Source organism: Microbacterium sp. NPDC089698 (assembly GCF_044749045.1).
GTDB lineage: Bacteria > Actinomycetota > Actinomycetes > Actinomycetales > Microbacteriaceae > Microbacterium.
The window spans coordinates 223600-281270 of record NZ_JBIVHE010000005.1; the positions used below are offsets into that span (position 1 = coordinate 223600).

Annotated in this window: 53 protein-coding genes (2 of these 53 only partly in view); 28 read left to right on the plus strand and 25 right to left on the minus strand. The window is 64.3% G+C overall.

What is annotated here, in order from left to right:
- Positions 1–939, plus strand: the 3' portion of a protein-coding gene (locus tag ACIPY5_RS14850; RefSeq protein WP_400971936.1) for a sigma-70 family RNA polymerase sigma factor. Its footprint begins 546 nt before the window's first position; 939 of the gene's 1485 nt are visible here — the last part of the coding sequence; its start codon lies off the left edge, out of view; its stop codon occupies positions 937–939.
- On the opposite strand, the gene ACIPY5_RS14855 is transcribed toward ACIPY5_RS14850, so the two are convergent.
- On the minus strand, positions 910–1227 hold the full coding sequence (locus ACIPY5_RS14855) for a hypothetical protein (protein ID WP_400971938.1): 318 nt from the start codon (positions 1225–1227) through the stop codon (positions 910–912). The genes ACIPY5_RS14850 and ACIPY5_RS14855 overlap by 30 nt on opposite strands.
- A 173-nt stretch (positions 1228–1400) precedes the next feature.
- Between ACIPY5_RS14855 and ACIPY5_RS14860 the strand changes: the two genes are divergently transcribed.
- Positions 1401–2471, plus strand: a complete 1071-nt coding sequence (locus ACIPY5_RS14860; protein ID WP_400971939.1) for a flavin-containing monooxygenase — start codon at positions 1401–1403, stop codon at positions 2469–2471.
- Between the two features lie 156 nt (positions 2472–2627).
- Here ACIPY5_RS14860 and ACIPY5_RS14865 read toward each other — a convergent pair whose 3' ends face one another.
- From ACIPY5_RS14865 to ACIPY5_RS14875, 3 genes are read right to left on the minus strand one after another with little or no spacing between them, the layout of a single operon-like run.
- Positions 2628–3926 carry a threonine/serine exporter family protein gene (locus tag ACIPY5_RS14865; protein WP_400971941.1) on the minus strand — a complete coding sequence of 433 codons (1299 nt, stop codon included), beginning with the start codon at positions 3924–3926 and terminating at the stop codon, positions 2628–2630.
- Between the two features lie 49 nt (positions 3927–3975).
- The gene (locus tag ACIPY5_RS14870) at positions 3976–4914 is read right to left on the minus strand and encodes a 3-methyladenine DNA glycosylase (protein WP_400971943.1); all 939 of its coding nucleotides are present in this window, start codon (positions 4912–4914) and stop codon (positions 3976–3978) included.
- Entirely contained in the window at positions 4911–5969 is a 1059-nt protein-coding gene (locus tag ACIPY5_RS14875) for an App1 family protein (protein ID WP_400971945.1), read from the minus strand. The genes ACIPY5_RS14870 and ACIPY5_RS14875 overlap by 4 nt, the downstream gene beginning before the upstream one ends.
- A gap of 121 nt (positions 5970–6090) precedes the next feature.
- Between ACIPY5_RS14875 and leuS the strand changes: the two genes are divergently transcribed.
- On the plus strand, positions 6091–8712 hold the full coding sequence (gene leuS, locus ACIPY5_RS14880) for a leucine--tRNA ligase (RefSeq protein ID WP_400971947.1): 2622 nt from the start codon (positions 6091–6093) through the stop codon (positions 8710–8712).
- 45 nt (positions 8713–8757) lie between these two features.
- A complete protein-coding gene (locus ACIPY5_RS14885; RefSeq protein WP_400972159.1) occupies positions 8758–10500 on the plus strand; it encodes a GDSL-type esterase/lipase family protein in 1743 nt (580 codons plus the stop codon).
- A gap of 60 nt (positions 10501–10560) precedes the next feature.
- Here ACIPY5_RS14885 and ACIPY5_RS14890 read toward each other — a convergent pair whose 3' ends face one another.
- On the minus strand, positions 10561–11163 hold the full coding sequence (locus tag ACIPY5_RS14890; RefSeq protein WP_400971949.1) for an HD domain-containing protein: 603 nt from the start codon (positions 11161–11163) through the stop codon (positions 10561–10563).
- A 162-nt stretch (positions 11164–11325) separates the two neighbouring features.
- Between ACIPY5_RS14890 and ACIPY5_RS14895 the strand changes: the two genes are divergently transcribed.
- From ACIPY5_RS14895 to ACIPY5_RS14915, 5 genes are all read left to right on the plus strand, one after another.
- Complete coding sequence (locus ACIPY5_RS14895; protein WP_400971951.1) at positions 11326–11934, plus strand: hypothetical protein; 609 nt, start codon at positions 11326–11328, stop codon at positions 11932–11934.
- A gap of 16 nt (positions 11935–11950) precedes the next feature.
- The gene (locus ACIPY5_RS14900; RefSeq protein WP_400971953.1) at positions 11951–12193 is read left to right on the plus strand and encodes a hypothetical protein; all 243 of its coding nucleotides are present in this window, start codon (positions 11951–11953) and stop codon (positions 12191–12193) included.
- Positions 12194–12729: 536 nt separating this feature from the next.
- Complete coding sequence (locus ACIPY5_RS14905) at positions 12730–13218, plus strand: hypothetical protein (RefSeq protein ID WP_400971955.1); 489 nt, start codon at positions 12730–12732, stop codon at positions 13216–13218.
- Between the two features lie 190 nt (positions 13219–13408).
- Positions 13409–14062, plus strand: a complete 654-nt coding sequence (locus ACIPY5_RS14910; protein WP_400971957.1) for a ComEA family DNA-binding protein — start codon at positions 13409–13411, stop codon at positions 14060–14062.
- Entirely contained in the window at positions 14059–14925 is an 867-nt protein-coding gene (locus ACIPY5_RS14915) for a DUF4131 domain-containing protein (RefSeq protein ID WP_400971959.1), read from the plus strand. The genes ACIPY5_RS14910 and ACIPY5_RS14915 overlap by 4 nt, the downstream gene beginning before the upstream one ends.
- A 729-nt stretch (positions 14926–15654) precedes the next feature.
- On the opposite strand, the gene ACIPY5_RS14920 is transcribed toward ACIPY5_RS14915, so the two are convergent.
- From ACIPY5_RS14920 to ACIPY5_RS14930, 3 genes are all read right to left on the minus strand, one after another.
- Positions 15655–15843 carry a hypothetical protein gene (locus ACIPY5_RS14920; protein ID WP_400971961.1) on the minus strand — a complete coding sequence of 63 codons (189 nt, stop codon included), beginning with the start codon at positions 15841–15843 and terminating at the stop codon, positions 15655–15657.
- A 1100-nt stretch (positions 15844–16943) separates the two neighbouring features.
- Positions 16944–17801 (minus strand): hypothetical protein, encoded by an 858-nt coding sequence (locus ACIPY5_RS14925; protein WP_400971963.1) that lies wholly within the window; start codon positions 17799–17801, stop codon positions 16944–16946.
- A 593-nt stretch (positions 17802–18394) separates the two neighbouring features.
- Positions 18395–19390 (minus strand): hypothetical protein, encoded by a 996-nt coding sequence (locus ACIPY5_RS14930; protein ID WP_400971965.1) that lies wholly within the window; start codon positions 19388–19390, stop codon positions 18395–18397.
- Positions 19391–19716: 326 nt separating this feature from the next.
- Here ACIPY5_RS14930 and ACIPY5_RS14935 point away from each other — a divergent pair, with 326 nt between their 5' ends.
- The 3 genes from ACIPY5_RS14935 to ACIPY5_RS14945 all read left to right on the plus strand — a co-directional run bounded on the left by ACIPY5_RS14935 (position 19717) and on the right by ACIPY5_RS14945 (position 21170).
- Positions 19717–19938: a hypothetical protein gene (locus ACIPY5_RS14935; protein ID WP_400971967.1), complete on the plus strand. Its 222-nt coding sequence runs from the start codon at positions 19717–19719 to the stop codon at positions 19936–19938.
- Between the two features lie 134 nt (positions 19939–20072).
- Positions 20073–20234: a helix-turn-helix transcriptional regulator gene (locus ACIPY5_RS14940; RefSeq protein ID WP_400971968.1), complete on the plus strand. Its 162-nt coding sequence runs from the start codon at positions 20073–20075 to the stop codon at positions 20232–20234.
- 681 nt (positions 20235–20915) lie between these two features.
- Positions 20916–21170 (plus strand): helix-turn-helix domain-containing protein, encoded by a 255-nt coding sequence (locus ACIPY5_RS14945; protein WP_400971970.1) that lies wholly within the window; start codon positions 20916–20918, stop codon positions 21168–21170.
- A gap of 176 nt (positions 21171–21346) precedes the next feature.
- Here the strand turns inward: ACIPY5_RS14945 and ACIPY5_RS14950 are convergent, their stop codons facing one another.
- Entirely contained in the window at positions 21347–22567 is a 1221-nt protein-coding gene (locus ACIPY5_RS14950) for an ATP-binding protein (RefSeq protein ID WP_400971972.1), read from the minus strand.
- Between the two features lie 273 nt (positions 22568–22840).
- Here ACIPY5_RS14950 and ACIPY5_RS14955 point away from each other — a divergent pair, with 273 nt between their 5' ends.
- The 3 genes from ACIPY5_RS14955 to ACIPY5_RS14965 all read left to right on the plus strand — a co-directional run bounded on the left by ACIPY5_RS14955 (position 22841) and on the right by ACIPY5_RS14965 (position 25658).
- Positions 22841–23167 carry a hypothetical protein gene (locus tag ACIPY5_RS14955; protein WP_400971974.1) on the plus strand — a complete coding sequence of 109 codons (327 nt, stop codon included), beginning with the start codon at positions 22841–22843 and terminating at the stop codon, positions 23165–23167.
- 900 nt (positions 23168–24067) lie between these two features.
- On the plus strand, positions 24068–25378 hold the full coding sequence (locus ACIPY5_RS14960; RefSeq protein ID WP_400971976.1) for a hypothetical protein: 1311 nt from the start codon (positions 24068–24070) through the stop codon (positions 25376–25378).
- A gap of 34 nt (positions 25379–25412) precedes the next feature.
- Entirely contained in the window at positions 25413–25658 is a 246-nt protein-coding gene (locus ACIPY5_RS14965) for a helix-turn-helix domain-containing protein (RefSeq protein ID WP_400971978.1), read from the plus strand.
- Between the two features lie 109 nt (positions 25659–25767).
- Here ACIPY5_RS14965 and ACIPY5_RS14970 read toward each other — a convergent pair whose 3' ends face one another.
- Positions 25768–26838: an SIR2 family protein gene (locus ACIPY5_RS14970; RefSeq protein ID WP_400971980.1), complete on the minus strand. Its 1071-nt coding sequence runs from the start codon at positions 26836–26838 to the stop codon at positions 25768–25770.
- A 253-nt stretch (positions 26839–27091) separates the two neighbouring features.
- Between ACIPY5_RS14970 and ACIPY5_RS14975 the strand changes: the two genes are divergently transcribed.
- The 4 genes from ACIPY5_RS14975 (at position 27092) to ACIPY5_RS14990 (ending at position 32523) form a co-directional block, all read left to right on the plus strand.
- Positions 27092–28435 carry a hypothetical protein gene (locus tag ACIPY5_RS14975; protein ID WP_400971982.1) on the plus strand — a complete coding sequence of 448 codons (1344 nt, stop codon included), beginning with the start codon at positions 27092–27094 and terminating at the stop codon, positions 28433–28435.
- A 324-nt stretch (positions 28436–28759) separates the two neighbouring features.
- Entirely contained in the window at positions 28760–30064 is a 1305-nt protein-coding gene (locus tag ACIPY5_RS14980; protein WP_400971984.1) for a hypothetical protein, read from the plus strand.
- Positions 30065–30706: 642 nt separating this feature from the next.
- Entirely contained in the window at positions 30707–31600 is an 894-nt protein-coding gene (locus ACIPY5_RS14985) for a hypothetical protein (protein ID WP_400971986.1), read from the plus strand.
- Positions 31601–32067: 467 nt separating this feature from the next.
- Positions 32068–32523 carry a hypothetical protein gene (locus ACIPY5_RS14990; RefSeq protein WP_400971988.1) on the plus strand — a complete coding sequence of 152 codons (456 nt, stop codon included), beginning with the start codon at positions 32068–32070 and terminating at the stop codon, positions 32521–32523.
- A gap of 1050 nt (positions 32524–33573) precedes the next feature.
- Here ACIPY5_RS14990 and ACIPY5_RS14995 read toward each other — a convergent pair.
- The gene (locus ACIPY5_RS14995; RefSeq protein ID WP_400971990.1) at positions 33574–34011 is read right to left on the minus strand and encodes a DUF86 domain-containing protein; all 438 of its coding nucleotides are present in this window, start codon (positions 34009–34011) and stop codon (positions 33574–33576) included.
- Positions 34008–34151 carry a hypothetical protein gene (locus tag ACIPY5_RS15000; protein ID WP_400971992.1) on the minus strand — a complete coding sequence of 48 codons (144 nt, stop codon included), beginning with the start codon at positions 34149–34151 and terminating at the stop codon, positions 34008–34010. The genes ACIPY5_RS14995 and ACIPY5_RS15000 overlap by 4 nt, the downstream gene beginning before the upstream one ends.
- A 476-nt stretch (positions 34152–34627) precedes the next feature.
- On the opposite strand from ACIPY5_RS15000, the gene ACIPY5_RS15005 reads away from it, so the two are divergent.
- Positions 34628–35329: a hypothetical protein gene (locus ACIPY5_RS15005; RefSeq protein WP_400971994.1), complete on the plus strand. Its 702-nt coding sequence runs from the start codon at positions 34628–34630 to the stop codon at positions 35327–35329.
- A gap of 115 nt (positions 35330–35444) precedes the next feature.
- Here the strand turns inward: ACIPY5_RS15005 and ACIPY5_RS15010 are convergent, their stop codons facing one another.
- The 8 genes from ACIPY5_RS15010 to ACIPY5_RS15045 form a co-directional block, all read right to left on the minus strand.
- The gene (locus tag ACIPY5_RS15010) at positions 35445–36428 is read right to left on the minus strand and encodes a hypothetical protein (RefSeq protein ID WP_400971996.1); all 984 of its coding nucleotides are present in this window, start codon (positions 36426–36428) and stop codon (positions 35445–35447) included.
- 598 nt (positions 36429–37026) lie between these two features.
- Positions 37027–38334 carry a hypothetical protein gene (locus tag ACIPY5_RS15015; protein WP_400971997.1) on the minus strand — a complete coding sequence of 436 codons (1308 nt, stop codon included), beginning with the start codon at positions 38332–38334 and terminating at the stop codon, positions 37027–37029.
- Positions 38335–38423: 89 nt separating this feature from the next.
- Complete coding sequence (locus tag ACIPY5_RS15020; protein ID WP_400971999.1) at positions 38424–39503, minus strand: UvrD-helicase domain-containing protein; 1080 nt, start codon at positions 39501–39503, stop codon at positions 38424–38426.
- Between the two features lie 51 nt (positions 39504–39554).
- Complete coding sequence (locus ACIPY5_RS15025; RefSeq protein ID WP_400972001.1) at positions 39555–40007, minus strand: hypothetical protein; 453 nt, start codon at positions 40005–40007, stop codon at positions 39555–39557.
- Between the two features lie 875 nt (positions 40008–40882).
- Entirely contained in the window at positions 40883–41185 is a 303-nt protein-coding gene (locus tag ACIPY5_RS15030) for a hypothetical protein (protein WP_400972003.1), read from the minus strand.
- A 760-nt stretch (positions 41186–41945) separates the two neighbouring features.
- Entirely contained in the window at positions 41946–42440 is a 495-nt protein-coding gene (locus ACIPY5_RS15035; protein ID WP_400972005.1) for a hypothetical protein, read from the minus strand.
- Positions 42441–42768: 328 nt separating this feature from the next.
- Complete coding sequence (locus ACIPY5_RS15040; RefSeq protein ID WP_400972007.1) at positions 42769–45174, minus strand: S8 family serine peptidase; 2406 nt, start codon at positions 45172–45174, stop codon at positions 42769–42771.
- Positions 45175–45231: 57 nt separating this feature from the next.
- Entirely contained in the window at positions 45232–46176 is a 945-nt protein-coding gene (locus ACIPY5_RS15045; RefSeq protein ID WP_400972009.1) for an AAA family ATPase, read from the minus strand.
- An 84-nt stretch (positions 46177–46260) separates the two neighbouring features.
- On the opposite strand from ACIPY5_RS15045, the gene ACIPY5_RS15050 reads away from it, so the two are divergent.
- Positions 46261–46572, plus strand: a complete 312-nt coding sequence (locus tag ACIPY5_RS15050; RefSeq protein WP_400972011.1) for a helix-turn-helix domain-containing protein — start codon at positions 46261–46263, stop codon at positions 46570–46572.
- 1405 nt (positions 46573–47977) lie between these two features.
- Here ACIPY5_RS15050 and ACIPY5_RS15055 read toward each other — a convergent pair.
- Together ACIPY5_RS15055 and ACIPY5_RS15060 are read right to left on the minus strand one after the other, a co-directional pair.
- Positions 47978–48538 carry an ABC transporter permease gene (locus tag ACIPY5_RS15055; RefSeq protein ID WP_400972013.1) on the minus strand — a complete coding sequence of 187 codons (561 nt, stop codon included), beginning with the start codon at positions 48536–48538 and terminating at the stop codon, positions 47978–47980.
- A 161-nt stretch (positions 48539–48699) separates the two neighbouring features.
- Positions 48700–49602 (minus strand): ABC transporter ATP-binding protein, encoded by a 903-nt coding sequence (locus ACIPY5_RS15060; RefSeq protein ID WP_400972015.1) that lies wholly within the window; start codon positions 49600–49602, stop codon positions 48700–48702.
- Positions 49603–49710: 108 nt separating this feature from the next.
- Here ACIPY5_RS15060 and ACIPY5_RS15065 point away from each other — a divergent pair, with 108 nt between their 5' ends.
- The 4 genes from ACIPY5_RS15065 to ACIPY5_RS15080 all read left to right on the plus strand — a co-directional run bounded on the left by ACIPY5_RS15065 (position 49711) and on the right by ACIPY5_RS15080 (position 52702).
- Complete coding sequence (locus ACIPY5_RS15065; protein ID WP_400972017.1) at positions 49711–49947, plus strand: hypothetical protein; 237 nt, start codon at positions 49711–49713, stop codon at positions 49945–49947.
- Positions 49948–50022: 75 nt separating this feature from the next.
- Positions 50023–51111: a sensor histidine kinase gene (locus ACIPY5_RS15070; RefSeq protein WP_400972020.1), complete on the plus strand. Its 1089-nt coding sequence runs from the start codon at positions 50023–50025 to the stop codon at positions 51109–51111.
- Entirely contained in the window at positions 51108–51722 is a 615-nt protein-coding gene (locus tag ACIPY5_RS15075; protein WP_400972022.1) for a response regulator, read from the plus strand. The genes ACIPY5_RS15070 and ACIPY5_RS15075 overlap by 4 nt, the downstream gene beginning before the upstream one ends.
- A 179-nt stretch (positions 51723–51901) precedes the next feature.
- Complete coding sequence (locus tag ACIPY5_RS15080; protein WP_400972024.1) at positions 51902–52702, plus strand: hypothetical protein; 801 nt, start codon at positions 51902–51904, stop codon at positions 52700–52702.
- Between the two features lie 632 nt (positions 52703–53334).
- Here the strand turns inward: ACIPY5_RS15080 and ACIPY5_RS15085 are convergent.
- A complete protein-coding gene (locus ACIPY5_RS15085) occupies positions 53335–54273 on the minus strand; it encodes a hypothetical protein (RefSeq protein WP_400972026.1) in 939 nt (312 codons plus the stop codon).
- Between the two features lie 105 nt (positions 54274–54378).
- Between ACIPY5_RS15085 and ACIPY5_RS15090 the strand changes: the two genes are divergently transcribed.
- The gene (locus tag ACIPY5_RS15090) at positions 54379–54603 is read left to right on the plus strand and encodes a helix-turn-helix domain-containing protein (RefSeq protein ID WP_400972028.1); all 225 of its coding nucleotides are present in this window, start codon (positions 54379–54381) and stop codon (positions 54601–54603) included.
- 156 nt (positions 54604–54759) lie between these two features.
- Here the strand turns inward: ACIPY5_RS15090 and ACIPY5_RS15095 are convergent, their stop codons facing one another.
- Entirely contained in the window at positions 54760–55371 is a 612-nt protein-coding gene (locus ACIPY5_RS15095) for a class I SAM-dependent methyltransferase (protein WP_400972030.1), read from the minus strand.
- Positions 55368–56009 (minus strand): TetR/AcrR family transcriptional regulator, encoded by a 642-nt coding sequence (locus tag ACIPY5_RS15100; RefSeq protein WP_400972032.1) that lies wholly within the window; start codon positions 56007–56009, stop codon positions 55368–55370. The genes ACIPY5_RS15095 and ACIPY5_RS15100 overlap by 4 nt, the downstream gene beginning before the upstream one ends.
- A gap of 70 nt (positions 56010–56079) precedes the next feature.
- Here ACIPY5_RS15100 and ACIPY5_RS15105 point away from each other — a divergent pair, with 70 nt between their 5' ends.
- Positions 56080–57555 carry a DHA2 family efflux MFS transporter permease subunit gene (locus ACIPY5_RS15105; RefSeq protein WP_400972034.1) on the plus strand — a complete coding sequence of 492 codons (1476 nt, stop codon included), beginning with the start codon at positions 56080–56082 and terminating at the stop codon, positions 57553–57555.
- Positions 57552–57671, plus strand: the 5' end (the start) of a protein-coding gene (locus ACIPY5_RS15110) for an NAD(P)/FAD-dependent oxidoreductase (RefSeq protein WP_400972036.1). 837 nt of this gene lie beyond the right edge of the window; 120 of the gene's 957 nt are visible here — the first part of the coding sequence; its start codon is at positions 57552–57554; its stop codon lies off the right edge, out of view. The genes ACIPY5_RS15105 and ACIPY5_RS15110 overlap by 4 nt, the downstream gene beginning before the upstream one ends.

Sequence of the window (57671 nt, forward strand, 5' to 3'; positions counted from 1 at the left end):
TTGCGCGGCGACCAGGCGCATGTCGCCCGGTTGCTGCCGCAGCATGTGGCGCACCCGCGGAACGCCGCTCTCGCCGCGGAGGTCGCCGCTCACCTCGTCACCTGCATGCTCTGCACGGACCTGCTGCGGGGCATGCACGCCTCCGTGGCACGGGCGCAGGGCGGTGCGCTCTCGGCGGTGCTGCTCGGCACGGTCGGGGCGGGGGTGCCGGTCACCGCGTCCCTGAGCGCCGGGACGGCGGCCGCGGCCACGACCACGACGGGCGCAGGGGTGATCGCCTGGCTGTTCGCGGGCGGCGTCACCGCGGCCACGGTCGGCGGGCTCGTGGCGACGACGCTGCTCACGGTCACGCCTGCGGTCGCTCCGCCCGCGGACGCGCTCCGCGCCCCGACCGCGACGCCGGGCACGTCTGCGGCCGCGAAGGCCCCTTCGGCCGAGGACCCGGCTCCTGTCGCTCCGGTCCCGGTGCCGGTCACCGTCGCGGAGACGGCTGCGGATCCCGCTGCGGAGGGGGTGCCGGACCCCGTCGTCGATCCGGGGTCGGGGGTGGTCCCGGACGTGCCGCCGGCCGTGGATCCGCGGCAGACGGGCACGCAGTTCGTCGGAGCACTGTCCGCGGCGGGAGTCTTCTCGGTGGCGGATCCGTCGATGACGGCCTCCGGAGTGCTCTCCGCGGGGATGGCGCAGGTACCGCAGGTCGGGCCGGTAGCCGTCCCGACGGTCGAGGCCGTGGTCGGTGCAGCGTGGTTCTCCGCGGAGGTCGCACCGGCGGGCGCTGCGGTGGATGCGTCCGTCTCGGTCCGACAGGGCGAGGCGCCGGCCCTCGGCGACGTAATGGCGGAGGCAGCCGTGCAGCTCGGCGCGGACGGTTCCGCGGGGGCGAGCTCCCGGATCAGCCTGCCGGGACTCTCACTGGACCTGCGCGTCGTGCTTCCCTGAGCCCTCGCCGCGGGCCAGCGCGGGCCCCTTGCGCAGAGCGCGGCGCTGGTGCTCATGCGGGCGGCCGTCGTGAGGAGCGCAATGCGGCAGCGCGCCCTCGGACGCCGGCAGCGCAGGCGCTGCGGCGGCCTCGGCGGCCGCAGCGGCATCGTCGGCGGCGGCGATGGACATGATCACCGACAGGTTCCATGCCGCGCTCGGGCGCACCCCTCTCTGGTCGATCGTGCGCTCGACCGGCTCCTCCGGATCGGGACTGGATCCTTCGGCGGGCGTCTCCGGGTTGCGCATGTCATCCTCACTTCTCGACCGGCTCCTCGCGAGCAGATCGTCCGGCCCTGCGACGGGCCTTCGAAGTAGAGAGTCCCCAACCGGCCGATAGTGACGCGCGCCGGCGAAGAATCTCGCGTCGCGCGCGAATCGGCCCGGGGAACACCGCGCCTGCCCGCGACGTTGCACCGGCCGTGGACATCCTCGACAGCATCGTGATCGGCGCCGGCCAGGCCGGCCTGTCGAGCTCGTACCATCTGCGCCGGCTCGGCATCGCGCACGTGGTCCTGGACGCGGACCAGACGCCGGGCGGGGCATGGCAGCATCGCTGGGACGCGCTCACGATGCAGGATGTGCACGGCGTCGCGGAGCTGCCGGGATCGGTTCCGCCCCCGCGCACGGCGGAGCAGGCGAACCGTGCCGTGCCGTCGTACTTCGCGGGTTACGAGCGCACTCATGACCTGCCGGTGATCCGTCCGGTGCACGTCGACCTGGTGACCGACGAGGACGGGATCCTCGTGGTGCATGCGGGGGACCGGGCCTGGCGCTCGCGCACACTGGTCAACGCCACGGGCACCTGGACGCAGCCGTTCCTGCCGCACTACCCCGGGATGGAGACGTTCCTCGGGGAGCAGTTCCACACCGTCGACTATCCGGGCCCGGAGCACCTCCGTGGCAAGCGCGTGCTCGTGGTCGGCGGCGGGGCCTCGGCCGTGCAGTTCCTGGGGGCGCTCGCCCCGATCGCGGATGTCGTGTGGGCCACCCGCCGTCCGCCCGTATGGCGCGACGAGGACTTCACGCCCGAGGCGGGAGCCGCCGCCGTGGCGCTCGTCGAACAGCGCGTCGCGCAGGGACTCGCCCCGCAGAGCGTGGTCAGCGTGACCGGTCTGATGCTGCGGCCGCAGGAGCAGGCGGCGGCCCGGCTCGGCGTCTACGACGCGCGCCGGCCCATGTTCGAGCGCATCGAACCGGATGGCGTGCGCTGGGCGGACGGCTCCTTCGAACCTGTTGACGTGATCCTGTGGGCCACGGGGTTCCGCCCCGCGATCGGGCATCTCGCCCCGTTGCATCTGCGCAGCGAGCGCGGCGGGATCCAGCTCGATCGCAACGGGCGCGGAACGACGGCCGTGAAGGATCCGCGGATCCAGCTCGTGGGATACGGCCCCTCGGCGAGCACGATCGGTGCGAACCGCGCCGGCCGCACCGCCGCGCGCGGCGTGCAGCGGTACCTCGCTCGGGCGTCCGTCGCGGTCGACGCGGGCTGAGCCGGGTCCGGTGCCGGTGCCGGCCTGGTTTCGGGGCGCACTATCCCGTTTTGGGGCGCGCCACGTCGTCGAAACCGGGTGTGGTGCGCCCCAAAACGGAGGGGTGCGCCCCGAACGGAGTAAGGGCGCCCCGGGAAGGAGCCTGCGGGAGCGGGCTCAGCGGATGATGCGGATCGAGCCGGTCGCGGTGGGCGCGGCGGAACCGGCGATGGGACGGGTGATCCGCAGCGCGTCGGCGATCAGCGCGCCCACCTTCGTCCCGATGCAGAGGCTGATGAAGATCATCGGGGCGGCGGCGAGGGCCGCGGCATCGAACGAGGCGAGCGCCACGAGCCCGACCGTGCCGGGGACCAGCAGCAGGAACGCGGGCTGGAACGAGACCGTGGCGGGGACCGCGAGCGTCACCCGCTCCAGCACGCGCGCCGCGAGGAACAGCAGCCCTGCCGTGATCCCTGTCGCGACGGTGCTGCCGGTGTACGGGCTCAGCAGCATCAGCGCCGCGTAGGTGCAGATCATCACGATCACCGTCGCGATCGTGAGGCGGAAACCGGATCCGAAGCTCAGTCCGATCCCGATCGCGAGCACCACGACGCCGATCCAGCTCCAGGCCAGCGGCGGCACCGCCTCCCACCCGCCGTGCCCCGTGACGAGCGACGTCTCACCGACCAGCGCGGCGGAACGCGGATCCACGCGCAGGCCGGTCGCGGCGGCGCCGGTGAAGATGCCCGCCGCCATGAAGGTGAGCATGATCAGCCCGTACACCAGCCGCGACGCGCCGGTGACGATGTCGGCCGCGGTCAGCTCCAGGAGCGCGTTCGTGATGAGTGCGCCGGGGACCAGGAGCGCGACCGGCGCGCACACCGCGAAGAGCGGCACCGCGCCGAGATCCAGGCGATCGGCGACCACCCCGACGACGAGGGTGGAGATCAGCGACGCGACGAAAGGGACCACGGCGGCGGCCGCGCGGATCCGCTCGGTCGCCAGCACGATCGCGGCGACGAGTCCGCCGACGAGCAGGGCGAGCACGATCGCCCACCACGGGCAGCGGAACAGGATCGCGAGCCCGGTGGCGAGCAGCGCGCCGCCGAGCGCCGTCTGCAGGACCGGGTTCCTGCGCTGCAGGCCGCGGATGTGCGAGATGTGCGCCGGAACCTGATCCAGCGTGACGCGTCCCGCCTCGAGCCGCCGTGCGAGGCGCGACGCGTGCGCGGTCTGCCGGAAGGTCAGGCCCGGCCCTCCGCCGGCCGCGATCGTGGTCGCCCCCGGGGTGCCGGGGCGGCTGACGAAGACGTGCTCCGGGAGCACCGCGAAGGAGAGGTCGGTGCCGGGCGCGGTCGCATCGCGGGCGCGCTCGAGCGTGCCGCGCACGTCGGTCACGGACACGCCGGAATCGAGCAGGAGCGCGCCGAGGTCGCCGAGCGCGACGTCGGGGGAGACGGGTTCGGAAGGGGACATCACCTGAAATCGTAGAACGTGGGGCCGGCCGTGCGCGCGGCGCGGCGTGTCAGTCCGCGGAGCCCCGCCAGGCCTCGAGGATCCGGGCGCGCAGCGCGTTGCCGCGTTCGGCGAACTCGCGCTGCCGGCGCACGTACTCCGCCTTGCCCTCCGCGGTCTCGATCCGCACCGGGACGACGCCCCAGTCGGCGAGGTCGTAGGGGGCGGCCTCCATGTCCAGGACGCGGATGTCGCGCGCCAGCTCGAACGCGTCCAGCAGGATCTCGCCGGGGACGAGCGGGCCGAGCTTCATCGCCCACTTGTAGACGTCCATGCCGGCATGCAGGCAGCCGGGCTGCTCGAGGAGGGGTTGCGTCTCGCGGGTCGGCGCGAGCCGGTTGCGCGGCACCGCCTCCGGCGTGAAGAAGCGGAACGCGTCGATGTGCGTGCAGCGCAGCTCGCCCTGCTCCACGACCGCGTCGGTCCCCGCCTGCCCCAGCCGCAGCGGTACCGCGTGCCGGTGCTCCGGAGTCCGGTACACCATGGCCCATTCGTGCAGGCCGAAACAGCCGAACTGACCGGGGCGCGCCGCGGTGCGCACCAGCATCGCGTGCACGAGGCGCGCGAGCTCAGGCTTGTCCGCGGCGAAGGCGTCCGCATCGGGCATGACGGCCCCGGCACGGGGTCCGGATCCGGATCCCGATCCGGATGCGGATCCCGGGGAGGCGTCCGGTTCCGGCACGGGGGAGTACCAGCGCCAGTCCGCGCGCTCCGGGGCGTCCTCGAGGGCCACGCCCGCTCCGGGATGCCAGCGGCGCAGCTGCCCCGGCTTGTAGCCGTAGTACGTGAACAGGAAGTCGTGGACGGGGTGCTTCTCGCGGCGCGCCTGGCGGGCGCGGTGCTCCGCGGTCAGCGCGTCGGCGCGCGCCGCGTGGGCCTCAGCGAGGGCCGACCACGTCGCGCGGTCCAGGCGCGCCCGGGAGGTCAGCGCGCCGGCGGTGCCGCTCATGGCTCCGAGCGCACGACGCCGGCGTCGATGAGCTCGTCGAGGATGCCGGCGCCGTCCTCCGCGCTCACCCACGGGGCGAGATCCTCGTCGCGGGCCTCGCCCTCGGCGCCGTCGCCGTCGGCGCGGGCAGAAGCGCGGCGCCCGGCGAGCACGCCCTCGGCCGGGAGCAGTCGGCGGATCGCGACCGCGGCCACGTTCTCGGGGTGATCGATGAGGAACTGTCCGTAGATGGCCTCGTCGTGCTGCCCGTCGTCGCCGATCAGCAGCCACTGCACGTGCGGGAACTCCTCGGCGAGCCGGGCGAGGTTCTGCAGCTTGTGCTCGCGTCCGCTGCGGAACCAGCGCTCATGCGTGGGACCCCAGTCGGTGAGCAGCATGGATCCGGCCGGGAAGAGGTGCCGGGAGAGGAACCGGTTGAGCGTGGGAGCCACGTTCCAGGCGCCCGTGGAGAGGTAGATCATCGGCGAGCCGGGGTTGTCCCGCATGAGCCGCTCGAGCAGCACCGCCATGCCGGGGACGGGGGTGCGGGCGTGCTCGTCGACGACGAAGGAGTTCCACGCGGCGATCAGGGGCCGCGGCAGGGCCGTCACCATGACCGTGTCGTCCACATCGGACACGACCCCGAAGCGCACGTCCTCGGCGACCACGAACACCCGTGCGGGGATCGGGTCCTGACCCTCCACGGCCATCGTCACGTGCTGCCAGCCCGGAGCGAGGTCGGCTTCGATCCGGCAGTCGACGACGCCGCCGCGATCCGCGGCGACCTCGTGCGTGCGACCGGCGACCGTGATCGTGACCGTCGCGAAGCTCACCGGGATGCCGACGAAACTGCGCCAGCCCCGCACACTCGCGTCCTTGCCGCCGCGGCGCGTCTTCGGCAGGATCAGCACCCGCCCGACGACGCGGACCCAGCCCGCTCCGCCGTAGCCGGGGAACGGGACCACGCTCGCGCTGCGGCCCCGTTTGCGGGCACGCCTCTCACGCCACGCGTGGAAGCGGTGCTCCAGGCGGGCGAACCAGTGGATCCGCTCCGGTCGGGCTGAGGACGAGGGCATAGCGCCTCTAGTCTTTCACGTCCGCGCCCCGGCGCAGGATCCCGCGCGGAACGCCGGGCTGCGCGGGCTGGGATAACCTGGAGGTTGCCCTGTTCCGGGCACTCTTTTCCCCCCGCAGAGAATGGTCGTCGCGTTGTCTGAGAACCCGTCCCACGCCGCATCCCCGTCGAATGACGACGAGTCGCTGTCGGCGCACGAGCTTCAGGCGCACCAGGCTCAGCGGCTCCAGGGGAAGTGGCAGAAGTACTGGGCCGAGAACGAGACCTTCAAGGCCGGCGGCGCCGAGGATGTGCGCCCGCGCAAGTACGTGCTGGCGATGTTCCCGTATCCCTCGGGCGACCTGCACATGGGTCATGCCGAGAACTACCTCTATTCGGACATCGTGGCGCGCTTCTGGCGTCACCGCGGGCACAACGTGCTGAACCCGATCGGCTGGGACTCCTTCGGGCTGCCCGCCGAGAACGCGGCGATCCGTCGCGGAGCGGATCCGCGCGATTGGACCTACCAGAACATCGCCCAGCAGAAGGCGGGCTTCCAGGCGTACGGCGTCTCCTTCGACTGGAGCCGCGTGCTGCACACCTCCGACGAGGAGTACTACCGCTGGAACCAGTGGCTGTTCCTGAAGCTCTACGAGCGGGGCCTGGCCTATCGCAAGAAGAGCCCGGTGAACTGGTGCCCGAACGACCAGACCGTGCTCGCGAACGAGCAGGTCGTCGACGGGCGCTGCGAGCGCTGCGGCGCCGAGGTCGTCAAGAAGAACCTGACCCAGTGGTACTTCCGGATCACGGACTACGCCGACCGTCTGCTGGACGACCTGAACCAGCTCGAGGGCTTCTGGCCGCACAAGGTGCTGCAGATGCAGCGCAACTGGATCGGCCGCTCGATCGGCGCCGATGTGGACTTCGCGATCGAGGGCCGCGAGGGCGTCGTGACCGTGTTCTCTACGCGCCCCGACACCCTGCACGGCGCGACGTTCATGGTCGTGGCGCCCGACTCCGACCTGGCCTCCGAGCTGGCCGCCGGATCGTCCGAGGACGTGCGGATGCGCTTCCAGGACTACCTGACCCAGGTGCAGAAGACGAGCGAGATCGATCGGCAGTCCGCCGACCGCCCCAAGACCGGCGTGTTCCTGGACCGCTTCGCGATCAACCCCGTGAACGGCGAGCGGCTGCCGATCTGGGCCGCCGACTACGTGCTGGCCGACTACGGCCACGGCGCGGTCATGGCCGTGCCCGCCCACGACCAGCGCGACCTCGACTTCGCCCGCGCGTTCGACCTGCCCGTGAAGGTCGTGGTCGACACGACGGCGCCGATCACCGGCGCGCTGCCCGTGATCGAGGTCGACGAGGACGGCGTCCCGGTCGAGCCCCTGGAGTCGCTCGACGACCAGCACCCGGCGAAGACCGGCATCGCCCTGACTGGCGACGGCCGCATGATCAACTCCGGCGAGCTGAACGGGTTGTCCAAGCGCAACGCGATCTCCCGCGCGATCGAGCAGCTGGAGGCGGCCGGCACCGGCCGTGCCGCGAAGAACTACCGTCTGCGCGACTGGCTGATCTCGCGCCAGCGGTTCTGGGGCACGCCCATCCCGATGCTGCACACGCAGGACGGCGAGATCGTGCCCGTGCCCGAGGAGCAGCTGCCCGTGCGCCTGCCGAGCATCGAGGGCCTCGACCTGTCCCCGAAGGGGTCCTCACCGCTGGGTGCGGCGACCAGCTGGGTGCAGACCACCGTGCCCGGCACCGGTGAGCCCGCGCTGCGGGATCCGGACACCATGGACACCTTCGTGGACAGCTCCTGGTACTACCTGCGCTTCCTGTCGCCGAACAGCGACACCGTGGCCTTCGACGTGGACGAGGCCCGCCGCTGGGCGCCCATCGACTCCTACATCGGCGGCGTCGAGCACGCGATCCTGCACCTGCTGTACGCGCGGTTCATCACCAAGGTCCTGTTCGACATGGGCCTGATCGACTTCACCGAGCCGTTCTCCAGCCTCATCAACCAGGGCATGGTGATCCTCGACGGCGCGAAGATGTCGAAGAGCAAGGGCAACCTGGTGCTCTTCCAGGAGGAGCTGGACGCGTACGGCGCCGACGCGTTGCGCGTCGCGCTGGCCTTCGCTGGACCCGTGGAGGACGACAAGGACTGGAAGGACGTCTCGACGACGGGAGCCCAGAAGTTCCTGGCGCGCGCGCTGCGCGCGGCCCAGGACGTCTCGAGCTCCGTCGACGTCGTCTTCGACGGAGGCGATGCGGCGCTGCGTCGGATCACCCACCACCTGCTGGCCGACGCGCCCGCGCTCGTCGAGCAGACCAAGTTCAACGTGCTGGTCGCGCGTCTGATGGAGCTGGTGAACGCGATCCGCAAGACGATCGACGCCGGATCCGGCCCCGCCGACCCCGCCGTGCGCGAGGCCGCGGAGACCGTGGCCGTCATGCTGGACCTCGTCGCTCCGCACACGGCGGAGGAGATGTGGGAGATCCTCGGTCACGAGCCGTCCGTGGGACTCGTCACCTGGCGTCAGGCCGACCCGCTGCTGCTCGTGGAGGACACTGCGACCTGCGCCGTGCAGGTCAACGGCAAGGTGCGCACGACGCTCGAGGTTCCGGCCAAGATCGGCGACGCCGAGCTGGAGGCGCTGGCCCGTGCGGACGAGAAGGTGCAGCGGGCGCTCGACGGCAAGGAGATCATGCGCGTCATCGTGCGCGCTCCGAAGATCGTGAACTTCGCCGTCAAGGGCTGAGTTCCGTTGCGCTCCGGGGGGAAAGGAGCGCGCGCCCTCCGGGTGATGCGGCGCGTGCTCGGCACGGCGGTGATCGTCGCGCTGCTCGCAGGCGGGGGGCTGCTGCTGGTCTGGCAGCTGCCGCGCCCCGTCAGCGACACCAGCGCGATCGGCGTGCTCTGGCACAAGCACAGCGATGAGCTGGGCGCCGCGTGGAATCGTGAGACCTGCGCGAAAGGGGTGTGCCGTCAGGACTACCGCGGCGGCTCCATCTACGCCGCGGTCGAGGGCGACGCGCACATCGTGCACGGCGGCGCGGTCGGCGAGGCGCTCGACGAGCTCGGCGGCGTGGCCAGGCTCGGCCTGCCGATCGCGGAGCAGAGCGGATCCGCGGATCGGCCGTGGCAGGCGTTCCAGCGTGCGGGCATCTTCGCGAACGAGGACGACGTCCCGACGCTCGTGCGCGGGGTCTTCTGGCAGTCCTGGCTGCGCTTCGCCGAGGAGCGCGGCGGGCTCGGGTTCCCGAAGGGGCCGGAGCACAAGGACCGACGTGGCACCCCCGTGCAGGACTTCATCAACGGCGTGATCTATCTGCGCGACGGCGCGCCCGTGCCCACGATCTCGGACATCGCCGCGGCCCACCGTCGTGCCGGGGGCGCCTCGGGGCCGCTGGGCTACCCGAAGGGCGTGCAGCGGGCGGCCGGCGATCGCCTGGTGCAGCAGTTCGACGGGGGCGAGATCTGGTGGTCCGGCGACGCGGGAGCCGCGTCGGTGCAGGCTCCGTTCCTCGCGGCCTTCCATGAACGCGGCGGAGCGGACGGCTCGCTCGGCCTGCCGACGGCGGAGGCGTCGAGGCTGGAGAACGGTTCGATGCAGCCGTTCCAGGGCGGTGTGCTCTACCGCTCCGACAGTGATGGCGCGATCCGCGCCACGACTGCCGGGGTCATCCAGCAGCGCTACGCGGAACTGGGCGGCCCGGAGGGCGAGCTGGGCTTGCCGACCGGGGAGAAGGTCGACGTCCCCGGAGGCCGCTACCAGGCCTTCGCCGGGGGCGCTCTGCTGTGGCACGAGGGCGCCGGGGTGTTCCGCCTCGACGCTGCGGACTTCGCGTTCTGGGTGGCGGATCCAGCCCGGTTCGGGTGGCCGACGAAGGACTCCTGGACCGACGAGCGTGGGGTGCATCAGGACTGGGAGAAGGCCCAGACAGTCCTGCGCGAGGGGCGCCTGCTCACGGTCCCGTCGACGCCGGTCGATGCGTCGACGGCCGTCCTCCTGTGCGACTCGCAGTGCAGCGGCAACTCCTGGATCGAGCAGGGGGCGCGCCGGGCCGGCTTCTCGAACATCGTGAAGTTCGGATACGGGGGGTCGGGATATCTCGCGCCGATCAGCGGACTCGGGGCAGGGTTCGCGGAGAGCGTGTCGAGCAACCGCCTCCTGCTTCCCGAGGGCGACCCCGGGGTCGTCATCGTGACCCTGGGCGGCAACGATGCGGCGTTGAAGCACTCCACCGCCGAAACGATCGGGGCCGAGGAACGACTCATCGCGCTGCTGCGTCAGACGTACCCGAACGCGGCCATCGTGGTGGACGGCGTGATGAGCCGCAGCGATGCGGCGCATGCTGCGCGCCGGGCGATGGATGCGGCCGTGACCGAGGAGGCGCGGAACCTCGGCGTCCACGCGATCTCGGTCGCCGGGTGGGTCAGCACCTATTCGGCGCCGCAGGCCGACAACGTGCACCTGACTCCTGCGGGGCACGACAAGATCGCCCCGTACTACGCCGACGCGCTGCGCGCCGCACTCGGACGCTGACCCTCTCGCGTTCGCGGGCGCGCCCTCCCGCGCCGCGGAGCGGAAGGCTGCGGGATCCGGTCAGATCCGCTCGAGCGGGTTGTCCGCGAGCTTGCCGACGAGGCCGCCCTCGACCAGACGGTGCGCCTGACTGTACGGCTTGCGCTCCGCCTGCTGCTGCACGCTGTCGCCGAACTCGGCCGCCAGACCGAGCCGGGGGTAGGCCGCCAGCACTTCGCGGCGGAATTCGAGCGGGATCTCCTCGTCGCGGCGGCCGGAAATATCGAGACCGGTCGAGGTCTCGAGGAGGTACCCCTCGATGTCCTGAGCGGGATCCACGGACGGCCAGTTGTGCCGCACGATGATCTCGTTGACGCGGCGCTGCCGCTCGACGGACCAGCCGGCTCCTGCCGTGAGCGCCTCGCCCACGAACCCGCCGGCCTCCTCATAGCCGAGCACATGGTTGTCGTATGCCGGCGCGAGTCCGATGTCGTGCAGGACGGCTCCCGTGTAGAGCAGCTCGTGGTCGATCCCGCGGTGCCCCTCGACGATCGCGAAGGCCTCGGCCCACAGCCAGCTGCGCAGCACGTGATTGACCAGGGCGGGGGACTGGAAGCGGGTGACGAGCTCGTGCGCCCCACGGGCCGCAGCGGTGTCGGGCGGGAGGAAATCGTTCAGGCGCATGGCGACTCCGGGTCGATCGTGGGATGAGGCCAGCGTAGCGCCCGGTTCGGCGGCGGCTCCGTACGGCAGGCCCGTGCGGCGGGTGGGACGGAACGATGAGCCGGATCTGGTCGGAAAATCAGAGTCGAAAACGGGTGATCCATTACGTGGTGTTATCGACTCTTGATCGATCTTGGAGATCTTTTTGCACCAAGACGGAAATTTGCCACTTTGGCTTGGTTGCCTTCTGTCACGCCCCCTATGCTCGGCGGTGAAACTGCCCCTGTTGACTACGCGAATGCCGACGGGGGTGCGGCAACGCCCGCGACCGATAGCTCCAACCCTCGCGGCAACAACGACAACTACGGCTGCCCGCCTGGAACGAGAAAATGGGACAGCCAGTACACTGACGGGCAGTGCATCCCCGATGATGTCTACGATCGCTACGCAGGGCCCTCGTACGAAGAAATCGGAGGTGCAATCGCGTGGGTGTGGGAAAACTTCGGCATCTCACTCTCTGGCTGCCTGTTCATTTGTTTCGAGATCGGTTTGGGTGGCGGGTTCACGATCGGAATCGGCGTCGGTGCTAAGGCGGATGCTGCAATATCAATTGGAGGCGGCAACGCACCCGACGGTGGCGCGATCAAGGGTGTATGTTCCGGCGAGTTTGGGCCAGTTGGTGTGTACGGCGAAGCCGGACTAGGGTTTAACGGCCAGAGGTTTGGGGGCGGCGGCTGGAGTGGCGGCGCTGGCGCTGGTTGCAGCGTCATGATCAACTATCGGTTTGGATAGGCTCGGAGAATTTGAAATGACGGCTGAGAACTATATCGCAATAGTCATCGGCGCTATTGCACTGATGTGTGGACCGATTGTAATTATCTTTCGCGAAAAGATATATCGAGTCATTGCCGATACTAACCGTGCGCTGGGTGGCGGCGTGGGTCGCGCTGCGGCAAGAAGATCTAGTCCGGTCTGGATCGGAATCTGGGGCGGCGCATTGATGTTCATTGGCGTCGGTGGGATTCTTGTCGGTATCTTTTCCCGAGGATAGCTCGATAAATGATGCCAATCATGATTACCGTCGCGAGTCTTGCCGGTCTCCTTGAGGGTGAGAGCAGTTCATGACGACCAGCGTGTCGCTTGTCTTCATCGCAGTCGGTGTCGCGGTATTGGCCATCGGTGCGTTGATAATGGTGTTTCGGGCGCGCGTGTTGAGATTCGTGAGTGGGCGATTTGAACGCGTCTACCGCGAGGACGACCTATCGGAACACCAGTCCCACGCCCGGATGCCCCGAATGTGGATGCTCCTGATCATCGTGAGTGGGCAACTTGCCTTCGGCCTCCTGTGTGTCATTATTGGGTTCGCGAATCTAAATCGGCCCGGGTAGAGCAATGATGGGCGGGGCGCGAACGATGCGTGCACCGAAACCCTTCGCCAATGATGGTCGTGGTGGAAGTGCCCGTCTTCCGGGGGCGACAGGCTCGTGAACGAATGGCAGTGTGTGGGTGACAACAGATCACTATTTGGCCCAGTCTGTCGCTGCATCGGGTTTTTAGTGGTTCCGTCGCGATCCTTGGGGGGAATCAATGATCACTGAACCAAGTATTGGTGGCGTCGTCGTGGACGACGCAGAGATCAAACGACATGTGGACGACATCACGCGATTCGTGCTCAGCCGCCCGGTCGCGCTGATGGTTCTCGTTCTCGGACCGCTCCTGTGGGTGTGGACCGGGCTGATGTACTCGTCGGCGACCTGGCAGCCGCTGATGGTGGCGCTGGTCGGCTCGGTCCTGTTGATCGTCCTCTTCGTCGTGATGACGCGGAGGTCCGCTTCTCGCGTCGTGCGGGCGCAGTATCCGGTGGGCTCACGCGTTGTGGCCGAGGTCGACGGCGACGTGCTGTGCACGCGGACGGCGCTGAGCCGCGGCGAGACTTCCTTCGCGTTGCTGGCCGGAGTGCTCATCGTGGGCGGCACTGTTGTTTTGAAGCGCAGAGGCGGCTCATCCGCTGCGTTCCTGCCTGCGGCAGCGTTTTCCGCAACCGATCTCGGCGCGCTGCAGGTGGCCTTTGCATGAAGAGGCGTGGCGTGAGGTCGATGATCTCTGTTGAAGATTCGAGATTCTCCTCGTATGCCGTCCGTATTGCGTCCCTCGAAACGGTGGCGGAGAGTCGCACTCGTCCTCCACAGCGCCTGCTTCGACCGTGCACCGCACCGATTGCGTGGATCGATCTCCAGCCCTGATCGCCCGCGCATAGCGTCGGTGTGTGAGCGAGCATTCGGAGACGAAGGAGGCGGGGCCGACGGTTGTGGCGCGCGCACCACGGCGGCTCCGCCTGGGGCTCGGCGCAGCCGTGGTGGTCGGGCTCGTGGCTGTTTCGGTCACGGTGGGCATCGGCCTGCTCAGCCGGTCGGCGGTGCCGGAAGAGGTCGTCGTGTCGCCGTCACCGCGCACCAGCGGGCCGGGGGTCTCCGCCGGTGGGGTCTACGCGCATGTGCTCGGGGAGGTGTCGAAACCGGGCCTGTACGTGCTCGACGATGGTGCGAGGGTCGCCGAGGCGCTGGCCGCGGCGGGCGGCAGCCTGCCGACAGCCGACCTGGCCGGGGTGAACCTCGCCCGCACGGTCGCCGACGGCGAGCAGATCCTGGTGCCGGTGATCGGCGCGGCAGGTGCGGCGCCGGGCGCGGCGGCGGGAGGATCGGGCGCGCCGGGCGGGGGAGCAGCGGGCGGATTGGTCGATCTCAATACCGCAGACGTCGCCGCCCTCGATCAGTTGCCCCGGATCGGCCCTGCGCTCGCGCAGCGCATCATCGACTGGCGCACTGCCAATGGGCGGTTCACGAGCGTCGATGATCTCCTCGGCGTCTCTGGAATCGGCGAGAAGATGCTGGCCGGGATCCGCGATCTGGTGCGGGTATGATCACGCCGGAGCATGCGGCGACGGCCCGCGCGCGGGGCGCGTCAGCGCTACAGGGCGTGATGCAGGACGTGCCGGATCCGGGTGTCCCGCACCGTCGGCTGCGGGATGTGCGGATGGTCCCGGTCGCGATCACCGCATGGGCGGTCGCGCTCCTGGTCTCGTTCCTGCCTTGGGCGCCCGGAATCGTGATCGTGCTCTCGGGAACCGGGATCGTCCTTCTGCTTCTCGTGATCCGCCGCCGGATCCGCACCGCGGTCGCGCGTGCCGTGCCTCTCGCAATCGTCTGCCTGACCGTCGCGGCGGCGATCGCCGGTGCTGCGACGGCTGCGGCGCCGGCCCGGGAACAGGCCGCCGCTCTGGCTGGGCACGCGGTGACCGCCGAGGTGAGCGTGCGGTCGCTGCCCTCGTTCGGCGCCGACGGCCGGCTCTGGGCCGACGCGGACGCGCTCCGGCTCGGTCCAGGGGACGAACCCGCTCCGCTGCGGGTGCCGGTGCGCATCGGCATTCCGCCCGACGCCGGCTCCGCCACTCTCGGACCGGGGACCGTGCTGCGGCTCACGGCGCAGACGAAGCGCACGGATCCGGGCGAGCGCGCGGCACTCGTGCTGTTCGTGAGCGGGGCGGTGGAGCAGCCGTCCCGCGGCGGACCGGTCGAGCGGATCGCCGGCGACGTGCGGGCGGCGTTCATCGCGCGTGCCGGTCGTCTGCCGGAACCCGGGTCGGAACTGCTTCCGGGGCTCGCGGTCGGGGATGTGCGGGCGGTGAGCGACGAGCTCGATGCCGCGATGAAGGCCAGCGGGCTCTCGCATCTGACCGCCGTGAGCGGGCGTAACATCATAACCCTGCATGCGTCACGACAGTGATCCGAAGAAACGGAAAAATAGTTTCTGAACAGGCTAAAATATCCGAACCAAGGGTTGTCCCGACCAACTCGCATACGAGCCGCGCATGCGGTGAGTATGACGAACGTGGACGGGCACATGAACGGACTCACAGACCAGGAGATCACTGCGGTGCGGGAGGCAGCGCGGTTGAGCGCGGACCAGGCGCCGGCCGTTGGAGCGAAGACTGCGCAACTCGTTGGCGACTTATTGAACTCGGAACCGGTAGAACGGTTTCGTTCGAACGGAACGGCCGCGGCCTAGTCGCGTACAGGCACGACGAGGACCGTGAATCGCATGGTCTCGATACGGGGCATGTCGAGACGGGGGCTTTTGCGGCGCCCGGACCGCCGCTGTCTGGCTGGGGATGGTGCGGCCGGTGGGACGACCGGCCGCACCCGCCACAACCCCTAGTGGCGTACAGCGGCCCGTGGGAATCGCCACTCAGGTCTCTGGGAACTCAGGCAGCGCGGTGACCGTGCACTCGAAGAGACCGCACCGGTGGGCAGTGATTACGCGACTCCACGTTCGAAACGGCAATGCGTCGCGGGATGAACGCAGAGAAGTCGTGCAAACGAGTCTGACGTTCCCAACAGACACCCTTGCTCGACACTGAGCGGAAAGCTCCCTGTCAGGCCGGTCGCGCGAGCATCTGAGAGTTAGGCCAGGGGCGTGGAGCAGCCCGGACGAGCGTCGAGAAGCTTGGCGCGACTACGGTTGCGGACGCATCGCGAGGGTCCGACGTACCGTGTCGAGTCGTCTCAGCCCATCCAACGCGCCCGCATCGACGCCTCGTATGATGATGGTGACGTCTTTGAGGCGCCGCGAGTGCTCAACCTGGAAGGTCTGCTCATGGTGAAAGATCCGGTTGCGCAGGCGTCTGAGTCGCTCGAGCGCCATGCCGACACCATATGCCTCAGCGACCGTTGGTGGTAAGTCAGTCGGAAGCTGATCCTTCCAACTCTGCGTCAATTCCGGAGTTAGCCGGGGGAACGCTGCTTGAAGCCCATGGATCCACAGGTTCTCTCTGGCGCTGTAGCCACTGCCATTCTGAGAACGGACCGAAGGCGGCGTCTGAGGAAGTAGATGTACCAGGTTCCCGAACTCGAGTTGTGCAACTCGATCATCGAGTGTGACTGGCACTCCATGTCTCGGATGGATGGGTGAGCGTTTTACCATCGCATCGTGGGCTCGACTTGCCGCGACTCCACTTGACTTCTTCACCAGCCCGCGCAGTGGAGCCGCGGGGTCGTCGAGCCAATCGCTCGTCCGGCCTTGCTTGCGGTTCCACGCTCGAAGTGCTTTGTCGACGGAATTGCGAACCGTTGCTTCCGTGTAAGCGAGAGTCTCAAACCAGGCGGCGCCAAGGGATACTTGCCAGACGTACAACGAGGCGATCGCTTGCTCGCTCACATCAGACGGCGCGATGTTCGCGGACCGAGCCCACTCGGCACGGTAGGTCTCCAGGCGTGCAGGATTGAGCGCAGCGACAAGGCGTGTCGGCATACTACCCCCAGGTATGCGAAAGCCCCACACGAGGTGGGGCCTTCACGCTAGTAACGAGTAGATCCTGTCTACCGTTGTACCGAATCAGCTTATCGGCTGGTCGTGCCGACGGCAACCTCTAGCGACCTTGCGCCTTGTGGGCGCGGGCGGACGCTGCGTGGACGGCGATCGGCGAACGCTCAGTCGCAATCGACATGCGTTTGCGGTAAAGCCGGACGCACAATCCTTGCGGGTGAACGTGGCCGGTCGCTCCCGCAGATCGGGATGTTCACCATGCGCCCTACCGCGCAGGCGCATCAAACCGGCGAAGGGATGTCTCTGCAGTGACCCCTGAGGCTCAGCGAGTGCTTCGATCATCGTCGACAGAGCCTGCGCCTGGATGGCATCATCCCCAGCGTGACTGGATCGCGCTGAAGATTGACGGAGCCGACCTGGGCGCTGTTCCGAACGCTTTGGTGGCGTGGAGCGTCATCACACTGATCAACTGGGCGGGCTCAGGCGGAGGTCTCTCTCGTGACGACACCGGTGGAGAACCATGACACAAGAGTGGAGGCCAGTTGCACGTGGCCCATGGCCTCGACTGGAGCAGCAGGCTCACCGCCGTGACGATCTCGTTGGGCAAACGCCAACGTCTCGAGCATCCCGATCAGGACAAGACGATGATCGGGATGACCATCGTCGCGGCTTTGAAGTGTGAGTCTCCAACGTGGTGAGTCTTTGAGGGCCGCAACGATCTTCCCCAGGCGGGGAGGCTGCTCTTTGGGCGTGATCACCGGGCCTGCTGCCGCTTCCACTGCTCGGATGGCCTCAACCATCGCTTTGCTCGCATCAGCGTCGAATGCTGTTGCAGCGCGCCATGCGGAGGCAAGATGTCTGCCCGCTGCTTCGTTTGCGGTCTCCGTTGCGGTGGACGCGACTTGTTCGACGCCGTCGGGGAGTCGTCGGGTGATTCGGTAGGGGCCTTCGTCTGATTCGGTTACCGCGATGCTCGATGCTCCTCGTGACAGGTACATGTCCAGGGTCAGGGCTGCGTTGTAGGACTCGTAGAGGGAGTTTTGTGTCGCCAGCAGAAGGTCAATCGTCCGGATCAGAAAACGATCGCCGCGCTCGACTACCGCATCCAGTACCTCGGACGCGTCGTAGAACAGGTTGGTGTCAAGTTCTAGATCGACATGGAGGGATGTCTGGATGAGGTGGATCGAGTCGTTCCCGTTGAACTGACGCAGCGCGCGATCCAGCCAGTCCATCACGGCGGGGCGGACATGATCCGGGAGCATCTCACGAGCCGTGAGCATGGCTTCGTACTCGATGTCGTCTGCATCCCAGGGGCGGAAGACTTCTGTATGCTCCATGCCGCCACCGTATCGGTTGGGGAACGCTACGAGCACCAAGTCCTTCAGCCCGTCCCGGGCTGTAGTGTTCTGGGCGCGGAGACCTCTTTGCGGCTGAGGCTGTGATTCGGCGACGGCTGCAGTCGCGCGTACGCAAGGACGACCCGCGCCGGCGCGGTTCTACTGAAATGGGACGGGGTCAGTGATCTGAACCTACTCAAGGAGGTCGGTCGCTGGGAGCCAATACGCCCGAAGGCGCCGAACGTCAAGCGAGCGAGGGCGGAGGTCGTGCTTGAGTTCCGACAAGTCCTGGAGCAGTACCTTGAGGGCGAAGACGACGAGAAGGTCCTTCGGGTACGCGAGCGCCTCGCGATAGCGAGGAGCGGTCAGACTAGTGTGTCAACTCCGCTGGACGAGCCCGCGACGTGTGGCCGTGACCGCGTTGCGTCTATCTGCCGAGTGCGCGCGGACTGGACCCTCGATCTCGGGCGGGCGCAGAGCGCATGTCTGCGATGTGGTGCTCCCTCCAATCGTGCCGAGAGGCCTCGCGCGTATGCGCGCCCAAGCGTGACCGCGATCTGGCGTATGTCGGACGCGGGGTTGTCTTCCCCCACCTACTCGGGGACCTGAGCGGGTGCGATGTCGCGCTCCGCCGCGCCGGCGACCATCCAATCGGTACGGAGGTCCCGAGCCACGAGCGCAAGGCTTATTGCCTCCTCAACAAGCTGACGATGTTCTCTGGGGAAATGACTCGCTTCCCCCCGCATGCGTTTCTCTTGCTGCTCCTGGCTGTCGAACTGGCGACGATCCGTGTCCTCGCGGTACTTCCGGAGCGACTCTCGTACGCCCGACACTCGTTCGGTTGCTGAGTCGAGCAGTTCTGATGTGGAATGAGGAGCGTCCGGTCCGATGCGGGCCTCGGCCAGCGTTATGCCGAACTGGGCTCCGTCTTCGGCGTCGTCCTCCGGGCCTCCAGGGTTCGGGACGCCGGACCTTGGGTTGGAGTCGAGGAAGGTCCACCGGCGATGGTATCCGCGTCCCCCAATCAAGCGGAGCTTATGAGGGGCGACGAACGTCGACGTGGCGAGGAGACGACCAGTTGCGAACCGCTCATACAGGTCAGGCTTCCGCCAAGTCGACGGGCACACGTAACGGACGAGCGCTCGAGATCCAAGCGCTAACTCAAGTCGATCGAGTGAGCCAACCTGAGCGAACCTGCTGGCCCCGGCGGTCCGTTCTTCGACGGTGAAAGCGAGATGCTCTTGCCTGCGGGGCCAGATGGCGGACCGATGCTGCTGTGCGAAGAACAACGGCCGCTTGTACTGGAGGAACACGTTGAGCGAACTCGTTGCCGTCGTCCGCGGGACCTGATGTTGAGGGAAGAACCCCCGGGGGATGCCTGGTGCGCCAGGAGTCGAACCGAACAACGTCCGGTATAGCTGACCCATCGGATCGATGTAGGTCGCGAAGTCGAACCCAAGTGACTTCTCGAGCACTTGGCCGGGGCTGAACAGCTGCACGGGCGTGGGGCTCGGAAGTTGCTGCATCACTAGCGCGGCATTGGCGAGTGTCTCGAATTCTTTCTCCTCGAACTCGGCCCATCTTCCCATCGGAGCTCCCGTCCTGTTGCCACCTATGAGGAACGATATTGCTCCGCAGGCCCTCTGCACACAGTGTTCGCTGTGCGGGCGCATCCGCGTGACGTAGATACTCCGCCTCGTCGATCGCGCGTCAAGCGTGATCGGCGAGGTTCTCCACATCCTCCCAGTCGTCCGGATGGCGCCGATGCTCGCGGCCAGATGACGCGGCTCACCTGCAGGACACAGCTCTGTCGTAGATAGCAGCCGACCGTGCCGCAGTGCCGAAGCTTGTGGACTCGGACATGGGACGGTGCACGGTCGTTGCCGCGAGGGTTTTGTTGGCGCACGATGAACGGATGGACATCTCAGAATGGTGGCCCCGGATCGACGATAAGAGCCGCGTATGGCTCATCGATCACAACGGTGAGGCGTTAGCGCCGACAATATTGGCAGCGATCACCGCCGCGGGTGGCTTAGCGGTACCGGAAGCGTGGTGGGTGGGCCAGTCAGGTCCGACCGGATTCTTCCTCTCTGATGCTGCAGTCGACTGGATCGAGGAGAAGGCGAACGGAGAGTGACGGAAGTACTCGTTCGCGGGCCGGCGAGAGCGGTTGGCGAGCTATCGCGAGGGACCGCGCATGTGGTGGGTATGAACACGACAAACTCAACCGCAATCAACCTCGAGGGCCGGAAGCTCGAGGATCTTCCATTTATGCTCACGATCGAGCAGCTATCGACGTGGATGCAGATCCCCGTGTCGACCATCCGGCAGTGGCGTTTGGACGGAACCGGACCCGTGCCGCTGAAGATGGGTAAGCATCTGCGCTATCCCAAGGATGAGATCGAACGGTGGCTCGCCGGGCTCAGGGAGTAGCGATTTGCGGACGGGACTCAGGCGCGACGGGCTGTGACTTGCTAGCGGGCTCTCGCGGCGCTGAAGTCGGGCCCGTCGAACTCGGGAGGCATTCTGAACCCGGTGGGACGGGGGACGATCACCCCATCCTGAGGGCAAACGAGCGCTCCGCCTTCGTCCCGTAGAACCACATCACATGACGGGCAGAGTGCTGCGCCGAGCCCGTCGTCCCTGATCGCGGTCTGCATTAGGTCAGCGTACGACTATTACTGCCGGCTCCGGCGAACGAACTCTGGCGAGCACCGCGACCCAGCGGCGGAGAGGTGACGCCGCTGGTTCTTCAAGCGAACATGCATGGCTGGCACCGGTGGTGAGTTTGGGGCGCGACCACAGCAACTGTCGAGGACCAGCACTTTTCTCCGCTAGTGATAAGTGCTGATAGCTACCTATAGTTAGCGAATGGTGGCCACGAAGCTCTTTCAGGGGGTCAGGGGTTCAAATTGAGCTCGTCCAGACAAAAAGCGCTTCTGATCTGGGATTAATAGGTTCCTGTTTGGTCGGACATGGTCCCAGATCGGCTTCTACTTGTCGTTTACTCACCTTTTACTCCGCTCTTTCAACAAGGCCGGTTGTTCCCTGACGATCGATGAACGGTTCTAACCGTCACTTCGGCAACAACCGGTAGCAACTAGCATTCAAGTCATGAGCAGCAACTGCGACGAAGAAGACTATCCGGGCGACACCGATCGGCACGAGCGTCTCGCGGGTAGGCGGCTCGACGATCTGCCTGAACTCATGACGCCGGAAGAGCTCAGCACCTATCTGCAGATCCCGGTTCGGACCCTCTACTACTGGAACGGACGCGATGAAGGCCCGGTGCCCGAGAAGTTCGGCAAGCACCTCCGGTACCCGAAAGAGAACGTCATCGCCTGGCGTCGTGGACTTGACCGCCGCTAGTGCACACCGCATGTGACAATCGGCTCAGCGTGTAGTTCGACCGGGCGGTGGCACTCGATTGGGTAGTGCCACGTCCGAATCACGTGTGAAGATCCCGAACAGCAGCTCGCCGACTTGGAGTGCCAAAGAGTCGGGCGCCGACGCTGCACTTAACTATGCCGTCGTGGCCTTGACGATCACTTCTTCTTTCGCGATCTGGTGCGGAGCTCAGGCACCTCGAGCTTCGGTACGGCTCGCAGCATGAACTTGTCGAAGTCGGGGACAGTGAACGCGGCGTAACCGTGATCAGAGGTGTACAGAAGGCCCATGTCGATCAGTTCCGCGCGGGTTGGCCCAACCTGGGTGGAACCGCGCTTGAGTAGCCGAGCGACCGCGTCTGCCTTTTGCGGGCCAGGCCCAAGCTGTGCCATTGCGCGCATGTAGGCCGTCTGCAGCGGTGTGGCTCGGTCTAGTCTGACGCGGAAGAACGATCCATCGAGTTTGGATTCGTATGCCTCGCGTGCGGCCTCGACGTCCGGCCGAGTGATCGGGCTCTGCTCGGCGATTTCCCAGACCTGGAATCCCAGCTCCTGGATGAAGTAGGGGTAGCCGCGGGTGATGTCGATGGCTAGGTCAACGGCATCCTCGTTCCAGTCGACGTCTTCCGACTGGGCGGGCTCAACGATCGCGAGTCTCGCGTCGTCCTCGTTCAAGGAGTCGATTGCCGGGAACTGGAAGAGCCGCTCCGCGTAGGACTTGGCGTCACCGGCGAGCTCCGCAATTTGAGGCAGCCCGGCACCGACGAACGTCACCGGTAGCTTTCGCTGGACAGTCTTGTGGATCGCTTGGATGAGAGCTTCCAGCTGCGCCTGAGTCAGAAACTGGACCTCATCGACGAGGATGGCCACGCCCCTCTCTCGCTCCTTTGCGGCTTCGCCGACGGCCACCAGCGCGTCGCTCAGGTCCATGGCAAGCTCGCCATGGTCCGCGAAGCCTTCGGCAGGCTCGACATCCCAAGAAAGGGACCATGCGCCCTGCTGATCGACGGACAGGCCGAAGGACGTGATGACGGCGGCGGCTCTCTTGCCCACTTCGGTCCACCGCACGCGAGGTGAGAGGCGGAGAAGTGCTGATTTCAGGAGACCCGCAAAGGTTTGCCTGAACCGCATGTCATCGTGCTTGATCGCTTCGAACTCGATGATCTCCCAGTGCTCGGCCTGAGCGATTTCACGGAACTCCGTGAGCAAAACAGTCTTTCCGACGCCTCGCAGGCCGACGATGATCATCGATTGATGAGTTCTCCCGGATGCCAGCCTCCGGAGGAGAACTTGGAAGGCTCTCGTCTGCTCGTCTCGACCCACCACGCTTTCCGGTGAGGCGCCGGCGTTCGGCGTGTACGGGTTCCTCGTGCTGTCCACGAAGGCAGTTTATCGAGTTTAGATAGCTTTATGTAAAAGAAATAAAGCCTTGTAAGGCTTGTAAGCCTTGGAACGGGGGTCCTCAGGGCGGCGCCCTTGGCAAACATGGTTGCGGTGCCGGGATGCACTGGCCGGGAGAGCGCGCGGGAACTTTGACTGGTCGACCCGTGTTCGTGACTTCTCGATGCGTGTAGCGTTCGTGAGCGTGGTGGATGGGGTCCAAAGCGAGACCTCCACTATTGGCGCGCGCCTGCTGTCGTTCATGATGGACTCATGACTCAGCCTGAGGCGGTCGCACAACTCCGTATCGACGATGGTGGCACGTGGGTCGTCACGACAGCCTCCGGCAGCATGTACATGCTGGACCTGGACGCGCGAACCGTCATCCGGCTCGCTCTCGACGACCCGCATGATCAAGCTGCGGACTCTGCCGGGCTCCGTCGAGATGGTGAGGAGCTCACCTTGGTGGGGTTTGTCGGCGACCTGCTCGTAGTAGGTGCGCCTGCTGTACTGATCATCCACGGGGCGAGCGAGACGCTGGCCGCGACAACGTTTCGCGCGACAACAGCGGTGGCTGAGATCAGAAGACTCGAGAGCTGACGAGGGGCGACGTCGGTCGAACGCGCCGCGCCGCCCGCTTGCGCAACTTGACCCGATCGTTCCCAAAGGGCCCACTTTGCCGCCGCCGGACTGGGCCAGCGTGGCGAGTGTCCCGCGATTGGCTTGGACGGATCGCTAGCCATGAGTAGCGAACGCTAGCTATGGTAGGCGCATGCGTAGTGGCCACTCAGAATGGCGTCGGTCGCCGCCATTGATGCAACCAGGACCCCGGCGAGTCGACACCTAGTCCGCGGTTCATCTTCATCCCAACTGTTCCAGGCGCACCGTTGGTCGACCATCGGGTGTCTGCCGCAGGGCACTCTGGTCGGACCGTGGTAGCCGCCGCGGAGACCGCGCATGTGGTGAACATGATCGACATCATGGTTTCTTGGCTCTTCTCGAGCAGCCGGAGCTTGAAGGCCTTCAGGTCCCGCTTGCTATCGGAGCGTGGCAGGCTGCAGGTCGTTCGCATGCCCTACCGAAGTGGTCAGGCCGTGTTCCACGGCATGGTGTCGGCTGGCGGACGCCAACGCGATGCCCATCTTGCCGAGCCTCGTCGTGGGCCCGGCTCCAGGACCTGCAGGAGGTACTTGCATTGCATGCAGGGGGCCAGGAATGACTGCAATGCGAGTCCTTCTAAAGGCCTGTTCAGGTGCAAGTTATGTAGTCACTTGCAGGGCAGGCTTGGCGTGATTCACGAGAAACTCCCGCGATTCAACACGTAGCAACAGCATGTAGTGGCAAGAAAGGTGCGAGTCCGAGTAGATTCAAGCGATGACAGCATGCGGGAGAGCAGGAACAGTAAGGGACGCGGCGCATCGAACCACGGCGGCGCCTGCTGCCTCGGCGGTCGTCTCAGATCTGTCAGCTGTTCTTGCGTGTCATCACTTGGTGTAAGTCGTGCGCAGCTTTGGGGACCGCTTCTGGACCTCCGCCGAGGGGGAGATGATTCGGTTTCGCCGCCGACGCTTTGAATCGTTGCGCGTCGATCTGCCACTTGATCCGCCAACCAAGAACAGCCGGCGTGGGACCAAGAAAAAGGCGAAAGCCGCTCTCGACGCCGCCTTCGAGGACGATATCCTCGCGCGTCATGCGCGCGAGTTGACGCCATGGCCGAAACCCCGAGCCGCCATCGCACTCGATATTTATCTCGCGGGCGGGTCGCGGAACAGCCCTCGCGTGGACAACATCTGCAAGTGGCTGCTTGATGAACTCGCTGGGCACGTGTATGCGGACGATCGGCAGGTGAAGCTCTTGTTTGCGAGTGCTTCGAAGCCGCCTCGAGCTTCGTGGCGTTTTTTCGCGAACGAGGACCTCGGTGACTTGGACGATGTCTCCAAAGAGGTCTACCGGGACAGGACCAGCGTCGCCGACGAACCCACGTCGACCGCGAAGAAACCAAGTTCAAAGCTGTACATCACTGCGCAGACCCGCGCTAGCGTTCTTGCCGACCTGCGTGCCGTGTCCAATCTTGAGGACCGTTGGGATCCGTTCGAAGAGGAGGGCCGCGGGTACTTCGACGTATTCGAAGACGATTTGCGGCGTGACAGCATCACGGACTACAGGTCGATCTTCGACTCGGGCAGCGATCGCGACCGAGAGCAGTGGCGTCGTCTGACGAACGAACTCGACCACCACGACCAGAACCAACAGCAGCACCTGGTCGACCTGATCTTCTCCTCGCTCCTCACGGACATGCCCGTGGACCGTTTCGAACTCTGGAATCGGGTGCTGGGCCGAATCGGCGCTGCGCCGTACATCTTCAACCTCGGTGTGCTGCCAAAACACGGCGGTCGGGACGCGTTCAAAGCCAATCTGCGACAGACGCTCGAAGCGCGACGGGACGCCTGGCCGTCGCTGTTCCCGATGCGCGCTCGTAGCGGAGTCTCGATGATCTTGTTCGAGGAACCCAGCAGCGGGAAAGATCTCGACAACCTCGTGCAGACTGTGCTGCCGGACGTGCTTACCGTCCTCAGACCTCAGGAGGAAGACCTCCGGGGATGGGTGGCAGACGAGCCTGACCCGCACGATGGCGAGCCGACCATTCCGTTCATCGAGGTCGCTGCAATCCCTGCTCACCTGACGGACATGCCCGCGGGTTCTGTCATCTTCGGCCTGTCGTCAGCGGATCGCTACGACAGCTGGTGGCACAAGGCCGCGGAGCATCTGAAGGAAACCTTGGAAGAGGAGGAACTGCGCGGATGGTGGTAAACAACATCACGCTTTCGAGGACCGGTGGCCGCGCATGAGCAAGAAACCGGAGGGCTCCGACAGCCTGTTCGGACGGCAGCTCGCGGACCTACCGGATCTCCTGACCGTGGAGGAGCTCTCTACGTGGATGCAGATCCCGGTGAGCACCCTGTACCAGTGGAACTTCAAGGAGGTCGGGCCAACGCCGCTGAAGCTCGGTAAGCACCTCCGGTACCCGAAAGCCGAACTCGAAAGATGGCTCGCGACGCTGGACCGCCGCGAATGGACGGGATCGAACTAGCTCATAGATCAGATCTCAGTCAGACACCGGGCATTTCTCTGTTCCTCCGCTAGAGAGAGGATTTGACGACTCGCCCGTCCATGCGTCGGCGAACAGCTCGCCCCGGATCTCAACTGTTGTGGAAGTCCGCCCATTCTTCAGTCGTTTCGACCCCGTTTGCGCCCGAACGGACGACGGTGAGCCAGTTCACGGATGAGCCGTCTTCTTGGCCCCAGCCGAACGCGCGCTCGATCTCCCTGACTGACAGGTCATCGCCGTAGGTCACTACAAGAACCCGAGGCTTCTGTTCGAGTGCGCGCTCGTTGAACTCGGCTTGCAGCTTTGCGTTCACTGGCACGTCTCGGAACGAATACCCAACGATGAGCCAATGGTCAGAGTCCGCGAGGGCGTCCACGAACATCTCGTAGGCCAAGCTGAACGGAAATTCCTGGACATGAGCTGACTTGTCCTTTTGGGAGGCGAGAACGACTACGGGTCGCAGGCTTGTGGTTCCGTCGCGAACCCCCTGCCACTGTTCCAGATCTTCCAGGTGTTCGCGACTGAGTTTCGCGAAGGCTCGGCCATCCTTGGTCGCCCAATAGGTGATTGAGCCATGAAGGTTGATGAGCCTGATCCGTTGAGAGTCCTTGAAATCGTGCTTCGACTCACGAAGCGCCGGGACCTTGATCTTCGTGCCATCCGTCCTGGTTGCGGTCCACTTCTTCCCGCCATGGCCCAGATCCGCGACCTCCGAAGATGAACACACGCTTAGTAGCCCGGAGAGAAGCAATGTGTCGTAGTTCAAGTTGGCGAAGGTCACCCGCCCAGAAAAGCTTGTGGTTACGGCCCGGGTGAAGGCATGAAGATGCTCAGACTCGTCCATGTAGGCGTGAGAGTTCTCGAAGATGACTTGTAGGACATGAGACAGTCCGTTGTCTCGCACCCTCTCCGCGAAGGTCGAGACTCGTTGGATTGCATCTCGCAGACCGTCATCTTGGGGCTCAGTGAGTTCCGCAAGCCGTCTGAGATACCCCAATGTTCTGCTTTCAGAGCCGAACGCCCCGACAAGGACCTCGAAGTCGTCGTCGCTGGTAACACCGTCCGGCAGCGCCCGCGCGGCGATCTCCCTCATCGCGATAACGACGTCGTCGCCTCCATCCGACGCTGCCCGAATCCGGCGAACGAGCTCGGTGGTGATCACGCGGAGATTCAAATCTGGATTGAACGCGATCGATAGGCCGTTGCCGACCAGAACCGCTGCGTTGCGCGTCTCCACTACGCGACCCCCCCCACGTTCCGCATTCCACACTGCAGCTTCAGTCTGGTCTGTTCCGAATGTCGCTGACGAATCAGGATCGTATCAACTCACAGCCAGGCCCATACCGCGGACGTCCTCGTCGCAAGCGTGCTCGAAGAGGTCGGCTTGCTCAACTCTCCGTCGATAGCATGAGCGGATGGAACTCCCTGTTGGCGTGTGGGGCCATTACGGCTTCTCATCCTCGCCCTACTCAACGTCGGCGCTTCAGGTAGCCGGTGCCGACGAGACGCTGCTCGTGGGGCGCGACCAAGAGCTCCGCACGGTGCTGCGAGATCTGATCAGTGGCACGCAGATGGTGGCACTCGAAGGTGACTATGGAGTCGGAAAGTCCAGCCTGGCTGCGGTCGCTGCGTCGACTGCTTCGCGGTGGAGACAGGCCCGAGACAGCATAGCGCCCCTGTTTCTCGCGCCCGGCAGGCCGCTCGAACTTGAGGAGAAGGACACGGCTTCCTCTCTGGAACGGCGCGCGTACTTCCAAGTCGCGGGTTCGATTCTGGCCAACGAGGATCGGCTCATCCGTGAGGGAATCAACCTCACCCAGCTGAACGAGTTTCGTTATTGGCTCACGACTCCCACCGGAGGCGGATGGTCAGCTGGTATCGGCGCAAGCTTCCCGGCCGTCATCGGTACCAATCTCTCCATCGGCAGGACCCGGTCATCGAACACCAGTACCGGATTCACCGAGTCTGGTGTGATCACACTGATCGACTCTTGGCTCGCGGCGATCTTTGTCACACCTGAGGCCGGCGGAGTGATACTCCTGCTGGACAACCTCGAAGTGCTCAGCCGATTCACGAAGGGAGTTCAACTCTTTGAGTCACTGCGCGACAGGCTCTTCAAGCGGCAGGGCCTGAGATGGATCATCAGTGGTGCCGAGGGGACTGTCAGGGCCGCGCTCAGCACTCCGAAGATGAGCGGGGTGTTCCCTGAACCAATCGATATCGCACCGCTGCCGCACGACTTGGTGAAGCTGGTCATCGCTCGGCGCGAAGAAGCGTTCCGCGTGCGAAGCGACGCTAAGCTCCCAGTGTCCCCTTCCGCGTTCGAGGACGCCTACGCTGCCACTGGCCGCAACTTGCGGATCGCTCTTGGTCTGGCAGAGCGATTCTCCCTCCGTACCGAACCGGGCGACATGGCGTGGATGACGCCCGAAGAACGCGATGCGAGATTCTGGGCATGGACCGTCAACGAAGGGGAGAAGGTGATCAAGCAGATCTCGGACAAGGTCACCGACAAGCAGTGGAAGGTGCTCACGACTCTTGTCACGGATCTTGATGGCTTCGCGACGTCTGCGAACGCCGGCGACTTCGGGTACAAGTCATTGAGCTCGTTCCAAGCGCACGTGCAAGCTCTCGCCGCACTACGCCTCGTCAACTACACCGCCGACGAACAGGACGGTCGACGCCGCATCATCACCGCAACCGAGACAGGTCGGCTCGCGGTCGCTTCACGTCCATCATCTAGCGTTCCGGGGAAGTAGCCGTAGACCTGTGGCATCTCCACCGGGTTGAGCGTCTCTGGAGGGGCGTTGTTCGAGCGAACCGGCGAACGCGTTGCATCCACTCTTAGCCGGACGGAACAAAAGTGCTTCCCAGCGACCCGAGTTCGGGCCTCGGCTTCGGTATCGGTGAGTACTGGACCTGCGCCGGACGTGTCCGCTATGGTCGTTGTACGACCGAGCAGAACCCCCAGTAAGGGTTCCAGCAGTTCACGTCTCTGATGACGTCATCCTGCCCCTTTTTTGGGCACCCATCTGCGGTAGATCGCCTGCGGGCATGATCCGCGCACCGTCGTAAGGACGACCATGTCTTCTCGCATCCTTTCTCACCCTGCCCGATTCGCCGGCCTGCACTCGGAAGGCCGCAGCCGAGTCTTCGTGATCAGCGAACTGAGCACGACCAGCCCTCGGGTGGAGCAGGTGGCAACTATCCCGCCAGGCGTCGAGGTGAATGCAATCGTTGATGCTCTCAACAGCGCAGCCTGGTCGGGGAGCATCAGTGCATTCGAAACCGCAGTCAGCGAGTTGCCTGAGCCGGTTGTCATCTCGTTGCGTGCGGCATTGGAGAACGCGCGACGAGAGGGAGATGTGCTCACGGGGTTCGATGGCGTCGCCTTGTCTCAGCTTTCCGAAGGATGGATGTCGATGCCAGGCGACGTTGAGGATCACATCGAGGCAGCGTTCACGATGGGAACTGAGCTGCTCATGGAGAACACGCTCGACGAGGACGAGACGGTTCGGCTGCGAGTGCGGATCTTCTCGGGGGAGACGGCCTACGGGGAGCGTTGGCGTGGTCCCGTCGGCGACGGCATCACCCGTGAGGTCGTCGACGTTTCGGTTTTCGTCGAGCGGCTGCGTGAGCCGCGAGCAAGCCGCGAAGAATTCCGTGCCTTCACCGCCTGGGTCCCAGATGATGACGATCCGAGTTTGGCTACGGGAGAGATCGTTCTCGAGTATCTCGGGACAGCACTCGATCCGGAGAACAACTTTCGTGTCTTCATCGCCGACGACCGGCTGGAACCCGACAGCGTCTTGACCGAGCGGAACCGCATGCTTCTCTGGCGTGCCCTCAACGAGATCGCGGTGGATCTGGACGGAACGCTCGCCGACGGCGACGACTTCGAAGAGAACTCGGGTGTGTACGAGGACATGCCGGAGATCACACACGGGCAATCGCACGAGTGGTGGCGCCAACTCGAGGAATCAGCGCAAGCGCTCACGGAAGCTGCGCGCAAAGGCGACCATTCGCGCCTCGTTCCGCGCACGCCAGGGGAGGAAGCGCTCATCGCGCTTGCAACGTCGCCCGGGTGGATCGAGATGGCCCAGGACATGATGGACGACTTCGATCTAAGGGCGACCTACGAAGGGCTGCCCGAGAGCGACGCTGACGGCGCGTTCCCTTCGATTCTCGGTGAACTCACCGGAGACACCGACGTCGAGATGCTGTGGGGCGCGCAGTTCGCTGGCATCGAGGACCCAGGTGACGAGCGCAATCAGTACCTTGGCATGGGAGACTACCGGCCGGACGCGTGGCACACAGTGTTCCCTGGTCGCGAACCGGAGCAAAAGGCAGACACGCCTGGGACGCGTGGCACGGGCACTGCGAGCTAGTGAGCGAGCCCGTCGACGAGGCGCCAGCGCGAGTCGATCTGGACTCTGCCGGCTGAGACGTTGAGGAGGGTGCAATCCGGGCTCTGATGTAGTGGATCGACGTGTCTATCTATGGGGCTAGGCAGGCAGGGATGCTCGGCACATAGCCCGGATTGAGCTCCCCGCCACGCCGTCACGGTGCTTATCCTTCTCCGCAATCGTCCAGCATCGGAATCACCGGCTACATGACGACATGTTCGGCGGTGGCATGGCGCGGATTGAGTCACGCTGTGAATGGCGGGCGCATCCACTGCCGGCGATATGTTCACGAGAGGTGACCAGATCGCTGAAGAAGCGGCCTGACTCGAGCTTGAGCGATCAACTCGGGGCCCGTCGGGATTCGAAGCGCCAGTAGTCCATGCTCCTTCGAAGCGCTGAGCCCGTCGTCCGAACCAGAGCTACGCCCAGGCAGCCAAAATTGGGGAAGAAGATCGGAGCGCACGACTCGTGCAACCGTGATCAATCGTCAGTGCACGAGAGAGAACGCATCTTCGCTAGCCTCCACGTATACGTCAGGCCTACGACCCGCTAGCTCAGCAACGCGGAGGGTCTCGCCAACACGGATGGCAGCATCACGCACAACTCACTTGGGGATCGGCAAGCATGACACAACGAAACACGACGAACGATTCAGACTCCAAACCCAACCACGACGAGTCAGGGCGACGAAGGCGCTGGTCCACTTTCAAAGTCGCACTCGGAGTGGTCGGGTCCATTGCCGCCATTGTCGTTGCCGTTCCGACGTTCGGCAGCTGGTCGGCCGCCGAACACGCGAACACCCTGTCTGAGCAAGCAGTGGAAGACGGCAAACCGCGGATCAGCTTCGCCGTTTCGCAACGTCACGACCTCTTCCTCCTTGACGGCATCTACGTCACCAACACAGGAGGATCGGACATCACGGTGTCGTCGGTCGAAGTGCAAAGCCTTGCCTACCCGTTCATCGACACGACTGTTTCCCCTCCATGCCAGAAGGACAGCGCGGGAAATGTCGTATCGTGCTCAGGGGAGTACGTAGCCATTGGTGTTTTCGACTATGCGAGTGCATGGCGAGCGAACAACGAGGGCGCCCTCTACATGGGATCGGTCGAGAGCTGCAGCGCGAACGCGACCGAAGTGCCGGCGAACGGTCGCCCAGTGGCTTTCGGGGCCGTCGTTGGTCCTCCTCGGGACGCGCGTGGGAACCTGCTCATTGGGATGGCAGCGTTGCCTGCGTCGTTCAAGTTCACTGTGACCGTGACGTTCGCGGGCAACAAGCTGAAGCCGGAAACAGTGACCTTCGACCCGCGCACCGACATGCCTGACCCGGCGCAGGACGCAGGCATGTCGGATGACTTCACGGCGATAGGAGAGAAGTGCACTCACGACCTTCTCTCCAACGATCCAAAACACTCGCCCAAGGTCCCAAGCGGCACAAAGTACGCCTCTTATCTGTACCTCCCGCACACCCGTGCGGCGTCAGCTCGACTTGTTGCGGGCCCAGTGAAGCAATTCGACTGACCTTCTCCGCGGTGGCATGTCCGTTGGTTTTGGATTGCATCGACTCAGCGAATATGGCAGCTCGCCGCTTGAGCACGGGCCTGATCGCCGGAGCACGAGTTATCAGTGGTGTCGTGGCAACTGCTGCACCCGCCATGGCCGCCGGAAGCGGGACGACGCAAACCTCTCTAATCCGCCAAATGGCCAGTTCGGGTGGATCTGGGGAGTGCCGGCCTAGGCCCTACGTGGCGCTACGGACCGTGTACGGCCGGCCACGACATGCGCTCGATGAAGACAGCTGACTTCGTTTCTAAGGATCACATGAACTCCGGCCCATCATCGTCGGCATCCGAACTGGGGCAGACCTGCTCGCGGAAGTTGCCCAGTGATGCCGGGTGCCGCTCCTAAGTTGGTTTCTCACTAGAGATGCTGACCCGTAGGAGACTGCTCTAACTTAGGACATTGGGACTGCGTTGACGTTGCTGGGGATGGGCGTCGTGCTTCTCGGCTACTACCTGACAGCTCGACAACAAGATGCTGCGGCGATGCGGCACGCGAAGCGTGCGCAGACCTCCCTGGAACTTCGTGACATGCTGCTGGAGCGCTACTCGATTGGGCTTCACGACGCGTCGGATCAGTCGGAGGAGGCGCGGCTCGCCCGGTCGCTCGACGGTCACGCTCTACGTGACATCAATCGGTACAAGAAAGCGATTCAGTGGAAGGGCCCGGCATACAAGTTGCAGGTGTTCTCACAGATTGCCGGCGCGCTGTTCCTGCTGTGTGGGGTTGTGACGGTGGTTCTCTCGATGATTCGGGTCAGCGAACCGCTGATGTTCGCCAGCGGGTGGGTAACGGTCGGTTTGTTCGTCCCGACTGCGGTTGCGTTGATCGTGAGGGAACGATTGGGCGACTACACGGAAATCGAGTTCCGACCTGACGAGTGACCAATCGGACGACGACCGAATCGATGCGCGCAATCTCCCGGGAATGGAGCCATCGGGAACCACGCGCGGCGCCAGTCCGGCTGCCGAGCACGGAGTGCGACGGGGATTGTCGACAGGCGGAAGCGAGACCAAACCGTCAACCTCGCGCAGGCCCCTCGGCGCGAGTGTCGGTAGCGCCGACTTCACTTTGCAACATGACGAAATCCGTGACCCAGGCTTTCAGGACGATTTCTGATCTAGCGCGGGAGGCTTCCAACGCGGAGCCGCCAGAGATGAGGGCACGAACCCGCCGAGGGTTCATAGTCTCGATGGGGACAAGCACTGCCCTGTTGCTCGTACTGCCGCTCCTTTTCTGGGTTGCGCCGCTAGCGCTAGCGATCGCATCAGCGATTGCTCTTGGCGGAAGCGTGTGTACCACAATGATGTACCTGCAACTCCGGTACCGCCCCTCATGGGGCAGATTCCCGCATATCAACGCTCTCCCGCACATGCTGTGGTGCATGTTGTACGTCGCCTATGCAGCAGATGCTCAGTTCGACGGCAAGGGACCACGTAACTGGGCTCCGCTTGCCGCGGTGTCGGCGGCCATGATCTTGGTCTCGATCATCGCCGAGGTGAGGGCATTTCGGCTCTCTCGCCTAGACAAGGCCGACTACGTCAAAGGAACCGAGGTGCAGCGCGGAATCTTGATCGCCTGGATCCCAGTGGCGATCGGCTACACCGCCACTCAACGCCACTGGTGGGATCTCAGCGAGCCCGCGCTGTCCACCGGCCTCAACACATGGCTGGGGGCAATCTCGTTGGTCGGAGCGCTGGCACTGTTCACAACCGGCCAAAGCACCTATGTCGCGCTGCGGACCGAGCATCAAGCAGGTCCGAAACATGCTTCGACCGTGCGCCCGAGAGGCCCTCGCTCGAGCCGAGTCCGATTGCGATCGGATTCATCGATGCGTCATCGCGATTCTTCCGGATGGGCGCACGGAGCCGTCGCCCGACCAGGACGCGAACTTCATTGCGCCGCGGCCGAGGCTGGATGTCGGCGGGTCGGGGCTACACCTCGCTCTCCGAGAGGAGGGCGGCGTCGTGTGTGCCTCGATCAGCAGGGATCCGCTTGCTGATCGTCACCCACAACACGTTCCAGTCGACGTCCCACGGATCAGCATGTGCGAGCTTGTCACGTAACCTGATCATCGCGCGGTAGTTCACAGACGGGCGTGCGTCTCGGTACGTCGAGGGGAGCGATTTGACGACCTCTCCTAACTGGATGAGCGTGCCGAAGGCGGCTTGAGGGAGGTACGTGTCGTCCCGAAAGAAGCGAGCAGGCCCTTGAGAGGCGATGCCTTCGATGATGTCGAAGAGCTCATCGATTTGTCGCAGCTGCCTCGCTAGCTTCTGGTCGGCTGGGGTCGTCGACAGCGATTCGATTGGGGCGCTGTTTGTACGGGCGGCGAAACGTTGCGTTCGGGATTCGCGGGGTTGGTCGGTCACAGGGAGACCGCCGCCTGCGCGAGGAGCACGCCGTTCACCGAGTTTGCGGACACGACGGTCATCGGGATCGCGAAGATGGCTTCCAGATCCTCCTCAAGATCCAGAAGGTCCTGCAGGCTGGCATGCCTCTGAGGAGTCACGACCAGGCACAGCTCTTCGGGTGCGCTGGGCCTAACGGCGAGCTTCGGATGGGTGACGTTTCGCTCGAGGCAAGCGATACGAACCTACTCGCGGGCGTGCTCGGATAGGGAAGCGGTAAAGGTGAAGAGATCCATGGCCACCACATGCGCGGCGTGCAGCCGCGGTGCACCGTGAGCAGCAAGGGAGGGGAGGATTCCACGACTGTGGCCCGGATGCTCGGTGAGATCAGATCATCAGGGCAGCGTGGCTGCTCGATCCAAGGCAGATATCCGGACGCGAGTCAACTGGGACCTCCTTCGCGAGTGATCGAGAGGCAGCCGGATGCCTCCTTTTCGCGGTTACCGCTGCATGGGAATACAGCGGTGGTCCTTGCGGCAGTTGGCGGCGTTCGCGCCGCGCCGAGCACGAAGGTGGCGTTGTCGCGGTCGTGACCGCAATCATCGAGTCAACACCTGCTGCAGACGGAGGGCGAGCGATGAGTGTTCTGAGCGATGCCACGGACTTGTTGAAGAAGCTGCGCGAGGAGGGCGATCTCGTGATGATGGCTTGCGCGAGCATCGCCGCGATCCTCGTAGTCACCGCGATCGACAAAGGAGAACGTCCGTCCGCCCTCCTCGGAGGGTTTGCCCAGTTCATCGGTCTTGCCGCGGTAGCTCGGTGGATGACCGTTGACGCTCCAGCATTTCTCGCAGCGAAGTCCCACGAGCTGCAGGTCGTCTGCCTTCTGGTGGCTGTGCTGTGGGTCGGGATCACTGCTGCGATCGTGCTCGGACGAGGTTGGGTAGCCGGCAAATTCGCCGACGAAGCTGGCCACTTCTTTGGATCTCGGGGTGCGGCTACGGTCTGGATTCTGCTTCTTATCGCCTGTCAGCAGGGGCCGATCTTTGGCGTCGCTTCAAGTTGGTGGGGGCTGATCGCCAGGGCCTCAGGGATCGCCATCGCCGTCGCGGCAGGAGGCGGAATCCTCCACCTTGTTCTTCGTCGGTTCGGTCTGGAGGGGATCACTCGCTGGCTGATCTTCCAGCCCTTGCGAGCATTGGTGCGTTGTGCGTGGTCGGTGTTCCTGATGGTGTCTATGGTCGTGCTGACTGCTGCTTTCGTACCACTTGCCTTGGTCGGATGGTTCTTCGCGGCCCAGCGTCAACGCCCGAGGGCTCCGGCGAACGTCGGCGCCTGAACAGAGGCTGCGGCGTAGCCGGGCATCGACGTTCTGATGCTCGCACGACGACCATCCGGGCCACGCGATGGGCCAATGCGCGGGTGAGCGTGGCGTCAGCCCTGGCAGTGAACTGCTAGTCCCGCTCGATGAGGTGTTCGAGTTGTCTCTCCAGATCCGACTCTGCCTTCGCCCACCAGCTTTGGTATCGATGGCCTCCTGACAGGCCGAAGACGACGGTTCCTGGTGGCGGGTCGGCGTCTTTGGCTGGGATGGCAGCGACCTCGATGAAGGGGATGTCTGGGTAGGTTGATTCGATGTCGGGCGCGGTGGCGACCCATCCTGGTCGGTCGGTCCGCGGGGGACGGAGAACGTCGAGGATATCTGGCAGGACAGTGCGGATGAGATTGTCGAGATCTTTGCCGTGGTCGCCACCTTCGAAGACCACCATGGAGATTCCGCTCTTGGCTCGCATGGGGAACAGCTCCGGGTACCTGTTTCGGCGTTCGTCTAGGAGCTGGCGGAGGTTCTGTTTGAACGCGTGGCTTCTGCCGGCTTCGGGCAGTGCGCCGAGGTCGAAGACGTATGGCGCGGCTCTCAGCCGGTCGCGCAGGAGGCTCCAAACGTATTGTCCCTGCACAGGGAGCAGCGTGAAGAGCGCGGAGAGGAGGACGTCCGCCACGCGCTGCTCGTATGCCTGGTCCTGGTAGTCCAGTTGGCGCTCGACGCGGGTGATCTCTTCCAGGTCGGGAGGGTGGCTTGCCTGCAACCGTTCCCGATACTCGACGAGGTCTCTGCGTGAGCCATGGTAGGTCGCAACATAGGGATTCCAGTACTTGTAGTCGTCATCGTCGTCGATCAGGTCCATGGTGTGCGGCAGCTCGGACAGGGCCCGTATCGCTGCGAACACGTTGGCGCGTGTTCGAGCTTGCACGTACAGCGTCGGGAGCTGCGTCGCCGGTTCGCCTGCATCGGCCCGTGGCGCGGCGTCGCTTGAGGGCATGGCCCAGCCGTCATCAGCAACTGTCGACTCAGAGCGAGAGTTACGTGTTTCCGATGCGTAGTTGGCTGCTTCTGCCTTGGGGTCTTTTCTGTCCGCGTGTGCGAACAGCAGCTTCACCTGGCGGTCATCGCGGTACACATGCCCGTTGAGCTCATCGAGAAGCCACTTGCAGATCGTGTCAACGCGGGGTGCGTTCGTGCGATCGCCGTGCAGTGCGATGTCCAGGGCGATCGCCGCGCGAGGCTTCGGCCATCGAGCTCGCGGGTACAGGTACGAATACTTGCCAGATGACGCGAATGCCGCCTCGAGTTTCGCTCGGGCACGGGCTTTGACTGCCCTCATCGTTCGCTTGCTCGGAGGTAGAAGCTCTGTGCTGACGAAAAGTGAGGTCCTACGCCGGTAGCGGTGCGAGGCATGCAGCCCGCGAGGCGTCGACCAGTAGCGATCGTCCATCGTGCTGTCTCCATCCGAGGGTCGTGCACCCGCCGCCAACTATCGACAACTCGATTGCCGACTTGGTTTTGCTCAGGGCGCGCAAAGACCCCAGCCTCAAGCGCGGCACCAGTCCTGCACGCCGGTCTCGCGGAAAACAGATGATCGCCCGGGCGGCGAGCCGAGGCACAATGGGGCCATCGCTCGCATGTACGCCGGCTGCTGGGGAGTGCCACGGTGCAGCCTGACGTCGACACGCACTCGCGGTTGACCCGCCGGTGAGTCACTTGCGGGGCTGGCGATCTAGGTCGAATGCCGGGGTGTCGCGCACGAAGCAGGCCAGCAACGACGTCGCGTTCATGATCGCCAGTACAGCGTTGATGCGGTTGTACTGGTGGCGGGTGATCGCGTGCGATGTGGCGTTGCGCCGGTAGCCGCCGGGGCGATCGTGAACCGTAAATCGGCCGCGCATGATCGTCGTGACCGGGTGCACCGCAAGCGTGAGCCTCCAGCTTCGCTTCTTGAACTTCTCGTACGAGCTCGCGTTCATCATGACGCCGGGGGCAACGCCGAGAGCGTCCATTGAATGCTGGTTCACGAGCGTATCCAGCACGTTCGTGGCGAGTGACTGTGCTGCCTCGACATGACCGTCACGGAGCGCGAGGATCGCTTTGCGTGCCATGTCCACGTAGAACAGGGCCGGCTTGGTGGCGATCCGAGTAAGGACCTCCTCACAACCTGTCAGGATTCCTTTGTGGTTGCTTGCGATGACGCGGCGTCTCGTGGCGGCATCGCCCGCATTCAGCAGACTTTCTATAACCCGGCCTGACGGCACCCACGCTAGCGGGATGCCTTCCTCGAGGATGGTGCGGACCTGATCCTCGATGTCTTTGGGCTCGAGATCGACGAGACGCCAGTTCGGTGGCAGGTGGATGCGCGCGAGTCTCAGGCCACTGGTGAGGTCTGCAACCCAGTCCAACTGACTAAACAGTCCGGTGTACAGACGCTCGACAGCAGCGACCGCTGCAGCCTGCGCGCCGACGTTGACTGTCATCGATGCGCCTAGTACATCGATGACAGTCCGCTCCGACTGCACGCTCATCCACGTAGCCAGGGCGGATGTGGCTCCCGTCGAGTCAAGCACGCCCGTGGGCGGAAGCACGTTTGCCCAGCGGGTACTCAGCGAACCCAGGACGGCCGACTGCCACAGCCTCGTTGAAGGCATCAACCCGGACAGAACCGATGCGGCACCCGTTGCTTGGCCGAGCCCGCCGATCTCGTTAGACGCGGCAATCGCTGCCGAGACGCCTTTCGAATACGACAACAGCGACTCCGCACCTTTGATGCTCTGGAACAGCTTCGCTGGGAGCGACGCATGCAGCTGCTCTGCTCCGAGCCATGGCAGCCTCGAGAAGACGGACCCTGCCAACGTCGATGACCAACGTTGCGCCATGTCGCGGGGGACAACTGCCGCGGCATGACTTCCCGACGGAAGACGCGAGTCGGACTCAGGAGCGTCTGAAACGGGAGCGCCGGTCACCTGAGCGCGCTCCGCCACGGCGTCGTCGAACCCATCCGCTTCTTCCAGCACGATTCAACAGAACCACAACAGTCCGACACCAGTCGCTCAGTGATCAGGTAGAGCGCTAGCAACCCCTGCCGACCGAGGTCGCAAGGATTCTATCGGCGCCTTGTTCTGTCGGTCCGCGAACTGGCCAGCATTGTCGGTGTGCCCGAGCGCGACGACGACGGGGAGTTCGGTGAGATCCTCGGCGAGCTCACCGGGTTTTCGTCCAGCACGATTCCTCGGCTCGTCAGCTCTCGAGCGAGGTACTCGAAAGCTGTGCCGTTGCGCACTGAAGCCGACGTCGTCTCGAGCAAGGTCGTTGCATGGCGAGCGTGAGTCTTCTTCTTCCACACCATGCCGTCGGGATAGCCCTGGAAATGGGGCGGCGGTTGACCATTCGCGCCGATCGCCCAGCGCTCGTGGTAGGTGTCGATGTCAGGGTAGTAGAAGTCCGGACAGTATTGCCGGTGGGTGGAGTCGGCGGTGTCGTGTTCGTAGGGGCGCTCGTACTCGTAGCGGACGCCCTGATAGAACAGCCAGTTTGCAAGGAGGCGTTCTTCCTTGCTATTCACAATCTCGCCGGCCAGGGTTCTGAACCCGGTCTTTTTCGTTTTCCGGTCCCAGTCCTCGTGCTCCTCAGCGTCGCCGAGAGTGGGAAGCTCGGTTGCGTACACAAGCCGGAAGAGATCCCAGCAGCGCCGGAACTGAACATCGGTGTCACGCAATACGTCGACGATCCCACGGAGTCGGCCCGTCCCGTCGGCGACGTCGGGCGCGACCATGGGCTTCTTGCCTGTTGCGGCGCCAGTCACGTCAAGACCGAACCGATGGAACGTTCGCGCGGTGATGCCGGTAGCTTGTTCGCCGAGTCGTGCGCGAGCTCGCTCGTCGAGTTCGGCAGCGGCTTTCTTGTTGAAGGCCAGCATGAGGATCTGCGTCGGCGGAGCGATCTCGCGCTTGAGCGTGCAGCTGGCTCGCGCCACCATCGTCGAGGTCTTACTCGAGCCAGCTGCAGCGATCACACGGACCCGGTTGTCGTAGCGAACGACGGCGTCGATCTGGTCATCTGTCAGCGGCGACTTCTCGACCGTGTTGAAGTACTCGGCGAGTTCTCCACGTTCTCTCGCAAGAAATGACTCGTTGCGCGACTCGACTTCCCGAGCGAGGTCCATGTTCTGCCAGGCGTTGATCACGGCGTGGGTTGGCTGCGGGATCCGAGCTAGGAACTCTTGAATGAGGGGTTCCTAGGCTCCGACAAGGAATCCCGGATCCAAAACTGGCTTGGCATGCTGCCACCCGCGAAGCGTCTCAAGCGGTATCCATCGATGCTGCGGGGCGATCCAGTCAGCACGCACATCGTCCCACCACAGACGTATCGTCGCACCCGCTTGCTCGTACCAACGCCCGAGTTGGTTCAGCCGGTCTAGCTCGGCGTTTGCCAGCGCGGACAGTTGACGAAGCTCGTCAAAGTCCCGGTGACGCATGCCGCAGAGTTCGACGTCTCCATTGCCGGGGATTGCGATGACGACAGTCGTCCACAGCCACCCTCGTTCGACTTCCATGCGTCGTGTCGCTTCGACAGAAGCGGCGAGAGTGGTCCTCTGGATTGAAATCTGAAACCAGATCCGATCAATCTCCAGCTCCCAGCTATCAGCTCGCCGGAAGAGCCTCGCCCAAAACGAAGGTTTCCATGTCACGATGTATCCCCCGAGATCCTCGACTTGCCGAGCCAATCACGAGCATGCGACATGGCTCGCTTTGGGTTGCAGGTGGCGAGCTTGTGACGCTGATCGACAGAAAATCGTGACCTCTCGGATACAGAGTCATCTGGCTGTCGCAGTGGGGCTCGATGATGAGGCGTCGCATCTGGGCAGCTTTTCGAACACGGCCTGGACCGGAGCGGGGCGCTCGCGGTTGGAGGCTTCGGTGTTGACTGGCTGCAGTTCCACCTCGCGCCCATCGCTTGTGATGGCTTTGAGTGGTAGGCGCAAAACCGAGCCCGATACCTGAAACCGGACCCCGACGGCTTGCCCGACCGCGATCTCGACTGGTACGTCAACTTGGGACGAACTCGGATCTGTCAGCTTGAAGGTGACGAAGCGCTGGGGCGTTTTGGAGCCGTCCGAGACCTGGACAATTGTGATCGGTTGCCGTCCCCTATTCGTGACAACAAGGTCCATGAAGTTGCTGGCTGTCGTAACGTTCACGTTTGGTAGCTGTCCGCTCAGGCTTGCGCATGGGGCGATGGTCGACGTAAACGACGTAGCCAAGTTGTCCCGTTCGTTTGCTACATACGCCTGGACTACGCCTGCGAGAGCGAGCGCGCTGAATACGGCTGCAGCGACGGTTACACCACGCATCACCTTCTCGCCCCGAGTGAGTTTTGGGCTAGGTGTAGCCTTACGCTGTGCCTCCATCTCCTTCGAGAACGCGGCTACCGCCCTGTCGATTGCTTTATTGAGATCCTTGGGGGTTACGGCGTACGGCGGACGCACTTCCCGTGCGGTTCGTGACGACTCGCCACGGGCCGCCTGCTTGGCGGCCTCACGCTCAACCTTGAAACGACTCGACATCAGACGCCGCGCATGTAAAGAGCATGACTCGAGACGTTCGCATCTGGCCCGTGCTCAAGCTTGTGTTGGCGGTCCTTGGAGCATGTTCCATCGGCGTGCTCTTGGTCCTCCACATCGTTGATTTCCCAACGCTGCTCGCGATCGCTGTACGAGATGATCTTCGAGCGATCATCTTCGTCTGCTTGTACGGCCTTGCAGTCTTCACCAGCCTGGCCGGCTGCCTGTGGATGCTGGTTGCCATTGCGATCGGGATCGTCGTCCGGCGGGACGATGAATAACGGGTTGACGACCGTGGCGAGCACGCAGCTGGCATTGAGGTGCGGCGTCTGACGGTTGGACTTGCTCGGGCACTATCGCGCTCATCGATCCTCGTCCGCGCGTTCGCAGGAAGCTCGTTCGAGCCGCCTAGATCGAACCATACGAAGTGCTGGCCGGGCGGGAGCATGACGAGCTCGATCAGGCGCCGCGTCGCCTTGTTATGGAACGTCGCCCAGGTCTTGACGTTGTGAAAGGTTGAGTCCGATGCGTTGTCCAGGATCACGCCGTACACCCGTGGGTCGGCTTCGACATCTGTCACCGCCCAGGCGGAGAGGTTTCGCGCCTGAGCCTTTGACTCACGTTCCTTCTCGTCGGCCCGACCTCGACGATCCGCGACGTATGAGAGCGCTGCGAACCCGATTGCGAGAGTGGTCAGCCACGTGGGCAGGTCTCCCATCCAGTTTGGCCAGTTACTCATTTCTTCCTCCGGTCTAGTTCTGCTGGTCGTGGCATCTCGCTGCTCGAACGGTGCATGCAGCGCTCGACGGGGAGGCGCGATGACACGCGACCTGTACTAATGAGACTTCGACGGCGCGGTCGAGTTACGCCGGTTCTCGATCCGGAGGGCAACGAGTCGCAAACTGTTGGCGCACGTGTCGCGAAGGGCGTGCTCTGCCCGTGGATGAGTCGCTGACCTCGTGAACCTTAGACTCGGTCGGTGCCCCGTCGCGTGTTGTCATGCGTTCGGTCAGCCGCGCTACCGCCTGATACCACAACCGGGAGTTCCGGCCGCTGGAAATCCGACTAGATAGCGTCCCAACCAGGGAAGGGCCAAGGCCAGGGCACACCGAAGACCATTACTGCTACGCCAGCGCCAAGGACAACGAGCGCTGCTGCTGCGAGGATCATTGAGACGGTCAGGCACCATGACGCGATGACCACGGACTTGGCCTCCCAGGCGCGAAGCCCGCCGGTTGTGCCGATCTTCGCAGGTGTAGGCCATCCAAAAGACGCATACATCGCGAGTGCGAGCGAGACGAACGTGACTAGGGCACCGAGTCCCAGTAGCCAGGCGGTGTCGTACTTCGCTTGCGCGCCCAGCTGTTTCAGGGCTTCTGGGCCAGTTGCTGAGGTCATGACCAGAGCGAGAACCCCACCAAGCCCCACGCCATTTCGCCAGTTTGTTGCAGCGACGCGGATGATCGGCAACTGGGCTCGGGCAATCGCGCGGAGATCGTCGGCCTCGTCAATCTCAGCCTGATTTGCGGGCCTACTGCCCCCCGAGCGCCACTTGCTCATCTCACTCCTGTGGCAACCCAGGATCGACCGCAGCCGACCTCGCCTGATGGACATCCTTCATGAGGGTGCGCGCAACTGCATCTCACGGTCACGTCGATTGAGCGGCGCGAGATGGCCTGTCCGGTGGGGCTCTGCCCGCTAGCAGGAAGGAGGCGCAACGGCTTCGTGATCCGTACGTCGCCGCGGCAATATGGGCAATGGCCCTCAATCACCGCTGCCTTCGCAACGAGGCCACTGACCTCGAACCTGTTTCCAGCAAGGATGGACTCGTCGCAGGGGCCTGCATCCGCCTCGGTCTCAGCCCACTTGAGGTCGCGATGCTTGTGAGTCATTGGCTTCGGGTGTTTCGGCTGCGAGCACGGTCGACCAGTCGTGCCTGGGCCTCCGTGTACAGATCGATGTCGAGACGATCATGGTCCCGGATCTCGACCGCGACCGCGAAGGACTGCTCTGTGTACTGTTTCTTCTGACGGTCCGTCCAACGGCTGTGCTCGTGAGTGATAACGAGGAAGTAGTCCTCATCATTGGGGTCCCACCCGCCACTTGGGCTGTAGTAGGTCCGACGCATGAGCGTGTCACTGAGAAAGGTCGTCTTGGGCGGTTCCATTGCGCGGCCAGAGATGGCTTTGATGACGACAAGATCCGGGTTCTCGTCCCGTTCGCTCTTCCGTGGTTGCCGAGCGAACGCCTCCTTGATGGCTGCTAGATCCTGGCGCTGAACGAAAACAAACTCCATGTTGCCGGCGATGTAGTCCTTGCGACTTCGCCTCACAGGAGGGTCGAATGCGAGCGCGATCGAAATCTCGCGTGCCGAACTGCCTGTGGCGAACAGTTCGGGAATCGGGATCTCCAAGACAGCGTGGCTATTCGTGGACATCGAGCCTTCAAAGGTGAAGATCACTCGGGTCCCTGAGCTCTCGAGGACATCGTCTCCCGCGGGGACACCGTACGCAGAAGAGAGGAACGGCGTCTTCCGATCCTTCTTTCGGTACTTGCGTGACCCGCTGAGTGCCAGGAGCGCGCGAAGCAGGTTTGCGCTGGCGTCCGGATAGCGCGTCGCAATCTTCGCTAGTTCATGGGCAACCCGGGGTGCTGCAAGACTTGTTCCCGTCGACGCGCCAAAGAGCCGCCCGTTCACCGGAGGGATCAACGTCGTGACAGCAAGTTCCGCCGAGTCGGTCACCAGGTTGTCGGTCGCCGTATCGATCGCCCAGTTGCCTCCGTTGGCGGAGAACTCGGGCTTCTGACGCCCCGCGGCTTTCGAGCCACGGACGGGGCCCGTGCGTGCATAGGGCGCGTGGTGGCCGGCTCTTGCCAATGCGACTGCATGAGGGTTTCGACTGCGATCGATTGTGTCGTCCTCAGCTATCGCCGTTGCTGTGACTGACAGTGCTGCTGTTCCCGGCGCAGCGACGCGGGCTGAATCATCACGGAGGGCATCAAGATAGCTCTTGACATCCTCGACCTGCTCGTATTCGATGTTTCCTGCGCTGGTGACGATGACCATGCCATGTTGCTGGGCTTTCGTGTCGATGAGCGCGGACAGGTCTGATGTCAGCGGGCCCGGATCCGCATATGTCTCTCCGAGGGCGAGTACGACGATCCGCACACGATGCTCTGCCAACCAGTCCAATGCTGCCGAAAGTTGATCCGCTGTGTCGCCGTGTATCTGCGCTTCGAATCGATCATTCGCCTGAGCGACACGGGCAACATAAAGGGGGAACGGCTGCCCATCGAACTCTGGGTCAAGTAGTGATCGGACATCGCCCCACGCGGCGACACTCGCCACTTCAGTGCCATGACGGGTGTGCTCGCCCAATGTCACTTCGTCGGGAAAAGTTCTCTGCTCGACGATGACATCCCTGAGCCAGGGGTTGGCATCGACGACTAGGTCGTCGATGATCCCGATCGGTTCGCCCTCGGGAAGCAGCGGGTCTGCGGGAAGCCGCGTTTGCAGCAGGGTCTCGTGCGTCACCCGAGCAGTAAGAGGACCTCGGATTCTCTCGATCAGGTGGTGGTCAGCGAGCTCTTCGAACGCTATTGCGTCTATGGCCACGTGAACGGTGAGCCTGTCTGGGTCTCGACTGTCGTGCGCGAGCAGTCGAACGAGCGGGTTACGATCTGTGTGCGACTCGAGGAGGGAGATGATCCGTGCGACGCGTTCGGTTCCCTGCTGCTGACCTGTCCGGTGCTCCAGCGAGGTTGGCCACAGGGCGACGTCCACCTCGACAACATCGTCATTGCTGGGCGGTTGAAGCCCGGGCGCGAGTCGATCTTCTCTCCCATAGAGGTCAATCCCATCGACCTTCGCCAACTCATTCTGGAGATTCTTGGCGATGCCGTCGAGTGAGTCCTCGGGTTGGGAGTAGCGGCCAATGAGGCGGGCGAGGGCCGACCGAGCATCATGATCGGTTAGGGCGAAGTACCGCTTGTCGTCAGTGACTGCCAGAGGCACGAGCCCAAGGCCCTTAAAGGCGCTGTTGTCGAAAGGCTGGGTGCCCGTGAACTTGAGGACGAGCTCACTAATGCCTGACTCGGACTCCTCGGGTTCGATGATCTCGCCGGCGTCGCCAAGCGCAGGAAAGAGGTGGGAGGATGCCAGTCCTTCCAGGATGCCACGGAGCGTTGTGGCTCGTGCTCCACGGTCCGGTTTGGGTGCACCGGGGTCGAAATTGACGTTGACGCGCTTGCTTCGCATCGGATCGAGCGTTGTCAGCTTCAGATGATCGGCCACGAGGCGACTATATCGACCGGAGGTGCCTAGGCATAGCGAACTCAAAGTCCGTGTCGACTAGCTCCAGGGCCGGCTGGTGACCTCGTTGGCGGCGAACTCGATGTCGGCGGCTTTGATCTGCGTTCGATCTTCAAGCAGGGCATGACGTTTTGCGGAATCTGCGAAGAACTCGGTGGCGGCGTGCGGCAGTCCCGCAAGGTGCGGAACAAACGAAGCGACGTGTTCAAGTCCGTTTCCGAGAAGGCGACGGGTGAGGAGTTCTGTGACCTGGCCTTCGGTTGGGAGCCCGAGTTCGACGACTGAATCGAATCGGCGCCATAGGGCAGAGTCGAGAACGTGGGAGTGGTTTGTTGCTGCGATGATCAATGACGGCCCGGAGTATGCATCGATCTGCTGCAACACGGCGTTGACGACTCTGCGGAGCTCTCCGTGGTCTGACGTGTCCTCTCGCATCTTTCCTAGGCTGTCGAACTCGTCCAAGAACAGCACGTAGGCGCCCGTGGAGACGAAAGCGAACAAGTTGGCCAGGTTCGCGGCGGTTTCGCCAAGGTAGCTTGAGATGAGCCCTTCGACGCGGGCTGTCACGAGGGGCCGACTCAGCTCATGAGCGATGGCTGCTGCGGCTGACGTCTTCCCGCATCCTGGAGGTCCCGACAGGAGGATGCGATTCCGCCTCGGCAGTCCCGCGCGGTCAAGTGTTGGCCAGTGGCGAACCTCATTGACGACTCGCTCTAGAGCGTCGCGGGTGTCCTCGGCGAGGACTAGGTCCCCAAGGTAGCGGTCTGCTTGCGACACGCGTGCGAGAGGAAGCGAGCTGTCCCGGTCGGTCGGCAGGTCAGGCATCGGGGGGGCGTCATTCGAGCCGATGCCACCGTTCGCGGCGAGTACTGTACGAAGCTCGCGTGCAAGAACCGTGTGGCGCTTGGCTTCTTCCTCTTGAATGATCGCCTGAGCAGCCCGGCGAAACTTCAAGTCGTCACGCTCGCCGTATGCAGCGATCATGTCGCGAAGATGCCTTCCAGCCATGTCTCAAGGTTAGCACACGGTGGTATGTCTCTTGGATAAAGAAATGATAGATTCGGATTCATGGTTGGTCGGGCGCCCAAGTCACAGTTTCCCTTGATAGATCGCTCGCGCCTCGTAAAAGATGCACTGAGGCATCAGCGGGAAGATGTGCTAAAAATTTCGCGATCTGAACTCTCCCGACGATCAGGAGTGTCAGCATCCAGCATCCAGGCGATCGAGGACGGTCGCACCGTCGATCCCGGGCTTTTCACTGTCGCGAGGCTGGCGGTCGCCATGCATCTCGACCTCAGCGCCGTGATGCGGACGCTCGAGGGGCCTCTGAGAATCGCGCCGCTCCACCGAACGGACCGAAGCCACGACCTGCTCCCGTGAAACTACAGCGCAAGAAGCGGCCGAGGTCCACAGTGCGCGTGCCGGCGCTCCTCGGGAAGGGCTATGTCTAAGCAAACTGGGCACACAGGATGCGAGGACTTGCGTCGAACGACTCACGGCTGGCGGGGAAGATCGCCCTGTGTTGCGGCCGGATTGCAGTCGGCGCCGACCTGCCTCGAGTGGTGAGTAGCTCCTGCAACCGCCGCTCGCACCGAACGCGGCCGTCATTGTTGGAACACTGTTGGTTGCTCACATCGACTCGGGTGAGCCACTGACTTGGTGCCTCGTGGGGTTCCGACTTGTGTGTAATCCGGTCTCGTGCTGCGTGGTCTTGTCTTGATCCCGGGTGGCCTCCGAGAAGCCCACTGTGTGCGCTGCTTTCAGGTTGGCGCGGGCGGCTGCTAGGGGTAGTGTCCGCACCAAACCACTGGATCGAGCCGCGAAGGCGCCAGGGTCCTTCTAGGGGGAATAGCAGGAGCGCCAAAGGGCCGCTGACATCGGATGATGCGAAGCGTCTTCTGACGCGCAGCGCCACAGCGTCGGCTGCAGCAGTTGTCATCATTGTCGGGCGCAGCTCTGTACGGCGGATGCGATCACGAAGTAGTGATCACCACCGTTTGCGCTATGGCCGGGGGCGAGCCTGCGCGCGGGCGGGGAGTGGACGCTCAACCTGAGTTCTGCGTGAATCAGTCTCATTAGCGGGCGCGGAAGACGTCGAAGAGGACTCGGAGGGTGAGGAGCCCGGACAGAACGAAAAGCAGGTACCCGAAGACTTGGAAGAGGGTAAGGGGCAGGGTCGGGTGATCTGTGGTCCGTCGATGCTGACAAGGAGCATGGCGTGTCGCAGCACTGTCCTTGCGCGCTGCCATCGGAGCGAAGCTCCACGAACGGGACGAGTACCTGCGCCCGCGGGAGCCCGTGTGTGGCCGTCATGCCCGCGATACCGGAAGAGGTGAACACGAGCCCCGTCCGGAGTGCGCGGTGTCGACCGCGCAAGGCGAGGGGGCACATGAACCGCGCATGAGCCTTTCATGGCTTCCGAACCTCGAAAGACGCTCGCTGAGCGGAACAAGCTGACTGCTCGCACTGCTGCGCTTCGCATTCTGGAGGAGCTCGATCTCGGCGACACGATGTTCGCCTTGCGGCTCAAGAGAGACGCTGTCTTGCATGGCTATTCGGAATCAGCCAGCTGTATCAGTGTCGTGGGGCGACAGTGCCCTGTTACACGAAGAGCAGGAGTGAGGCGCATCGATGCCTCGCGAGGTATCGCTCCTGACTTCACACCCGAGTGCCAGTCTCCAGTTCTGTTCCGGCATTGCACGACTCAAGCCTGTGAGGGACCGGGCTCGTACGACGCTCGCAGGGCTTTCGACGGCGGCTCGCGGCGGGACCCGTATGGCGTGTGTCAACGTCGCGGTTCCCAATGGAAGGTGATCTTCGCCATGATCAGCGCTGCCGCGATCCATCCGAGTGTCGGCAGGGTCAGCAGGAGGTTCTCTCCGAGCGCGGTGCCACCGTTCCACGCGTTGATGCTGAGCTGGGTCGAGGCGCCCGAGGGGAGGAGTGCCTTGACGAGTGGTGCGGAGTCCGCGCTGGTGAGACCGATCCACATCGCCAGCCCGATGGGCCCGAGAGTCAGCGGCAGCGTAGTGACTTGTGCGTGCTCAGGGGACCGCGTCACTCCGGCTGTCGCAAGGGCAAGGGCGAGCATAAGAGCGATCAGCAGCGCACCTGAGATCACGAGCAGGAGAGGGTCGGCGGGGCCGGCCGAGACGGCAGACAGCACACCGAGCACGACGATCAGTTGGAGTGCGCTGATCGCCACGGGCGGGGCGACGAGTCCGGCGAGGATGCTCGCGTCGCTCGCCGCGGTCGACCGCAGTCTCTTGAGGAAGAGCGTCTGCCGCCTGGCCGTGAGCGTCGTGACTGCGGTCACGTAGAGCCCGAGGACCGATATCGACACCATCATCGATCCGACCGCGAAACCGACCCCGGCGGGGAAGTGTCGAAAGGCGTCACGACCGAAGATCAACAGAGCGCTCGTCCCGAGTGGGATCAAGGTCGCGCTGACCAGCACAGACCTGTTCCGAATGATCTGCTTCAACTCGCTTGCAGCGACCGTGAAAGTCATCGTGTCTCCTTTTCTCTGCCGGTATCTTCTTCGGCGATCGAACGGAGCACATCGTCCAGGCGAGGCGATCCGGCTTCCAACGCGTGCAGTTCCACGTCGTTGTCGGAGGCCCAGCCCAGTAGCCCGTGCAGCGTGGTCTGCAAGTGCGTGGTGCGGATGACGAACGCACCGTCGAGCGTCTGCTCCGCTCCCGATGGGGCTGGGTCTCCGGCGGCGAGGGTGAAGGAGATGCGTGCGGGGAGTGCACTCGTGATCTCGTGGACGGTTCCTTCCGACCGCAGTCGCCCACCATGCATCAGGCCGATGCGGTCCGCGTGCTGCTGCGCTTCCTCGAGGTAGTGGGTGGTCAGCATGAACGTCGTTCCCTCCGACCGCAGTTCGTCCACGACGGACCAGAGATCGTCGCGGGCGTTCACATCGAGCCCGGTCGTGGGCTCATCGAGGATGATCAGCTCCGGTGCTCCCCAGATTGCGGTGGCGAAATCGAGACGTCGTTGCTCGCCGCCGGAGAGCTGGGATACTTGGGTGCGGGCGCGATGGCCGAGGCCTACGGCGTCCAGGACTCGCGAGGCGTCGTCCTTCCGGCCGGAGAGCGCGCCGAAAAGCTCGACGGACTCCCTGGCGCTCAGCTCGGGGGAGAATCCGCCATTCTGAAGCATGATCCCTGTTCGCGGACGTACCGCGCGACGATGCCGGGGATCCTCTCCGAGCACGCGAACGGAACCGCCGTCGGCGGCGCGGTGCCCCTCGATCGTTTCGAGGGTGGAGGTCTTGCCGGCTCCGTTTCCGCCGAGCAGGGCGTACAGCTCTCCTTGTAAGACGTTCAGGGAGACATCGCGCACTGCTTGGAAGCGGCCGTAGCGCACGGAGAGCCGATCGAGCTTGATGACGGGATTCATGCTCTCATCTCACAGGTTCTCGAGCGGCCGAGTCAGAGCCGCCATGTCACAGAAGGATGTGACACAGCGTCACTACTGCCGCCGATCGGTCACGGCAATGCTCGAGGCATGAAGATTCTCAGAGGCATTCTCATCGCCGTCGCCGTCGTCGGCGTCCCCAGCGCGTTCATCCTGCTTCTTAGCCGCAGTAACCCCAACATCATCGGGTTCCTGCCGGATGGTTGGCAGGAGTTCATCATCCAGCACGACTGGATCGGTTTCCTCGTCCTCGGCATCGAGGTGGTTGCCACACTTGCTGCTACTGGGCTCGGGTCCGCCATCAAGAAGCGTGAGAACGCCGCCTAGCATGGGGGAATCGAACAGTCGACGCAGGAGGGCCGCCCTCTGACGGGTTCTGGAACCCGTCAGAGGATCCGGCACGTGACGATCCTCACGGTCACGGTCGCGGTCGTCCCCATCGGGACCCTGGCCGTGGCCGTGACCGCCACTTCGTGGTGGGATGGAGTGCTCGTTGCCCTGGGCCTGTTCGCGCCTCTGCTCCTGCTCCGGCAGTGGACGCCCGACGGTCTTCCCGACGGCAGCGTTCTGGTCGCGATTCTCTCTGGTGCGAGCTGGGGACTCAGCGCGGCGCTCGGCGGCAGCCCCCTGGGCGTATTCGCCCTGTCCTTGGGCGGCGCGATGATCGTCACCCGGCTGCCTCGTCATCGCTTCATCGCGACGCTTGGACTCTCCGTGGTCGCGGCAGCGCTCGGTTCGCTGGTCTTCATCGGCCGGCCGTTCACGATTCTCGCCGCGGAGAACTATCTCTTGATCCCCGTCGCGACGACGCTGCTCGTCTGCGCCGTCATGGCCCTCGTCGAGCGATACTCCAGCATCCTCCTGGCGCTGGAGCGCGCGAAGCAGGCTGAGGCTGAGCTCGCCGTCGCACGGGAGCGCATCCGCTTCGCGAGCGATCTGCACGACATCCAAGGGCACACGCTCCACGTGATCAAGCTCAAGACCGCGCTCGCGAAGCAGATCACGGATGCCGACCCGATCGCGGCGAAGAAGGAACTCGACGAGGTCCAGCACCTTATCGCCGACACCATCGCCCGCACGCAGGATCTCGTCCACGCCCAGCGCCGCCTCAACGTCCCGGCGGAGGCGGAGAACGCGAAGAACCTTCTCGAGGCCGCCGGAATCGCCGTGACGTTCGCAATGCTCGATCAGGTGAAGGGCTTGGAAAGCACGCTTCTCGCCCAAGTCCTGCGCGAAACAACGACGAACATCCTTCGGCACTCGAACAGTACACGCGCGACGATCACGATCGACGGCCATCGCATCGAGATCGTCAACGACGGCGCCGGGACCGGACCGCTTCCTTCGCTGGGCGGCCTGAGCACCCTCCGTAGCCGCCTGGAGGAGATCGGCGGAACGCTAGAGGTCGCTCGCGAGGCCGGCATTTTTCGCACGACGGCCACGGTCCCCGCGCCGGATCCGATCGTCTCAACGAGCGAGCACGACCGATGAGTGCGCAACCGGTAACCGTCCTCTTGGCGGACGACGAGCAGCTCATCCGTTCGGCTCTCGCCGCGCTCCTGCCGCTCAACGGAAACATCGCGGTCGTCGCGGAAGCCGCCAACGGCGTCGAAGCCGTCCGGCTGACCCGGGAACACCAGCCCGATGTCGTCGTCATGGATCTCGACATGCCCACCATGGACGGTCTCCAAGCCGTCGCTCAGATCCGCGAAGGCGACCCGGATCAGATCATCGTGCTCCTCACCCGCCATGCCAGGCCCGGTGTTCTGCGCAGAGCGCTGAAAGCCGGAGTGCTCGGCTTCCTCAGCAAAGCATCCGACCCGGAACTCATCGCCGAGATCATCCAAACCGTCGCGCGAGGGCAACGCTGGATCGACCCCGGCATCGCCGCCCTTGCAATGACCGACGACTGCCCGCTGACCGAACGCGAACTCGACGTGCTCCGTGAGACGGGCAAGGGCTATGCCGTCACCGACATCGCACGCCGACTGCACCTTGCGCATGGCACCGTCCGCAACTATCTCTCGAACGCCATGCAGAAGACCCAGACGTCAACCCGCCACGACGCCGCCCGCTACGCCCGCGAACACGACTGGCTCTGATCCTTCCCCCTCGTGCAAGCAAGCTCGTAGGCCGGCCAGCCACGGGCGTTCAGCTCGCGATCGTCGTTGTGCGTTGCCCACCGGCGCCATGTCGAGTGAGCGAGCACGGTATCGGAGCCGGCACAGGCTGCGGATTCGCGATGAGCTCACCGTAGCCGCTGACGCGCAAGAAAGTCGTTGTGTACGCCAAGACGACATCGACGAAGCTCGCCAGCGCGTACATGGAGGACACTCCTGGGCTGCGGATCTTCCGTTACGCTCTGATGCTCCGGATCAAGGACACCGGGCTCGTTGGCGGCCCGGGGCAGTCGACGACCACAACCCTTTGGATGAGCCCGCACCTCACGCTGACGGACTATCGGTTCGCCGCGGTCTTGAGTAACAGACCCGGGCCCCAACTCGCTGAATCCGAACGGCGGAGCCTCCGAGTGGCGGACTGGGCCGACTGCACCATGCACGGAGCCCACCCAAGGAGCATGGCGCTGTATCTTCCTCTCATGAGCGACAGGTCTGAAGGACGACAGATCAGAACCGATCCACCGGCCCCAGTAGACGGGCCGGGCCGCAGGGACGTCGCTATCTCTGGGAGCATCCCGGATCGTTGGACGCTTGCCGGTGCTGACGATCTAGAGCCTGACATCGCACGCATTCTGGCGGCGGATGATGACTTTCGTGTTCTGCAGTCCCTCGCGAACAACCGATCCGTGCCGCAGGACGTGCTCGCTGTCCTCGCTCAACGGCCCGAGGTTGCCGAGCAAGTCGCATCCAACCCATTCGCGCCACCGGAGCTGAAGGAGCCCAGACTACTGATCTTCCACCCGTCGATCTCGATCACGAGGTTCCTCGCCGATGTCGGTGCGACGGAGGATCAGCGGCGCATGCTCATGAGTCGCTACACACGGGCGATGCAGGAGCAAGACCAGGTTCAGACACTTGGCGAAGCGTGGCATCAGGTCCTTACTTCGACCGAACAGCCATAGAGCTGAGCTCTACGTGCATGTCGAGGGGTGTGGCCGGGAGCAGGTGCGATGGAACCAGGCGCACTACCGCCTCGCCCGGGGACTGCGACGGGTCCCGCAGCCGGGTGTTAGGGGCTCCGAACGCCGCGCGTGCGTGCTTCATGAACTGTGGCCCAGCCGGCCCAGCGCCCGGCCCGGCTGCGATCCCAGTGTTTTCTAGGGTCGGCCCAGCGCGGCCCGGCGCTGCTGGGCCGGGTCTTGCCCTACTCCCGACTGGGAAGTCGGGGGTTCACCCTGTAGGTAGGTAGGAATAGGTATATACGTATAGAGAACTTGAATTGATTAGCGTGTTTTTCACGAATCTCAATTCTCTTTTTTCTGCCTACGTGTATGTTCCGGGGAACTGGGCCGCCGGACAGACCCCCTTTTCGGGGTCGTGTCCCCAGTCGAGAGTAAGGCAAAACCCGGCCCACATGGTGCTGGGCCAGGCCCTGTTTTGCCGGGCCGCGCTGGGCCGGGCAGGCGGCGGCCCCGCCGATGGACGCGAGCGGGCGAACTCGAGTGGTCGTGGCGGCGCTACCGCTCAGTCGCTCGCGCTCACCGATGTGAAGGGGCAGGCAGACACGTCCGTGGTCGGCACGACCAACACCGCTTCAGCTCGCGCGCGACATCCGTCGGAGCTCGTCGCGAAGCTCAGGAACCGGTTCGGTGTCGGGATCCCTGACGGTCGCATGGGGGAGTGGAGGCAGTTCATGGGCGGCAGGCAGCGCGGTCATCGCCGCGTGGACGAAGCCATACATCCAGGGCCCTGGATGAGGGTCGGTTGTCCACGGGGCAGGCGACCTGTCGGGCTCTGCCAGCGGGTCGAATCCGAAGCGTTCGAGGCGGCTTTCCGCTGACGCTGTCCTGGCGTGCGCGTTCGCTTTCTTCCAATCCTCGAGCGCTCGCATCGTCGCTCGGCTCTCGTCGGCCCACTCTGGATGCCGGGCTGCCACGACTTTGCCGCACACGAGGAGGGTCAATCCCAGACCGAACGGAACGAGAACCCACTCGAGTCCGAACCAGGGCGTACCACCGTTGAAGAGGGCGCCGATGCCCATGATGACGAGGATCACGACGGCGACCGCGATGAGTGCTGTACCGGCCAGGTACAGCGTCGTGTCGTGGTGCCCAGTCATCGGCGGACGCCCCGGTACGTATACATCTCGCTCATGTTGCTGTCGCTCGCTGGCCGTGATGGCTTCCTGGGCTCGTTCACGGGCAGCTGACCAGGCGGCATCGAAGTCCGAGGTGTTCCGGTCGTACTCGTCCACGAGCTGCAGCGCGTTCACAGTCCAATTGTTGAATGCCTGCCCGTCGGGCGTCTGCCTCCACATCGCGAAGGTCGCGTGACGCTGCTCGTGGAGAACTTGCTCCTGGAGATCGCGCGCCTCCCTCTGCATGGCTGCCGCCTCTTCCGCGGCTCTGGCAGTGCGCTGCTGCTGGAGGGCGCTCTGTTGCTGCCAGTCGGCGGTTCGTGCCGCTTCACGGGCCGCCTGCTCTGTAGCTTCCCAGGTCTTTCGGATATTCCGTTGGTGCTCTGTCTCAGTCATGGTCCCCCCCCGGATGCGATCAGAAGTTTGCACTTGCTAGTGATCGCTAGCATATGACGCCTATGACCGGTGGACGCGGTTGGACGGAGCCGAGAGCGTTGATATGTGCCCGGTTCCGACGAGATTCTCCGCCGCTTAGCGGTGCACATTCACCGCATCCGGCTCGAGCGCGGCTTGTCACAGGAGGGCCTCGCTCACGAGGTCGACATGCACCGTGCATATGTGGGATCCATCGAACGCGCCGAACAGAACGTCACGCTCAAGACGCTCGCACAGCTCGCGGAACGTCTCGGCGTCGACCCGGCAGACCTGCTGAAGCCGATCGGCTGATTGCTGGGGGCTGTTGGATGGCGCGGTAGCGGAAAGGGCATCGCCCACGAAGACTTGCGGTTCGTGTTCGTTGGATCGGGCTCACCGGCATGACGCCGGTCGAGGTCCAATGGCTGCGCCGTATCTGAACGGCGCAGCGTCGCTTTGGCGGGCGTGTCAGCGGTGGTGGATTCGTCGTGCTCGGACGACGACATCGCGGAGGGTCGTACCGTGCCCGTTCTCGGGGCCAATGGCTCGTTCGCGGATCTCGGCCGTGTGCACTTCCCAGTGGTCGGGGGCGAGGAGGGCGCGTATCTCGTCTGGTGCTGTGACGGCCTGTTGGTGGTGCGCGTGAGCGTGTCCGTGCTCGTGATGGTGTCCCACGATGAGGAGGGTCCCGCTGGGTGCGACCCAGTGGGAGATACGCTCGTAGAACGCGTTCTGCGGCATTGCGGGGTGGGCGTAGAACGTGGTGACGAGGTCGTACTGGCGGGGCGGTTCCCAAGTGGACAGGTCTGCTTCGATCCAGGAGACGATGTCTGCGCCTGCTCGCCTCTCGGCGCGTGTGATCGCTTCCGGGGAGATGTCGGCGGCGGTGACATTCCAGCCGTGAGCGGTGAGCCATATCGCCTCGGCCCCTTCACCGGACCCGGCTTCGAAGGCCTCGCCAGGCTGCAGACCCGCGAGTTCGGTCATCAATGCGGGGTGGGCAGGCAGAGACGTAGGGCGACGGTTGGCGGCGTTCTGCCAGTGCGCTTCCCAGTACGCCTCATCGAAGTCTCCACTCACTTCGCTGCTCCTCGGTTTGCGCGCTGCAGCGCCGCTCGCACGTCACCGTAGACCTCGTTGAGCACTGGTGGGCGTGCTCCCGGATTCCGGTCGACTTTCCGGACCAGTTCGTCGAAGCTGAGCCGCATGCCGAGGGCGAAGCTTTCCGCAACCGCAGCGGCATCCAGCGGCACGAGACCGGGGCCTTCGACGAGCGCGTCGGCTATGTGCTGCGTCAGTCTGGCGTCGCATTCCAGACCGGCAGCGAGCAAGGAAGGGTTGTCGCGCATCAGGCGGCGGACCCGCAGGAACCGGTCCAGTCCTTCCGGGTCTTCTTCGACGCCCGATGTCATCGCCTCCCATGCCTGCTCGAGCTCACGCAGTGCGCTGTGCGCGGACACAAGGGTGGCGGCGGCGACGAGTTCGCGTTCGAGTCCGGCTTCGTCAATCAGCACCGCGGACTCCTTGGTCGCGCAGTGCCGGAAGAACGTCGTCCGGGAGATTCCTGCGGCCGCGGCGATGTCCTCCACGGTCGTGGCGGCGATGCCGTTCCGCTCGAACAGGTCGATCGCCGCGAAGGCGATGAGCCGCTCCAGCTCGAGGCGGCGCCGCTCCCTTAGGTCGGGTTGCGGCGACGTGGTCGTGGAATACCAGGTCATGATGCTAGGTTAGCACGCTGTACCTAGATGGTACTCAGTACCATCTGCATACCTAGTTCCAGGAGACTTCATGATCACCGTCTCGGCGCACACGGACGCCGCTACCGTCAGGTTCCGCACCGGACCCGCCATAGCCCTGCTTCTCATCTCGGCGTTCGTCGTCGTCCTCAGCGAGACCTCCATGGGGGTCGCGATCCCACACATCATGGATGCCTTCGAAGTCTCCGCTGCGTCAGCACAATGGCTCACCACCGCGTTCATGCTGACGATGGCGGTGTCCATCCCGATCACGGGCTTCTTGTTGCAACGCTTCCCGCTGCGAGGCACGTTCTTCGCGGGGATGGGTCTGTTCGCCGTGGGAGCGGCGATCGCGGCCTTCGCTCCGACGTTCGAGGTACTACTCGTCGCCCGGATCGTTCAAGCAATGGGGACCTCGATCATGCTCCCGCTGTTGTTCACCACCGTGATGCAGCTCGTCGCACCCGACAGACGCGGACGCACGATGGGCCTGGTCACCGTCGTAACGGCGGCCGCGCCCGCACTCGGACCGACAGTATCGGGTGTCATCGTGTCCTCACTTGGATGGCAGTGGATCTTCGTCCTCGTGTTTCCCGTCGCCGCTGTCGCCGTGGCGGCCGGAGCGATCTGGCTTCGCAACGTCACTCCCACGGTGCCCGCGCGATTCGACGCTCTCTCCGTACTACTGTCCGCCATCGGCTTCTCCAGCGTGATATTCGGACTTGCGAGTGTCGGCGAGCAGACAGGATCCAAGGGCGGAGTTCCCCTGTTGATCCCCATCGCCGTCGGCGTCATCGCGCTGGCCGCGCTCGTGCTGCGACAGATCGCCCTCCGCAACACCGACCGTGTGCTGCTCGACGTCCGCGTGTTCCGGGAACGGCTGTTCACCATCTCGACGATCACCATCATCGTGGTCTCGACCTCGCTGTTCGGATCTTTGATTCTGCTGCCCCTCTACATTCAGCAGGTACTTGGCGAGCCAGCGCACATCGCGGGTCTCATGCTTCTTCCAGGCGGCGTGCTGTCCGGCGTGCTCGCCCCCTTCATTGGCATGGCCTACGACCGGGTCGGGCCCCGCGCACTCGTCCTCCCCGGCGCGGTGATCGTATCCGGCGCAATGTTCGCGTTCTCCAGACTCAGCGTCGACACCCCAACGGGTCTTGTGATCGCCATGCACATGCTCATGAGTGCCGGGGCAGCGTTCATGATGACACCGCTGATGACCACCGCGCTCGGGTCGGTGCCGCCGCGCCTCTACCCGCACGCCAGCGCTATCGTGAACACCCTGCAGCAGGTCTCCGGCGCTGCCGGCACCGCCCTTTTCATCACACTGCTCACCGTCGCCACCACGGCGGCCACGGCCGGAGCGCCAACGATGCCACCGGCGCTCGCTGAGGGCGTCGCTTCCGCCTTCGGCGTCGGCGCTGCGATCAGCGTCGTTGGGATCGCGCTGGCATTGTTCCTCCGTACGCCCCGGACCGCCGTTTCCCCCACCACCGACACCATCGGAAGCGAGATAGCAGCATGACCACCGGCACAGACAACTCTGCACACGTCGAAATCGCCGTCGTCGGCGGCGGGTCCGCTGGTCTCGCAGCCGCATTGAATCTCGTTCGGGCCCGACGGAGCGTCGTCGTCATCGAC

Bases quoted from the DNA above. Each gene is read 5' to 3' on its own strand.
- ACIPY5_RS14855 (WP_400971938.1), bottom strand. From the start codon at position 1,227: ATGCGCAACCCGGAGACGCCCGCCGAAGGATCCAGTCCCGATCCGGAG.
- ACIPY5_RS14865 (WP_400971941.1), bottom strand. From the start codon at position 3,926: ATGTCCCCTTCCGAACCCGTCTCCCCCGACGTCGCGCTCGGCGACCTC.
- ACIPY5_RS14870 (WP_400971943.1), bottom strand. From the start codon at position 4,914: ATGAGCGGCACCGCCGGCGCGCTGACCTCCCGGGCGCGCCTGGACCGC.
- ACIPY5_RS14875 (WP_400971945.1), bottom strand. From the start codon at position 5,969: ATGCCCTCGTCCTCAGCCCGACCGGAGCGGATCCACTGGTTCGCCCGC.
- leuS (WP_400971947.1), top strand. From the start codon at position 6,091: ATGGTCGTCGCGTTGTCTGAGAACCCGTCCCACGCCGCATCCCCGTCG.
- ACIPY5_RS14885 (WP_400972159.1), top strand. From the start codon at position 8,758: ATGCGGCGCGTGCTCGGCACGGCGGTGATCGTCGCGCTGCTCGCAGGC.
- ACIPY5_RS14890 (WP_400971949.1), bottom strand. From the start codon at position 11,163: ATGCGCCTGAACGATTTCCTCCCGCCCGACACCGCTGCGGCCCGTGGG.
- ACIPY5_RS14900 (WP_400971953.1), top strand. From the start codon at position 11,951: ATGACGGCTGAGAACTATATCGCAATAGTCATCGGCGCTATTGCACTG.
- ACIPY5_RS14905 (WP_400971955.1), top strand. From the start codon at position 12,730: ATGATCACTGAACCAAGTATTGGTGGCGTCGTCGTGGACGACGCAGAG.
- ACIPY5_RS14915 (WP_400971959.1), top strand. From the start codon at position 14,059: ATGATCACGCCGGAGCATGCGGCGACGGCCCGCGCGCGGGGCGCGTCA.
- ACIPY5_RS14920 (WP_400971961.1), bottom strand. From the start codon at position 15,843: ATGGCGCTCGAGCGACTCAGACGCCTGCGCAACCGGATCTTTCACCAT.
- ACIPY5_RS14925 (WP_400971963.1), bottom strand. From the start codon at position 17,801: ATGGAGCATACAGAAGTCTTCCGCCCCTGGGATGCAGACGACATCGAG.
- ACIPY5_RS14930 (WP_400971965.1), bottom strand. From the start codon at position 19,390: ATGGGAAGATGGGCCGAGTTCGAGGAGAAAGAATTCGAGACACTCGCC.
- ACIPY5_RS14935 (WP_400971967.1), top strand. From the start codon at position 19,717: ATGGACATCTCAGAATGGTGGCCCCGGATCGACGATAAGAGCCGCGTA.
- ACIPY5_RS14940 (WP_400971968.1), top strand. From the start codon at position 20,073: ATGCTCACGATCGAGCAGCTATCGACGTGGATGCAGATCCCCGTGTCG.
- ACIPY5_RS14945 (WP_400971970.1), top strand. From the start codon at position 20,916: ATGAGCAGCAACTGCGACGAAGAAGACTATCCGGGCGACACCGATCGG.
- ACIPY5_RS14955 (WP_400971974.1), top strand. From the start codon at position 22,841: ATGACTCAGCCTGAGGCGGTCGCACAACTCCGTATCGACGATGGTGGC.
- ACIPY5_RS14965 (WP_400971978.1), top strand. From the start codon at position 25,413: ATGAGCAAGAAACCGGAGGGCTCCGACAGCCTGTTCGGACGGCAGCTC.
- ACIPY5_RS14975 (WP_400971982.1), top strand. From the start codon at position 27,092: ATGGAACTCCCTGTTGGCGTGTGGGGCCATTACGGCTTCTCATCCTCG.
- ACIPY5_RS14980 (WP_400971984.1), top strand. From the start codon at position 28,760: ATGTCTTCTCGCATCCTTTCTCACCCTGCCCGATTCGCCGGCCTGCAC.
- ACIPY5_RS14985 (WP_400971986.1), top strand. From the start codon at position 30,707: ATGACACAACGAAACACGACGAACGATTCAGACTCCAAACCCAACCAC.
- ACIPY5_RS14990 (WP_400971988.1), top strand. From the start codon at position 32,068: ATGGGCGTCGTGCTTCTCGGCTACTACCTGACAGCTCGACAACAAGAT.
- ACIPY5_RS15005 (WP_400971994.1), top strand. From the start codon at position 34,628: ATGAGTGTTCTGAGCGATGCCACGGACTTGTTGAAGAAGCTGCGCGAG.
- ACIPY5_RS15035 (WP_400972005.1), bottom strand. From the start codon at position 42,440: ATGAGCAAGTGGCGCTCGGGGGGCAGTAGGCCCGCAAATCAGGCTGAG.
- ACIPY5_RS15045 (WP_400972009.1), bottom strand. From the start codon at position 46,176: ATGATCGCTGCATACGGCGAGCGTGACGACTTGAAGTTTCGCCGGGCT.
- ACIPY5_RS15050 (WP_400972011.1), top strand. From the start codon at position 46,261: ATGGTTGGTCGGGCGCCCAAGTCACAGTTTCCCTTGATAGATCGCTCG.
- ACIPY5_RS15055 (WP_400972013.1), bottom strand. From the start codon at position 48,538: ATGGTGTCGATATCGGTCCTCGGGCTCTACGTGACCGCAGTCACGACG.
- ACIPY5_RS15060 (WP_400972015.1), bottom strand. From the start codon at position 49,602: ATGAATCCCGTCATCAAGCTCGATCGGCTCTCCGTGCGCTACGGCCGC.
- ACIPY5_RS15065 (WP_400972017.1), top strand. From the start codon at position 49,711: ATGAAGATTCTCAGAGGCATTCTCATCGCCGTCGCCGTCGTCGGCGTC.
- ACIPY5_RS15075 (WP_400972022.1), top strand. From the start codon at position 51,108: ATGAGTGCGCAACCGGTAACCGTCCTCTTGGCGGACGACGAGCAGCTC.
- ACIPY5_RS15085 (WP_400972026.1), bottom strand. From the start codon at position 54,273: ATGACTGAGACAGAGCACCAACGGAATATCCGAAAGACCTGGGAAGCT.
- ACIPY5_RS15100 (WP_400972032.1), bottom strand. From the start codon at position 56,009: ATGACCTGGTATTCCACGACCACGTCGCCGCAACCCGACCTAAGGGAG.
- ACIPY5_RS15105 (WP_400972034.1), top strand. From the start codon at position 56,080: ATGATCACCGTCTCGGCGCACACGGACGCCGCTACCGTCAGGTTCCGC.